The following is a 57,671-nucleotide window of genomic DNA, read 5'->3' on the forward strand; positions in this document are numbered from 1 at the left end:
TAGGTTGTATCGTTTGTCGTTTGCCACTTGAATGATTTTCTAATAGTGATTCTGGAATTTCCTTTAAAAATCTAGATGGCATATTCGACTGAGGGCGACCAAATAACATTCTTGATGTCGCATGAGTGATATATAACACCTCTTCAGCCCTTGTAATTGCTACATAACAAATACGACGTTCTTCTTGCATTTCGTGATCATCTTCACTCTTAATCGCTCTAATATGTGGGAATAAAGATTCTTCCATCCCCATTATAAAGACGATTGGAAATTCAAGGCCCTTAGCCGAGTGCATCGTCATTAGTGTTACGCCATTTTCAGTATCTGCCTCATCAATATCAGCTACTAACGATAAATCCGTTAAAAAGTTAATTAATGACTGTTCTTCTAATGGGGTATTTTCCTCATAGTCTTTTGGTACTGACATAAATTCATCGATGTTTTCTAATCTACTTCGAGATTCTAGTGTATTTTCACGTTCAAGCATTTCTCGGTAGCCAGACTTTTGTAATACTTCATCAACTATTTCATGAATTTCTAAAAATTCTTGTTCTTTTATCAAGCTTTGGATTAACTCGTAAAAATTAAGACACTCTTGTGTCACCTTTTTTGACAATCCGATAAAATCAGCTTCTCCAAGTGCATCAAACATACTGATATTGTTTTGAAGTGCATAGTTTTGAACTTTTTCAACAGATGAAGGACCTACACCTCTTTTTGGAACATTAATAATACGTTGCAAACTAATGTCATCATTACTATTGGCAATTATACGCAAATAACTTAATAAATCTTTGATTTCTTTACGGTCATAGAACTTTTGGCCACCAACCATTGTGTATGGCATATTAGATTTCATGAATGTTTCCTCAAGTACACGTGATTGTGCATTTGTTCTATATAAAATTGCCATATCTTGATATTTCTTACCATTACGTTGATGCTTCATAATTTCTCGTATTACAAATTCCGCTTCATCACGTTCTGTCATTGCTTCATAGTAATGAATTTTCTCACCATTCGTATTTGCAGTCCACAGTCCTTTTGGCTTACGTTCAGAATTATTTTTAATCACTTCGTTAGCCGCATTTAAAATCGTTTTCGTCGAACGATAATTTTGCTCTAAAAAGATTGTATTCGCTTCTGGGTAGTCTTTTTCAAATGATAAGATATTTTGAATATCAGCACCACGCCAACCATAAATTGACTGATCTGAGTCACCTACAACACATAAGTTTTTAAACTTACTTGCTAATAATTTAACTAATGTATATTGTGCTTTATTAGTATCTTGATACTCATCTACATGAATATATTGGAATTTGTTCTGATAATATTCTAGAACTTCTGGTACACGCTCAAATAAGTTAATCGTTGTCATAATAAGGTCATCAAAATCTAACGCTTCATTACGCGACAATTGGCGTTGATATCCACTATAAACCGTTGCTACCATTTGCGAGTGATAATCTGTGGCTTCTTTTTGAGCATCTGCAGGTGTTTTAAGTTCATTTTTCAAATTACTGATCGCACCGATAAACATACGAGGTTCAAACTTTTTACTATCAATATTTTCATTTTTTAAGACGTCTTTAATAACAGATTTTTGGTCTGTAGGATCAATTATCGTAAAATTGCGTTCTATACCTATTCGATCTGCATCACGACGTAAAATACGAACACACATTGAGTGGAATGTTGACATCCAAATAACTTCTGCTTGATCACCTACTAATTTTTGAACACGTTCTTTCATTTCTCTTGCAGCTTTATTTGTAAAAGTAATAGCCAAAACATTGTATGGTGAGACATCTTTTTCGTCTAATAAATAAGCAATTCTATGTGTTAAAACACGTGTCTTCCCTGAACCAGCACCTGCCATAATTAACAATGGTCCTTCTGTTGTCTTTACAGCTTCACTTTGCTCTGTATTCATATGATTTAATAACGCATTCATTTACTAGACTCCTTTATTTTTACTGTTTTTAAAGCTTTTTTAATATCTTTATAAATAATATCACCGACGATAATTGTATCTGCAATAGCTGCCATCTCTGTCGCTTGTTGTTCTGAGGAAATACCGCCACCATAAAAAAGTTGCGTTTCTGTTAGATGTTCTGAGACAGCTTGAACCTTTGATACGTCGCCATAAATGCCACTATACTCTATATACATAACCGGTAATCGATACATATGATTGACCATTTGGGCATATGCTTCTAAATCTTCTGTTGTTAAATCTGTATTTGCTTTGGTATGTTTTGCCACTTTGCTATCAGCATTGCACACGACATACCCTTCAAATATTACTTCTTCAAAATCTATACTATGTCCATATGTTTTAAGCGCTTCTAATAATGTACCATTGTGAAATGCAACATCTGTACTGTTCAGTACTGTAGGTACAAAATAAAAATCAAAACCAGGCATTACACTTTCGATATTTGATATTTCAAGTACTAAAGGCAATGGGTATCTTCTTATTCTGCTCATTAAATGAATGACATTATCTTCAGTAACGTCATCAGTTCCACCAATCATAATTGCATCTGTTTGAGACATACAAATCGCATCTAAATCATCATCTGAAATATGTTTAGCTGGGTCTAATTTAAAAATATGGCGCCATTTTTTAATGTCATACATTTTCCGAAACTCCTTTTTTAACATACATATGATTATAGCATTTTTAAGTGTCGAGTTCTAAAGACTTAATATGAATTTTAAGTTCTTTTACTCTGTAAATTTTTTCGTGAAAAAACAATGATTATCTACCTTATTAGTGCAGATAGATAACCATTGTTTATCGTTCATTTATTATTCATTTGTTTCAATATTCATACGATCTAAAATCATTGTATAAGCATCATTACCCCATTGTAATGAACGTTTCACTCTAGAAATCGTTGCAGTCGATGCTCCAGATTCTTGTTCAATCGTTGCATAGGTATAACCTTGCTTAATCATTTTAGCAACTTGTAATCTTTGAGACAGTGATTGAATTTCATTTACAGTACACAAATCATCGAAAAATTGGTAACATTCTTCTCTATTTTCTAACGTTAGTATTGCATCAAACAATTCATCTAACGCTGCACCTCGTAATTTTTCAATTTGCATATCGAAACAACCCCTATAATTTTATTCTTTATGTCATTTTAACGCATTAATCTATTAAAGTGTAGCGATTTATATTTTATTAAATCTGAATCGTTACTTTATTTAATTTTATGCTAATCCAGCGCGTTCGAAAATAGTGTCAACTTGATTCAAATGATGTTTAGGATCGAAACATTCATCTAATTCTTCTTTTGTTAAAACACTTGTAATAGACTCATCTTGTTCGATTAATTCACGGAAAGGTGTTTTCGTTTCCCAAGATATCATCGCTTTTGGTTGTACTTTGTCGTATGCTTCTTCACGAACCATACCTTTATTAATTAATGCTAATAAGACACGTTGTGAGAAAATCAGACCAAATGTTTTATCTATGTTATTACGCATATTATCTTCAAATACAGTTAAACGGTCCACAATATTTGTGAAACGATTCAATGCATAATCTAGTGCTATTGTAACATCTGGTAACATAATACGCTCAGCAGAAGAATGAGAAATATCTCTTTCATGCCATAATGGCACATTCTCATAAGCTGTAGTAATATAACCACGAATGACTCTTGAAATACCTGTGATATTTTCAGAACCAATTGGATTTCGTTTATGAGGCATTGCAGATGAACCTTTTTGGCCTTTTGCAAATGCTTCTTCAACTTCTCTTGTTTCGGTTTTTTGAAGGTTACGAATTTCAACGGCAAATTTTTCTAGTGACGTCGCGATTAATGCTAATGTCGCAATATAGTATGCATGTCGATCGCGTTGCAATGTTTGCGTTGATACAGGCGCTGTGCCAATACCTAAATGTTTACACACATAACTTTCTATTTCAGGAGGAATGTTAGCAAAAGTACCTACTGCACCACTCATTTTCCCTACTTCAATTTCTTCTCTTACTTGTTTGAAACGTTGTAAGTTACGTTGCATTTCCGTGTACCACAATGCCATTTTGACACCAAATGTAGTTGGTTCTGCATGCACTCCATGTGTACGTCCCATCATCAATGTATATTTATAATTTTTTGCTTTTTCAGCTAAAACGTCGATAAATCTTTCTAAATCTTTTTCAATAATGTCATTTGCTTGTTTAATAACGAAACTTAAAGCTGTATCTACAACATCAGTAGAAGTTAAACCATAATGTACCCACTTACGTTCTTCACCTAGCGTTTCAGAAACTTGTCTAGTAAAGGCTACAACATCATGGCGCGTTTCTTGTTCAATTTCTTGTGCACGTTCGACATTTACCTTTGCGTTTTGACGAATTTTTTGTACGTCAGCTTTCGGTATATGTCCTAATTCACTCCATGCTTCACATGCTAAAATTTCCACTTCTAACCATGCTTCATAGCGATTTTGATCAGTCCAAATATTAGACATTTCTTCTCTAGAATAGCGTTCAATCATTTTTTTAACTCCTATCGTATGTATACTCGAATTTTCAAAAACAGAACATTTTTAATAAAAATAAACAAAAAGTTCGTTTTTAACTCTACTCTTCACAGTTTAACAGAATTGGTTATAAATGTATAAAAAATTTCCGTATATTCTCATTCTATTTTATTTTTTACATTAATACAATTATCTATGGCAGATTAATACTGATTTCTAATTGTAAATGTTCGCAATACTTTAATCTAATTGGTATTTATAATGATCCATTAAGAATATATTTTTGCATTTTAGTTTTTCTCCCCTCAACTACACTATCCAACTTTTTATAACAATTAGGACAATCAATAGCTTTAGTAATACCAGAATTTATTCACTTTACTTCTCCTATTGTATGGAATTTTCAACAATCTACTTTTCCTAGTTTCATAATATTTCTTCTTACATTTCATAATATGTTTTAAAATTATTCGCTTCTAATATAACAAATTTTCTACTCACAAAAAGAATATATATTCTATTGCATAGGTGTGGCATTTTAAATATAAGACATTAATATTGAACTCCAGAATCGTATAAATACGAAACTGATTATAGAAAAATACGCAGAGATTTTTTTAATAGTAAATTTTTATAGAAAGACATAAATTGACTACGCTTCTTTCAAAATCGACTAATATATTTTCATGAAACTTTCGATCATATTAATTATTGAATGAGATGTTTGCAATTTAGTAAATAAGCTACTAAATTATTACATAAACTGATAATGTGTAAAAATTAATTATTTTTTAAACATAGATTAAAATTTTATATTGAAACTCTTAACTAAATTTAATATAATTATTTTATAATAAAATGAAGGAGTTTTTATATGAAAAGAAACTTTCCAAAATTAATAGCTTTAAGTTTAATATTTTCTTTAAGTGTTACCCCTATTGCAAACGCTGAGAGCAATTCAAATATCAAAGCAAAAGATAAGAAGCATGTGCAAGTTAATGTCGAGGACAAGAGTGTTCCTACTGACGTACGTAATTTAGCGCAAAAAGACTATCTTTCTTATGTTACTTCACTTGATAAAATCTATAATAAAGAGAAAGCCTCGTATACACTTGGTGAACCTTTTAAAATTTATAAATTCAACAAAAAGAGTGATGGTAATTATTATTTTCCAGTTTTGAACACTGAAGGTAATATCGATTATATAGTTACAATTTCACCAAAAATCACTAAGTATTCTAGTTCATCTTCTAAATACACAATCAATGTTTCTCCATTTTTATCTAAAGTCTTAAATCAATATAAAGATCAACAAATTACTATTTTGACAAACTCAAAAGGTTACTATGTGGTTACTCAAAATCATAAAGCTAAACTAGTACTAAAAACACCACGTCTAGAAGATAAAAAGTTAAAAAAGACTGAGAGTATACCTACTGGCAATAATGTAACGCAACTAAAGCAAAAAGCTTCTGTCACTATGCCAACTAGTCAATTTAAAAGTAATAATTATACTTACAACGAGCAATATATAAATAAACTTGAGAATTTCAAGATAAGAGAAACTCAAGGTAACAATGGTTGGTGTGCAGGCTATACGATGTCTGCATTACTAAATGCGACTTATAATACTAACAAATATCATGCAGAAGCTGTGATGAGATTTTTACACCCAAACTTACAAGGACAACGATTCCAATTTACTGGTTTAACGCCAAGAGAGATGATTTATTTTGGACAAACTCAGGGAAGAAGTCCACAACTTCTTAATAGAATGACTACATATAATGAAGTTGACAATCTTACTAAAAATAATAAAGGAATTGCTGTTTTAGGTAGTAGAGTAGAATCAAGAAATGGTATGCACGCAGGGCATGCCATGGCAGTTGTTGGGAACGCTAAATTAGATAATGGACAAGAGGTTATAATTATATGGAATCCATGGGATAATGGTTTTATGACTCAAGATGCTAAAAACAATGTTATTCCAGTATCCAATGGCGACCATTATCGATGGTATTCATCTATTTATGGTTATTAAAATTTGTATTTTAGAAAGGTAAATAATATTATGGAACAAATTGAATTATTTAGTATTGATAAATTCAAATGTAATTCAGAGGCTAAGTATTATCTTAATATTATTGAGGGAGAATGGCATCCTCAAGATTTAAATGATAGTCCTTTAAAATTTATTCTCAGTACCTCAGACGATTCTGATTACATTTGCAAATATATAAATACAGAACACAAACAACTCACATTATATAATAAAAATAATAGCTCAATTGTTATTGAAATATTTATACCAAATGATAATAAAATACTACTAACAATTATGAACACAGAAGCTTTGGGAACTTCTCCTAGAATGACTTTCATTAAGCATAAGTCATAAGACTATCTAGATATGATTAAGTAAACTATTAATCTTATTAAAGGTCTCTAGGAAGAAAAAATTTCATGCGATGAGATTGTTTTAGAAAAAGCGACGATATATATAATCTAACAATAATTTTTAAAATATTAAGAACCCCCAGCATATGCTTTATATAGCTTGCTGGGGGTTTCTCATACAATATGGATCGAGCATCTTGCATGTATAAACAAATAGGCTATTCAAAGTAAAATTACTCAAACTTTGAATAGCCTTTCCTCTTCAAATAGTCTTTATTTAAATTGGATTATGTTATTGGATTTTCTTACCTACAAAAACGATTTCTTGATGTGATACTTCAACCGTGCCATCTTTTTGCTCTTGAAACACGGGTTTTTCAATACGTTTTACCGGCATATACCCTTGCATTTTCATTCGTGACAAACAATCAGCAATTGTTTCATTCTCATTTACTTTGAATTTCATGTTCTACTACACTTTCCAGTTCTTCTGGTTCATAATCTTTAAGCTTTCTACGACGAATGCCTTTAGTCCAGAATCCACCATGTATGTTTCGAGGTTCATACGCAATGATAAATGCTTTCGGATCTAAATTTTTTATCGTATCCATCAATTTACGTTCATATTTTCTTGGTGTTAAAATTTGCATCACCATACGACTACCATCTCTACCAAACGCAGCATAGTGCGTAACGCCATATCCTAAATTTCGAAGTTCATTCGGTAAATCTAACTCATATTCTGCTGAAGTTACATTTACAACTGTATAACCTAATGCCAGTTTTTCTTCTATTTTCATACCAACAATGATACCTATTGAAAAACCAAATGCGTAGGCAATAATATTTTGAATATGGTCTAAATTAGACATAACCAAACCTAAACCAACGATATAAACTAATACTTCTAAAAAACTAACTGATGCAGCAATATAACGATAACCTTTCAACGTTAAAATTGTTCGCATCGTTAAAAACGTTACATAACAAACGTTAATGATAAATATAGTTAGTACCATTAACCATGGATTTTCTGTTACGAATGACATAAGGCGCCCCACTCTCTTTCAATTACACTTTAAATACCAAACTGCTTCAACCTAACCTTAATGAATGCATATTAATATAATATAGTACGAAAACTCTCATAAATAAATAGCGAATTTGTCATAAATAAAAATTTATTCTCAAATGAACATACTTACTTTAGTTCATACACTTTCAATTTATACACTGAAGTAGTCTAGCTGAATGTGGTTTAATGTTATTAATTCTAACTCATATTTAATTTAAGTCACACGTTAGAAGAAAAAATTAAATTAGGATTTTGGCCACGTGTATCTTGTATATGCAAGTTCACGTTTGTGTGCATTTCGTATATAATGATTTTCAATTACTTTTTGTTCTTCTGGCGTAACTGGCTTACCTTCTAAATAATTATCAATCGCCTCATAAGTTACACCTAATGCATCTTCATCTGGAAGCTGTGGTTTATCATCTTCTAAATCAGCAGTTGGCGTTTTTTCATATAATTCCTTTGGCGCACCAAGATACGCTAATAATTGACGACCTTGTCGTTTATTCAAACCAAATATAGGTGCGATATCTGCAGCACCATCACCGTACTTCGTATAAAACCCAGTTATATTTTCAGCTGAATGATCTGTTCCTACTACAATACCTTGTCGGTTTGAAGCAATTGAAAATTGTACTTTCATACGTTCACGCGCTTTTTCATTTCCTTTTTGGAAATCTGTAAGAACAATACCAGCTTCTTTTAATGATTGCACACTTTGATCAACTGCAGGCTTAATATTGACTGTTACTATTTCATCTGGTTCAATGAATCGCAAAGCTTGGTCAACTTCATCAGCATCTTTTTGAACTCCATAAGGTAATTTAACTGCAATAAACGTACAATCAATGCCTTCTTCACGTAATTCGTTAACAGACATTTGTACTAGTTTTCCAACTAATGTAGAATCTTGTCCTCCTGAAATACCTAACACTAAAGATTTTATAAATGAATGTGATTGTACATAATTTTTTATAAATTGCTTTAATTCCATAATTTCTTCAGCACTATCGATACGCTTTTTCACTTTCATTTCTTGTACAATAACGTCTTGTAATTTACTCATTATCTTCTTCCATCTCCTTAACGTGTTCCGCAACTTCAAAAATACGTTTATGTTTATTATCCCAACATGCCTTGCTTAAATCGACTGGATATTCTTGTGGATTAAGGAAACGCTTATTTTCATCCCAAATAGATTGTAATCCTTGTGCTAAATATTCACGTGATTCATCTTCTGTTGGCATTTGATATACTAATTTACCATTTTCATAAATATTATGATGCAAATCAATGGCTTCGAAAGATTTTATAAATTTCATTTTATAAGTATGCACTGGATGGAATAATTTTAAAGGTTGTTCATCGTATGGATTTTCATTTTCCAAAGTAATATAATCGCCTTCTGCCTTACCTGTTTTCTTGTTTATAATGCGATATACATTTTTCTTACCTGGCGTCGTAACCTTTTCAGCGTTATTTGATAATTTAATACGATCACTATATGAACCCTCTTCATTTTCAATAGCTACAAGTTTATATACTGCACCTAATGCTGGTTGATCGTATCCTGTAATCAGCTTTGTACCAACGCCCCAAGAATCTACTTTTGCACCTTGTGCTTTCAAACTCGTAATCGTTTCTTCATCCAAATCATTAGACGCGATAATTTTAGTTTCAGTAAATCCTGCTTCATCAAGCATACGTCTTGCCTCTTTAGATAAATAAGCGATATCTCCAGAATCCAATCGAATACCTACAAAGTTAATTTTGTCACCTAATTCTTTTGCAACTTTTATTGCATTTGGCACGCCAGATTTTAAAGTATGGAATGTATCTACTAGGAACACACAATTTTTATGTCTTTCAGCATATTTTTTGAAGGCAACATATTCATCTCCATAAGTTTGGACAAATGCGTGTGCATGTGTACCAGACACAGGTATACCAAATAATTTACCTGCCCTAACATTACTTGTAGAATCAAAGCCCCCGATGTAAGCAGCTCTAGCGCCCCACAATGCTGCATCAATTTCTTGCGCACGACGTGTACCAAACTCCATTAATTTATCATTTGATGCAATTTGACGAATTCTACTAGCCTTTGTTGTAATTAGTGTATGGAAATTTACAATGTTTAATAAAATTGTTTCTATTAATTGCGCTTGAATCAATGGTGCTTCTACGCGTAACAATGGTTCGTTACCAAAGCATAATTCGCCTTCTTGCATCGAACGAATGCTTCCTGTGAATTTTAAATCTTTTAAATATGATAAGAAATCATCCTTGTAGCCAATAGACTTTAAATATTCCAAATCAGATTCTGAAAATCCAAAATGTTCTATAAAATCAATGACGCGTTTTAAACCATTAAAAACAGCATAGCCACTATTAAATGGCATTTTTCTAAAATACAAATCAAATACAGCCATTTTTTCATGAATATTATCATTCCAATAACTTTCAGCCATATTTATTTGATATAAGTCATTATGTAACATTAAACTGTCGTCTTCTAATTGGTACACTTGTATCTCTCCAATCGACCTAAATATTTTCTTACATTTTATCATAATTCATTTTTTTATATACATAAGAGCCCCTTAATTTCCATACTTTTAATTAAAATCAACCAACAATTTAATGACATATACATAATTTTTAAGAGTATTTTAATAATGTAGACTATAATATAAAGCGAGGTGTTGTTAATGTTATTTAAAGAGGCTCAAGCTTTCATAGAAAACATGTATAAAGAGTGTCATTATGAAACGCAAATTATCAATAAACGTTTACATGACATTGAACTAGAAATAAAAGAAACTGGGACATATACACATACAGAAGAAGAACTTATTTATGGTGCTAAAATGGCTTGGCGTAATTCAAATCGTTGCATTGGTCGTTTATTTTGGGATTCGTTAAATGTCATTGATGCAAGAGATGTTACTGACGAAGCATCGTTCTTATCATCAATTACTTATCATATTACACAGGCTACAAATGAAGGTAAATTAAAGCCGTATATTACTATATATGCTCCAAAGGATGGACCTAAAATTTTCAACAATCAATTAATTCGCTATGCTGGCTATGACAATTGTGGTGATCCTGCTGAAAAAGAAGTTACACGCTTAGCAAATCACTTAGGTTGGAAAGGAAAAGGTACTAATTTTGACATGTTACCACTGATTTACCAATTACCTAATGAGTCAGTTAAATTTTACGAATATCCTACTTCATTAATTAAAGAAGTACCTATTGAACATAATCATTATCCAAAATTAAGAAAATTGAACTTAAAATGGTATGCAGTCCCTATCATTTCCAATATGGACTTAAAAATCGGTGGCATTGTATATCCAACTGCACCCTTTAACGGTTGGTATATGGTAACTGAAATTGGCGTACGTAACTTTATTGATGATTACCGTTACAATTTACTAGAAAAAGTTGCAGATGCGTTTGAATTTGATACACTTAAAAATAATTCATTTAATAAAGATCGAGCACTTGTTGAATTGAACTATGCTGTGTATCATTCCTTTAAAAAAGAAGGCGTATCAATTGTCGATCATTTGACCGCTGCAAAGCAATTCGAACTATTCGAACGTAACGAAGCACAACAAGGTCGTCAAGTTACCGGAAAATGGTCTTGGCTAGCACCGCCATTATCTCCAACATTGACGTCAAATTATCATCACGGATATGACAATACAGTAAAAGATCCAAACTTTTTCTATAAAAAGAAAGAATCAAATGCTAACCAGTGCCCTTTCCATCATTAAGTTAGTAGAGGTGTAGCATATGCAATTATATTATTTAGGCCCTAAAGGTACATTTTCATATTTGGCTTGTCGTCAGTATTTTTCTGAAAATGAAGCAACTTTTCAACCAAAGTCAAATTTATTTGAAGTCATCAAGGCAGTTGCAGATGATGACACATCGATTGGTGTTGTCCCTATTGAAAATTCTATAGAAGGAACAATCAACATTGTGGCAGATGCACTTGCACAGCAAGATGTCTTTGCACACGGTGAAATACGTTTAGATATTAACTTTGCATTATATGGTAATGGAACAGATTCCATTTCTGATATTAAAAAAGTGTATTCTATTGCACCAGCAATCAGTCAAACAACAAATTACATACATCAACATCAATTTGACTATGATTATGTCGACAGTACAATTCAAAGTTTGACTAAAATTGAAAATGGCGTTGCAGCAATTGCACCTTTAGGTAGTGGCGAAGCTTATGGTTTTACACCTATTGATACACATATTGAAGACTATCCACATAACGTGACACGTTTTTTAGTTATAAAAAATCAGCAGCAATTTGATCAAAATGCGACATCATTGATGTTTTTAATTACACCAATGCATGATAAACCTGGGCTGTTAGCAAGTGTGCTTAATACATTTGCTTTGTTTAATATTAATTTATCCTGGATTGAGTCTCGTCCTTTAAAAACACAATTAGGTATGTATCGATTTTTCGTTCAGGCTGATTCTGCAATTACAACCGATATAAAGAAAGTCATTGCTATTTTAGAAACCTTAGATTTCAAAGTAGAAATGATTGGTGCTTTTAATTAAACTTTATTTTCTAGGTTCTACAATTTAAATAAAATAAAGAGTCAACCAAGGATTAAAATAGGAATCCATCCTTGGTTGACTTTCTTTTGTTTGTATTGTTTTTACACGATGCTGCGGTATACGTTTCATTACCACTCGTTCAAGCAATTGCTAATGTAACCTTTTATTTTTCGTTCTAATCTGCAATTACTATTTCAATGGCAGTGGTTGATTTATATCAATACCTAAAACTATAGGCATTACATAATACACGACTAAAATAATAATTATTGCACTGATTAAGTTTACCCAGAATCCTACTGATGCCATTTGTTTGATAGATATTTTACCTGAACCAAAGATAATTGCATTCGGTGGTGTCCCTACTGGTAACATGTATGCACAGTTAGCCGCCATAGCTGCAGGTGCCATAAGTAGTAATGGATGCACTCCAACAGCAACAGACAACGTTGCTAAAATCGGTAAAATCATCGTTGCAGTTGCAGTATTAGATGTCACTTCAGTTAAAAATAAGACAAAGATTGTTATGACAATTACAATAAGAATCGGACTAACACCATTTAATGATTTCAACTGTTCGCCTAACCATTTTGCTAAACCACTTTCAGAAATACCTTTCGCTAATGCTAAACCGCCACCAAATAAAATTAATACACCCCAAGGGAGCTCTTTTGCAACTTCCCAGTCAATGATACGGCGATGTTTTTCAGTATTTTTAGCTGGAATAATAAATAATAATATTGATATAAAAATAGCAATCGTACCATCTGCAACAGATGACGTAACTTCCCATTTTTTCAGAAGAAACTCTCTTGTAATCCATAATAAGCTGGCAAGTACAAAGATAGTTTGTACTACCTTTTCTTCATACTTCATTTTGCCAAGCTCGTCTAACTTTTGTTTAATTAACGTCTGACCACCAGGTAAATATTTCAAATCATGTCTAAACGCAACATATCTTAAATAGAGCCAAGTAATACCTAACAAAACAATGACCGTTGGAATCCCTACAATCATCCATTTAGCAAAACTAATTTCATGTCCAAAATGTTGCATGTATTGTCCTTTTAAAATAATTAATGGCGGGGTTCCGATTAATGTACCCAAGCCACCAATCGTACCTGCATAGCCAATTGCTAAAACTAGAGATTTTTCAAACTTTTGAATACTTGTTTGATTCGTATTGGCTTCTTGTAAATCATGTGCTTCCTTAATAATTGCTAAACCAATCGGAATCATAATCATTACAGCTGCAGTGTTCGATACAAACATAGATAAGAATCCTGTTGCCACCATGAATCCAAGTAATATTTTTGAAGTGCTTGCACCAATTAAATTAATAATAGTCAAAGCTACTCTCGTATGTAAATTCCATCTTTCCATTGCAATTGCCAAAATAAATCCACCTAAAAACAAAAAGATAATATCATTGCCATATTCGGATGATACTTGTTCTGGTGTAAGTATGTGACCTAATGGTAATAACACAATTGGTAATAAGCTCGTTGCTGCAATAGGAATTGCTTCAGTAATCCACCAAGTCGCAATCCATAAAGTAATCGCTAAGACATATACGCCTTTCCAAGGTAAGTCTTGTGGATGAAAGAACAATAATGTTAATAGGAAAAGTAATGGACCTAATATTAGTCCAATAAGTTGTCCCGCACTAAACGGTTTCTTTTTCTTTGATTTTGAAAAGAATGTTAAATACCTTTTCGATATCATTGATTGATGTTGATTGAAATAAGCCATAAATTTCCCCCTCATGATGATTATGACAAGCTACTTCAACTCACTATATTAGAGTATAGAAAGTTGTCTATCTTGTATTATCATTACCGTCAAAATACCCCTTTTATCAGATAATTGGGTTTATTATAGCATATTTATACCGTTTTATGAATGCGCTTTCAAAAATTATCTACTATTCTTAATCCTAATGTCATGCGAAACTTTTTACTTTTTTATTTCATCTATATTGATTGTAGTAACTTGAATACCCGCTTCAACAGGACTTAAAAACACTGTATCAATATCTTCTAAATGAATTGATTGAGTCGAATTATTGAATGTATTCCCAACGATTAATACATCTTTATGTTTAACATTATTATAATTACGTACATGTATCGCATCTTTAGACATTGATCCTTTAAATTCATTTCCAATTATATTCATATTTATGCCTGCTTGGGAACCTAAGTCTTTTCCTGTCATCACATCTGCTGCATTTTTACCATCTCTAACTCCTAAATATCTAATACCACCCTCACAGTTAATAAACTTATTATTAATAATGAAAGCATCTTTATACTTCAAGGGAGTTAATGCATAACCTTGTATATCTTCAAATATATTATTTCTAATATGAATATTCTCATAGTAACGATTATGTCTACTTGCATGTGAGCCAATAGCACGATTCCAACTTCCCATTTCGGGCAATTCTGAAGGTCCAAAATAACAATCTTCGATAACGACATTTTTCGTTATCGTACCATCTGTCGTTCCGAATTTTGGAAAAGCACCAGGTACTTGAATGTCTAATTGTATTGCTTCAGAATAAAAGCGTTCGCCACTATAGTCTATGAATCCTTCAAATGAACAGCTTTTAATATAGAGTCCGTTAATCCCACAAGCATCAATTGCATGACCACTCACTACATTCTTAATGGTCACACCTATTAATTGAATATCTTCAGCATGCCCAATGCACATAGCTGTATTGTTATAAGGATACGATACACCATTCATATCAAACTTGCCGCCTTTAATATGAATATGACTGTGTCCATTATAACCACGATAAAAACCAAAGCGATGACCATTTTTTAATAAAGGACCAGAATGACATCGGCGTAAAATAGTTTCATTATCTAACAAAAGTGTTGTATTGCCATATATCGTTAATGGTTTGCAAATATCATACGTCCCTTTCGGTATATAAACTGTCGTTGGTTTACATCTTCCACGATTTAACGCACGTTGTATTGCTCGAGTATCTTTAGTTTTGTTTATGCCTGTTAACCCATAATCTTTCATATTGATATACATAAATCGTCATCCTTTGTCTATTTTCTAATTACTCATATATTAACCAATTATTCAAATTATAATCGTGTTAGGTTGATTTAGCAGATAGTCATAAATCTCGTGATGCCATCTATTAGCATTTTTATATTCAAAACATCAACACTTGATATTAGTTCTAAGTTTGTCACATTTAGTATTCTATTACAGCTATTTTAAAACTATCGCAAAAACTTCTTATATTATTTGTTGATTGCGTGATTTGCTCTTCCAAAAAAGTTGATTAATCTATATACTTAATCTATATTTATATATTAACCATTAGGGTTAAAAATTACTCTAGCATTTATGAATAGATGGGAGTTTATTTTATTATATAGGAGAGATGTTGAATGACACATCGCGCACTATTAGTTGTTGACTATTCATATGACTTTATCGCAGATGACGGCTTACTAACATGCGGTAAACCTGGACAAAATATTGAAGATTTTATTGTTTCTCGTATCAATGACTTTAATTATTATCAAGACCATATATTCTTTTTAATGGATTTACATTATTTACATGACATTCATCATCCTGAAAGTAAATTATTCCCACCACACAATATCGTAGATACAAGTGGTAGAGAATTATACGGTAAAGTAGGTAAATTATACGAAACAATTAAAGCGCAACCTAATGTACATTTCATTGATAAAACGCGCTATGATTCGTTCTTTGGTACCCCGCTTGATAGTTTATTGAGAGAAAGAAGTATTAATCAAGTCGAAATCGTTGGTGTATGTACCGATATTTGCGTGTTACATACAGCAATTTCTGCATACAACTTAGGTTATAAAATTTCAGTACCTGCTGAGGGAGTGGCTTCATTTAATCAAAAAGGGCATGAATGGGCACTTGCACATTTCAAAAACTCATTAGGTGCAGAGGTAGAACAACACGTTTAAATCGTGCTAAAATAATTATAAAGAATACAATTTACAAGGGAGATATTTGACAATGGCTAAAACATATATTTTCGGACATAAGAATCCAGACACTGATGCAATTTCATCTGCGATTATTATGGCAGAATTTGAACAACTTAGAGGTAATTCAGGAGCCAAAGCATACCGTTTAGGTGATGTGAGTGCAGAAACTCAATTCGCGTTAGATACATTTAATGTACCTGCTCCGGAATTATTAACGGATGATTTAGATGGTCAAGATGTTATCTTAGTTGATCATAACGAATTCCAACAAAGTTCTGATACGATTGCCTCTGCTACAATTAAGCATGTAATTGATCATCACAGAATTGCAAATTTCGAAACTGCTGGCCCTTTATGTTATCGTGCTGAACCAGTTGGTTGTACAGCTACAATTTTATACAAAATGTTTAGAGAACGTGGCTTTGAAATTAAACCTGAAATTGCCGGTTTAATGTTATCAGCAATTATCTCAGATAGCTTACTTTTCAAATCACCAACATGTACACAACAAGACGTTAAAGCAGCTGAAGAATTAAAAGATATTGCTAAAGTTGATATTCAAAAGTACGGCTTAGATATGTTAAAAGCAGGTGCTTCAACAACTGATAAATCAGTTGAATTCTTATTAAACATGGATGCTAAATCATTTACTATGGGTGACTATGTGACTCGTATTGCACAAGTTAATGCTGTTGACCTTGACGAAGTGTTAAATCGTAAAGAAGATTTAGAAAAAGAAATGTTAGCTGTAAGTGCACAAGAAAAATATGACTTATTTGTACTTGTTGTTACTGACATCATTAATAGTGATTCTAAAATTTTAGTTGTAGGTGCTGAAAAAGATAAAGTCGGCGAAGCATTCAATGTTCAATTAGAAGATGACATGGCCTTCTTATCTGGTGTTGTTTCTCGAAAAAAACAAATCGTACCTCAAATCACTGAAGCATTAACAAAATAATACTATATTACTGTCTAATCATAGACATGTTGTATTTAACTAACAGTTCATTAAAGTAGAATTTATTTCACTTTCAATGAACTGTTTTTTATTTACGTTTGACTAATTTACAACCTTTTCAATAGTAGTTTTCATTCCTTTAGCTATCCTAACCCACAGATTAGTGATTTCTATACAATTCCTCTTTTGTCTTTACATTTTCTTAAAATATTTGCGATGTTGAGTATAAATTTTTGTTTTCTTCCTACCTTTTTCGTTATGATTAAAGTTATAAATATTATTATGTACACGATTCATCGCTCTATTTTCAACTTTCAACATATATAATTCGAAAGACCATTTAAAATTAACGGCCACAACAATCAAATCAATTAATCACTTTTTCCAAAATAATCATATAAGGAGGTTCTTTTCATTATGAATATCATTGAGCAAAAATTTTATGACAGTAAAGCTTTTTTCAATACACAACAAACTAAAGATATTAGTTTTAGAAAAGATCAATTAAAGAAGTTAAGCAAAGCTATTAAATCATACGAGAGCGATATTTTAGAAGCACTATATACAGATTTAGGAAAAAATAAAGTCGAAGCTTATGCTACTGAAATTGGCATAACTTTGAAAAGTATCAAAAATGCCCGTAAGGAACTTAAAAACTGGACTAAAACAAAAAATGTAGACACACCTTTATATTTATTTCCAACAAAAAGCTATATCAAAAAAGAACCTTATGGAACAGTTTTGATCATTGCACCATTTAACTATCCTTTTCAACTAGTATTCGAACCTTTAATCGGTGCTATTGCAGCAGGTAATACAGCAATTATTAAACCATCTGAGTTGACACCAAATGTTGCACGAGTGATTAAACGATTAATCAATGAAACATTTGATGCAAATTACATTGAAGTTATTGAGGGAGGAATTGAAGAAACGCAAACGTTAATTCACTTACCTTTTGACTATGTCTTCTTTACAGGAAGTGAAAATGTAGGCAAAATCGTTTATCAAGCTGCCAGCGAAAATTTAGTTCCTGTGACATTAGAAATGGGTGGTAAATCTCCAGTCATCGTTGATGAAACAGCGAATATTAAAGTTGCTAGTGAGCGCATTTGTTTTGGGAAATTCACTAATGCCGGCCAAACATGTGTTGCACCAGATTACATTTTAGTACACGAATCTGTAAAAGATGATTTAATCACAGCCCTATCAAAAACGTTGCGTGAATTTTATGGTCAAAATATACAACAAAGTCCAGATTATGGCCGCATTGTAAACCTTAAACATTATCATCGTCTGACTTCATTACTTAACAGTGCACAAATGAATATTGTATTTGGTGGTCATAGTGATGAGGATGAACGTTATATAGAACCAACATTGTTAGATCACGTTACAAGTGATTCAGCAATTATGCAAGAAGAAATTTTTGGTCCTATCTTACCGATTTTAACGTATCAGTCATTGGATGAAGCAATAGCCTTTATTCACCAAAGACCAAAACCTTTGAGTTTATATTTATTTAGCGAAGATGAAAATGCTACACAACGTGTAATAAACGAGTTATCATTTGGCGGCGGCGCTATTAATGATACATTGATGCACCTAGCGAATCCTAAATTACCATTTGGTGGTGTTGGCGCCTCAGGTATGGGACGCTATCATGGTAAATATTCATTCGACACTTTTACACATGAAAAAAGCTACATTTTCAAATCTACACGATTAGAATCAGGTGTCCATTTACCACCATATAAAGGTAAATTTAAATACATCAAAGCTTTCTTTAAAAATTAATTTTTGAGACAAAAATAAACCATGCTTCCATAATTTGATGTTCTTGAAAACAATAAATTTCAAGGTATACACAAATTTTTTGTAAACATGGTTTTCTTTTTATCATGATTAATTAAAGATTAAAATATGACACATACACCTTCAGATGCTACACGAGTATTATCACATAGAGTAATTTTACCTGTTTCTTTACTTCTTTCAAAAACAGTTACAACTGAATCTCCTTGCTCATGAGCACAAACTAAAAGGTCATCTGATGAGGCAATATTAAAATCTCTTGGGAATTGACCACCACTTTCAGTAATTGTTACTAGTTCTAAGTGTTGACCATTATCAAGAACTTTAAAAATTGCAATGCTATCATGCCCTCTATTAGATACATATAAGAATTGTTGATCATGAGACAAACGCACTGCTGCAAGTTTAGTATCTCCATCAAAGTTTTCAGGAATTGTTAAATGACGCTCGAGCTCTTCAAATTTACCGTCATTATATTCTGCAACACTCACAGTATTTGATAATTCGTGTACGACATAAGCAAATTTTCCATTATCATGAAATTCAATATGTCTTGTCCCATCACTATCTTTAAATAAAGATTCTTTATAAAATTCAAACCCGTTGTCATCAAATTTATAAGTAACGATACGATCAGCACCTAAATCTGTTACTGCAACGTACTTACCATCTGGAGTTTGATTAATATAATGTGCGTGTGGATGATCTTGTCTTTCATGTGTACCTGTTGGAAAATCATGTGCAAGTTCTTGAATTAGACGTATAATTTCACCTGTGTGCGTATTTAATTCATACATACGTATGATGCCAGCACCATATACCGCTTCAAATAAATATCGTTTATCTTCTGAAATCGATACATAACAACCTGTACCAGCTTTTGAAGACAAACATTTATTTAATAAATGCAATTCACCATTGTCATCAATTTTCAAACTCGCAACACCGCATTGTTCTCCTTCTTTGTTGATTCCATATAAAACTTCGTTATTACGCACCAAATATGTAGACGCTTCTAATTCAAATCCTATTTCTAATAAATCAATACGTGACTGATTTTCGTTTAATTCAAAACGATAAATCCCTTTACCATTCTTTTTAGTGTAAGAACCAATATATCCATTTGTCATTACTTTTACCCCTCCATGTCAGTCTTATTTTCATTTTATTAAATTTTAGCTAGAATTAACAATCATTTATCATTTCCTTAACGCTAAAACTGTTTAACTACTTTAAAAGAACTATTTGCTGTGATATGTCATTATTCGATTTTAATTAATCCCTCTTTTTTACTTACACGAGCATTAATTATTAACGCGTTTATGCTTCCACAAAATTTTTGTTGCAAAACAGAACACATGTTCGTATAATGTAATTATCAGATTGGGGTGAATTAAGGATGACAAGTTATGAAGAAGAAACTGATTATCGTAACGTTCCAAGAGAATTACTAGATAACAATATACCTATGGGAAGAGGCATGATTAAATGGGCTCCTTTTGCAACATTACCCGAACAATTCGAAACGATTCAACAATACATTATCGACCAAAACAAAATTACACGTCCTGTATTATCAGATGATCAATTGGCTGAGCTAAACATTCGGCTACACGAGGCGCTACAATATGCCCAACCTGTAGAAGTTAAATTTTATAATAATGGCTTTGTAGATTCAGTACGCTTAACCATTTATCGTATTGATGCTATTAATTATGAAATTGATGGTTATGTTTACAATCAGCAACAACGTCAAAAAATTTCTATCTTTGATATCTTAGATATTGTCTTGTTACCTTAATGCTTTGAACATAATTAAACAGATTGAGTATATGCATATAAGATGATTTTTAACATCATTTTTGGATGATAGGATGTTGCGCCACGATGATGTCTGAATTCATCGAATTCGCTATCAGGTATTGTTTCAACAATTTCATTAACATATCGTGAAATATCATTTTGAGGGATTCTAACAGAAGTTTCTATTGGTAGTGTAGTTGGGTCATGTTATAATTTTTATACATAAGGCACCTCGTTAATTTAGTTTAGTGGTATTTATTAAATTATAAGAAGGGACCCAACACAGAAAATTCATTTTATTGAATTTTACATTTATGTGCAAGTTGGGCAAAGTGTCTTATTTTTTAAAAGTATTTCAAAGTAAAATTACATGTTAATACGTAGTATTAATGGCGAGACTCCTGAGGGAGCAGTGCCAGTCGAAGACCAAGGCTGAGACGGCACCCTAGGAAAGCGAAGCCATTCAATACGAAGTATTGTATAAATAGAGAACAGCAGTAAGATATTTTCTAATTGAAAATTATCTTACTGCTGTTTTTTAGGGATTTATGTCCCAGCCTCTAAATGTTATTAGTTATTTTTACTTTCAATATCAGAAATAATTTCTTTAGTTTTTCTTTCAATATCTTCAAAATCTTTTTTAAAGATATAAGCAAATGCTACTACACCAACACCAGCAACTAATGTTGTAATAGCAACTAAGCTAAATACGAATTTAAACACACATTTAATAAAATTCCACATCTCAATTTCACCTCTGTTAAATTAAATACCTATCTACATTTCATTATACTATCATATATAGAATAATCATTAAATAAATACCCACTTTTACGAAATATATTCATCAAATTATATAGTGAGCAAGCTAATGATTATTTTCAAAAATGCCGAGGAACCTCTGTTTCAACGTGACATGACCTTATATGCTAATGTTAACAATGACTATTATCGTGAATGCTAACTTAAGATTGTTATTTATGATAAGATGATTTTAAGTTTTTAACTTAATATCCCCACCATCTATAAAAATATGTTTTAACTGATTGATAAGTCTTATACACCGAGAAATCACCTCAAACAATTTTATATTTCATTTAGTAAAATATAACTTTATTTAACATGACATTCAATATACATACGATTACTATTTATTTACAATATATTACAACTAAAAAGAAAGGGGCCGATGATATGCAACAAGTGATATCAGATATTATGACTTTTAGAGGTTCACATTTCGAGTTAGGTGTTAAAACTGGTAAATGGCTTCAACAAACACCTCTTCTAAAAAATCGAGAAAAAGAATGGAAAAAACGTGTCCCACGTTTCGATATAGATGTAAATGAAACTTATCAAATATTCCAAACTTACGCACCTCAAATATGGGAAGAATTAATGGGACTACAAAGTATACTCAAAATGCCAACACGCCAAATTATTTTAAACTTTGGACATTATCGTTTTACCGATTTAAAAGAAAGTGGTTGCACGGTCTTTCAAGGCAAAGACTTCATGGTTAGAAATTATGATTACCACCCTGCAACTTATGATGGTCGCTACTTACTATATCAACCTACAGATAGCGGTTTAGCTCAAATTGGTCCTGTATCAAGGGTAACTGGAAGAATGGATGGTATGAATGAGTCAGGATTAACTATGGGCTATAACTTTATGCACCGGAAGAAACCAGCAAATGGTTTTGTATGTTATATGATTGGTCGTCTAATTCTTGAAAATTGCCGAAATGTAACAGAAGCAATACAATTATTGAAAGAAATACCACACAGAAGCTCATTTAGCTACATACTGATGGACAAATCATTGAACCATGCAATTGTTGAAGTGACACCGAGATCAATAGATGTTCGTTATGATAATATATGTACAAATCATTTTGAAATATTAACACATGAAAATCGTAATTATACAAAAGAATCTAAAGAAAGACTGGCGCGTACCATTTCACAAACTAATGATAATTTAGATATGACTACAGCATTTAAGTTATTCAATAATCCTCAGTATGAAATTTACAGTAAACTATTCAAAAGCTGGTCTGGCACCATCCATACATCAATGTATCAACCTGAAACATTAACTGCATATTTTACATTGGGAGAAAATGCGCCACCAGAAATAATAGATTTCAAATCATGGTTAGATGGTCAAGACCTTAATATCACTCACTTTACTGGCAATATAGATACCGACTTAACTTTTGCCAACAAATAAATAACACCGATATTAGAGAAATTATGCTTCCTAATATCGGTGCTTACATCCTTTATTTATTCAACTTTGATATTACCATCAATCGTATAAAATTCTAAAACATTGTCGCTTTTCCCAACTTTACCATTAGTAAATGTTTTATTTTTAACTACGCTATCACCCGTTCCCGGATTTAGCTTTAGTATAGTGTCTTCAGGTTTACTATCATACTTAAAACGAATATCTCCTTGTTTAGTAGAAGCTTTTGCATCTACTTTTGATGGCATGTTTTTAAATTCAATGTCACCATGATCGTTTAAAAATATGGATTGTTTAATTTGACTCTTGTCGATTTGTAGCGTACCAATAACAACTTTAATATTGCTATTTTTAATGTTACTTTTACTAATATAAGTAGAACTATTATTTGTCTTTGAATCTAGTGCGTCAAGATTTGAGTTTTTAATAACTACTTCACCGTTAATGCTTTGAATACTTGTGTTCTCTAAATCAACATCACTGATTCTAACACTTCCTGCTCCAGATGATAGATTTAAACGTTTAATCATTTTATCAGGCATTTCAATCGTTAACGTTTTCTTATTCTCATGAAAAGGATTCATATCAATTGCATATCCTCTTGTCTTAGACCTTTTATCACTAATCTTCAACGTCTTATCTACTATATTAATTAATATATCATTGTCACCATCATATTTAACTCTAAATTGATTCCCCCGTTTTATACGAAGTTCTGTACTATCCAAATTTATAGATACATTGTCAAAAGCATCGTCTTTGAATGTTTTATCATATTGTTTAGTACCATATTTGTTTTTATCATAGCTGAACCAAATAATGGTTGCTGCTGTAAAAAAGACAACAAACACTAAAAGCCCAATAAAAAAGAATTTCTTCATTTTCTAACGCTTCCTTTGACAGTTTTAATATACCAAAGTAAATATTTTAAGATTAAACGATAAATGTATTCTAAAATCTTAAATATGACAATGATAAATACTAATCCTAATCCTGAATATGATATGGCAAAAAATACATTACTAATTGAGTCTACAATTCCTCTGGATATTGCTGATGCTAATAAAATAATTGGACAAAACAGCAGCAAAAGTGATATTAAAAATAATGCTAATACAAATAATCCAACTATAGATACTGGTATAAGGATGACAAAAATAGATAGAATGCCTAAACTTAATGAAGCAGCAACAGCTCTTGAAATATTTTCAAATGTTGGTTTAGATTCAGCATAATCAATAACACTTCTAGCTTTTGTTTCAGCTGCAACATCTTGTGGGTCTTTTAACTTCTTTAAAATTTCCCCTTCATCAACGCCATTAAGTTCTTGCTCATAAAAATAACGTTCATATTCATACATTTTTTGATCTCTTAAATGCCTAGGTAGCGCATCAAGTGCTGTTTCTAATTCATTTAAATAAGTAATCTTGTTCATATAGGTCACTCATCCCAATAAAATTATTTATTCGTTTTTTATAACTTTAAGACCTAAAGCTATTTACTAAAAAATTCAATACGTTTAATTTCTAAATCTTGATAAAGTAAGTTTAATTTTAAATGGTTATCTCTATCAATATACTTTACCGATGAGAAATCATTGCCAACTTTTGTTCTTTTATATCCGAATCCAAGATTTTCAATCGCGTTATTTATCGGCGAACCAATTCCCCCATCAAAATTAGTATGTATCTTTTCATCTCTTACTAATATTATCCCCTTAACGATGTTATCCTTTTCTCTCACTTTAACGGTAAGATCAGGGTGAGCTTTACTGTTATAAAATTTAAAACGATCAAACTTAATTTTTTTATTTACTTCATAGCCTTTTTTATCAAACTTCTCATTTAATTTAATATCGTTTATTTCAAGATTAGACAAATCCACAGTTTTCGTATGACGATATTGATATAAACCAATTAATACACCAAAAGAACAGATTAAAAATAATATAAACACAACCCAGCGATTTTGAATACGCACTGATGTCACCCTTTCTTTGTACTTATTTAAATATAGCATAAGGTGCCTCCCGTTTCATCCTTAACAAAAATTAACAAAGAATTTGCAATTAATTTATTTCATTACCTTTTATTACTATAAATTGGTATAATGTTGTAAATGCTAAAGGAGGTTTTTACAATGACAAATTTAGAAACTTATTTCAAAAATAGCCAACCCTTAAATGAATACATTGATGGAATGAAGACAAATCAAGATACCGTTCTCAGTATCTATCAATCATTTGAGTTACCAGAAGATGATTCACGCATCAAAAAAATAAAAGAGATGAATTATTCTAAAGTATTAGTAATTACTGAAGACTGGTGTGGAGATGCAATGATGAATCTCCCAATTCTAAAACACATCAGTGAAGCATTAAATTTAGAAGTACGCGTGTTCCATAGAGATGATGATACAAAACTGATCGATCAATATTTAACAAATGGTAAATCACGTGCAATTCCTATCTTCGTATTCTTGAATGATCAATTCGAACAAGAAACAGTTTGGGGACCAAGAGCAAATGAAGTCCAAAAATTTGTAACTGATGTTCGTGCTGATAAATTACCGAGCAAAGATCATCCAGACTATGCAGATTTAGAAAAAGAAACACACTTAGTTATATCAAACCGCTATAAAACTGACGCTTCATTTTGGAAAGCAGTTTATAATTCCATCCTAAATAAATTAGAAAATAAATAAATTTACAATAAGACAAACTTTGAGGTTGGGAAAATTTAAAATTCCCAACCTCAAAATTATTTTTATTAAATGTCTTTTTTAGCGACATATAAGATATTCAAAATGAAGAATATCACTATAGAACCTAATGAAATTACCCATTGCCAATTGCTAAAATCAAAGTTAGAGCTAATCATTTTATCAGTTAAGTAAGCAAAAGGGATATAATCAAAAGCATCTAAAACTTTTTCACCGTATCTTGGGATAAATGTAATAAAAGGTTTAATAAACGGTACAATGAGTACTAAAAATACACCTAATGAAAATATCATTGCTGTTTTTTGTGATGCAAGTGTGATTAAGAATAAAAACAAGCCAAAGAATAGTAAAAAGATTAGGAAGAACCATAAATTATCTACATATTTAGAAAACGCCAAATTTTTTCCATTACTAGATGCCTGCACAACAATCAAAATCACATAATGAATTAATGCAAATAATATTGAAATTAAAATAATTGAAATTGTTTTCGAAATAATGTATCCAACGCGTGTTTTAACTTTACTCATATATAGTTGAATTGTACCTTGTGAAAAATCACGCGTAATTGTCTTAACAACAAACATTAATCCAATTATTAACAATAACCATTTTGCTGCAGCAAATACAGATCCATAGACAATAATATGTTTCGGGTTATCCATCGAATTTGCCATAAGTATACTTTGAGTTGCAATCAAACTAGATACGACTAGTATCGCTAAATATGTTAAAGGACTTTTAAATATACTATAAAAATCATACTTAACTAAATTTAAAATTCTCATTATTTATCACCTCTTTGATTTATATTGAAGTACGTATCACGCAATGAACTTTTACGTGTTTCAATATATTTCGGATAAATATCTAATTCAGATAATGCTTTTAGTATAACTTGATAATTTTTTTGTGCATTGATCATTAAATGTCCGTCTGCTTTGTCGACATTTTGTAATTGGAAATGCTCTGCAAGATATTTTTCAGTTCTATCAAAGTCTTTATGATCAACAGTAACTATCGTTGTGTCAGATGCAACACCTACCTCCATGTTTACATCTTGAACAAAATGTCCGTCTCTTAAAAATACAGCTCTATCACAAATTAATTCAATATCTTCTAACTTATGACTTGATATTAGAATTCTCATATCAAGTTCATTTACTAAAGACTTAATTGTAGTCAGCACATCAATTGAGCCATCTGGATCCATACCATTTGTAGGCTCATCCAAGATTAAAAATTTAGGTTTATTCATTAAAGATACTGCAATTGCTAACTTTTGCTTCATCCCCATTGAATATTTCTTAACTTTCTTTTTAATATAAGGTCTCATACCAAATGCATCTATAATTTTGTCTGTGTATGCTTTATCAAAACCCTTACCTAATACTTGTGCAAATAATTTCAAGTTATACAATCCTGATTTATTATCATATAATTTAGGATGCTCAATTAAAAAACCGATATTATCTGCATTATCAATATCTACTTTTCCATCAAATTTAATAATATTACCATTCATTACTTTCATAATGGTTGTTTTACCAACACCGTTTTTTCCTATTAATCCGACAATTCTACTATCGCCAAAGTCAAAATCAATATCATTTAAAACGACATTTGAGCCGTATTTTTTTGTAATATGTTCTAATTTCATCGACTGCCTCCTTTAAATTTTCTAGTATTTATTTTATTGAGCTGTTTAAAATAATTAACAATAAGTATAACAATGCTGATAATTAGAAAACCAATATTTAAAATATATGAATATAAATCTGGGAATGATGATTGACTTAGAACAAAATAATTCACCAACACTATTGCAATTGAAAATAAAAATGGAACTAAAATGATAATAGTAAACACGTATATACCATATGGCACTTTGACTCTACGCAATTCTGTAAATTGACTAAATGCAATTGGTATAGACAAGAAGTTAGATATGACAAATGCATATGCAGTTGAAAAATAGATTGAATTTGGTTCAATCACATCTGCTTCATAAGCATATAAACTAATAACAAGCGTTCCAATTAATGTTAAAACAATGCATGTAATATAGTTGGCATTAAGCAATTGTTTTTTTGACACTGGTAAACTCATATAAAAATAATATGAATCATTACCACCTAATCTACGATTGAGTCTAAATAAGTGACCAGCATCTAAAATCCAAATAATCAATATTGTTGGACTTATAAAAGATTGCAATAGGTAAAAGAACTTTGTTGAGTCAAGCATTATATAAAAAGGATATAAGGTTAATAATAGAACATAGATGATAAGTGTATATCGTCGTAATTTAAAATTCCTAATTAACAATGCCTTCATTTAAAAACCTTCTTCCATCAATTTGATGTTTTCATGATATTTAGGTTTTCTCTTTTCAAGATAAACCATTAAGTTCTCAATAGAAGGTGTAGTGATATTCACTTTATGACCTAAAATTTCTTTAAATACTTGCGCATGTTCTGTTAATCCTATAAATCCCGTACGCTTATGTTCTTCATAAATAAGTAGAGATGCTAATTCATCATCAAGGTCCTCAGTTGCACCACTCACAACTTGATATCTTTGTAACAGTTGTTCTTTTGAACCATTTAAGATAACTTCACCGTCACTTAAGTGAATGATATAATCAGCTATTTTTTCTAAATCTGAGATAATGTGTGTCGACATGAATATTGTTTTATTTTCATCAATTAATTCTTGCTGAATTATCTCCAATAGCTCATTTCTAGCTAAGGGATCAAGACCTGAAGTAGGCTCATCAAAAATATACAATTCAGCATGATGTGAAAATGCAACTGCTAGTGATAATTTCATTTTCATCCCAGTCGAAAATGTTTTTATTGATTTATTGATTGGTAAATCGAACTTTTCAAGATAAAATTCAAATACTTGATGGTCCCATTTACGATAAAAAGGGGCAATCATTTTTTCAAGTTGCTTCGTAGTCCATCTCTCATTAAAATAATTTTCAGAGTAAACAAACCCAATACTATTCTTTAACTCTATCGGATTGAGAGCCATATCCTCTTCTAATACTCTAATAACACCAGTTTGTGGTTGATACAAATCCATAATTAACCTTATTATTGTGGTTTTACCAGCGCCATTTCTACCAATAAAACCAGTGACGAATCCTTGAGGAACTTTGAAAGAGATATTCTTTAAATTAAACTGATCACTTGAATAATTAACATTACTTAATTCTATGGCATTCATGATGATTCCTCCTCATAAATGAACGTTAAAATATCTTGAAGTTCCTCAAGTGACATTTCGATGGCTTGCGCTTCATTAACCAATTCTTTAACCAAATTTTCAATGGTAAAAAATTGTTTCTCTTTTAAAATAGAACTATCTTGCTCCTTAACAAAGGTCCCTTTTCCTCTAATTGTTGTAACAAAACCGTCTTTCTCTAAATCTTCATAAGCACGTTTGGTAGTAATCAAACTTACTTGAAGATCTTTGGCAAGTTCTCTCATTGACGGCAAATGCTCTCCAGGAGCAACATGTCCCTTTAAAATATTTTGTTTTACTTGTTGCTTAATCTGTTCATAAATCGGAAAATCACTATTGTTTTTTAAAATTATTTTCATCAACGTCCCCCTATCAACTTCTGTATATATACAATATACACAATATACACAGTTTTGTAAATATGCATGTCCATTATCAACCAGTCTTCAGAAATAACACTGAGTATTGTATTACTAGCAGTTGAATAAAATGAAATGACACTACCATTTAATCTTGCATTGTCTACTTCAATAAAAAAGACTGCTAAAACGAATGTCTTTAATCTCTACGTGACAACCGTAGCGTCAACATAAACAATCGTTTTAAACAGTCAATTCTATTTACTATTTTTACGTCGATCATTACTTCTACTTATAAAAGCACAAATCATAAACATAATCGCTGCTAATAATAATTTTATACCTTGGCTTTCATGATTAGTTGCTTGTAAATAATAACCAATAATAAATAAAATAATTGCAAGTACTACAAATATTTTTGTTAGATGTTTCAATTTATTTCACCTCAACATCGACATTATAACAAATATAAATTTTTTTAATAAGTTATTGAATTTCAAAAGTTCAAGGTACTAATCACTTTCAACTAAAATAGCGCAACAAAACCATTCAATCAAAATGATTATTGATTGCGATATATTGTGTTCAATGATATTATTTAAGTGTATCCACAGAATTATACTACACAACCCCAAGTCTGGTACCAGCAGACTTGGGGTTATTTATGTGTGTAGGATCATTTTTTATTTTTCCATTTCAGTTCTAACCAAAGTCGAAAAATAATTAGTAAGCCACCTGTAATAAGTGTCATCATCCCTTCTTGCCACCACATCATTACACTACACCTCCGTTCGACTAAAGTATCATACTGAAGGATGACCTACACCTATTCTAACATAAAAACAGAACATATGTTCGTATTTTGGCAGCAGATTTTACATATTATTCGTTAATTCACCAACAACACTTTATCTTTGGTATAATTAAAGATAATATATAGGCATACAATTTTTTTAAAGAGAGGTTAAGCAATAATGAATCCTTTAGCCCAAAGCTTAAATGAACAACTTCAACAGTCAAATGCAACTGCCTTTACAATGTTATCTGACTTAGGTCAAAATATGTTTTATCCAAAAGGCATTTTATCTCAATCTGCTGAAGCAAAGAGTACAACATATAATGCAACTATAGGTATGGCGACAAACAAAGACGGAAAAATGTTTGCATCATCTTTAGATGCAATGTTTAATGATTTAACTCCAGATGAAATATTCCCTTATGCGCCACCACAAGGCATCGAAGAATTACGTGATTTATGGCAACAAAAAATGTTGCGTGACAATCCAGAGCTATCAATCGACAACATGTCACTACCAATTGTTACGAATGCATTAACACATGGTTTATCTTTAGTTGGCGATTTATTTGTAAATCAAGGTGACACTATCTTGTTACCAGAGCATAATTGGGGTAATTACAAACTTGTTTTCAATACGAGAAATGGTGCAAACCTTCAAACATATCCTATCTTTGATAAAGACGGGCATTATACTACTGATTCACTTGTAGAAGCTTTACAATCATACAATAAAGATAAAGTCATTATGATTTTAAATTATCCTAATAATCCGACAGGTTACACACCTACGCATAAAGAAGTGACTACCATCGTCGATGCAATTAAAGCATTAGCTGATAAAGGTACAAAAGTTATAGCTGTTGTGGATGACGCATACTATGGTTTATTCTATGAAGATGTGTATACTCAATCATTATTTACTGCATTATCTAATTTAAATTCAAATGCAATATTACCTGTTCGTTTAGATGGTGCAACAAAAGAATTTTTCGCATGGGGATTCCGTGTTGGGTTTATGACATTTGGAACGTCTGATCAAACAACTAAAGAAGTATTAGAAGCCAAAGTAAAAGGTCTTATACGAAGTAACATTTCTAGTGGACCTCTTCCAACACAAAGCGCTGTTAAGCATGTATTAAAAAATAATAAACAATTCGATAAAGAAATCGAACAAAATATTCAAACATTAAAAGAACGCTATGAAGTCACTAAGGAAGTTGTCTATGCTGATCAATATCATTCACATTGGCAAGCCTATGACTTTAACTCTGGATACTTTATGGCAATAAAAGTTCATGATGTTGACCCTGAAGAACTTCGTAAACATTTAATTGAAAAATATTCAATTGGTGTTATTGCACTTAATGCAACAGATATTCGTATTGCGTTTAGCTGTGTAGAAAAAGAAGATATCCCACATGTATTTGATTCAATTGCTAAAGCGATTGATGACTTAAGATAATTAATTTCAACCAATAATCTGATGAGTATGACTCGGATTATTGGTTTTTTATTTTTAAAATTATTCCTTCTTTCAAAGTATCATAAGATATATTTTATTCAGCAACTTGTCAAACACTATACCTAATTAGTTTTATACATCTCTCCTAACAAAATTTAATTTATTTGGTACAAATTTATATAACTTTTGGCAAATCACTTCAAACATTCAAGCATCACATCTCTACAAATGTAAAAGGCACCCCACGATTGTGAGATGCCTTATTATAAAATTAAAGATTAGAATTTAAGTTCAATATCTACCTTTTTAATGTCAGTTGCTTTAAATACTCTTTCATCTTTATACTCAGTTTTTAAGTCTACATATTTTGACGAACCATTTTTAAAATACACTTTATACACTGCGCGTTCAGCAAGTCCTATGTCATGTTTAGTTATCCCTTGATCATTTGCCATTGCTGATTTAAGTTTTATACTTAAATCATTAATTGTAATTTTGCTTGCATTATAGAACACAAATTCATTTGAAACTATGTTTTCAAATTTATTTATTGTTACTGGGAATTTCACATTATTAGATTTATTTATTTTTTTTTGATTTAGTGTATTGTTTTACATCAATATCAATCTTTTTAATATCTTTGGCACTAAATAAATTAGGTGTAAAGATGTCTGATTTTAAATTCACTACTTGTTTCTTTCCATTTTTGAAATATACTGTATATTTTGCTTGTTTCGCAAATTTTAAGTCAAGATCACTGATACCTCTTTCACTTTTTAATACAGATTTCACTTTGTCGTTTAAATATTTGTAACTAATTAATTGTTTATTCGAAATTTTTAGTTTTGATAAAATTGGTGTTGATGTGCCATTTACTGCAATTGTGTATGGTACATATCTGTCTGCTTTCGCTTTAGTTCCTGTTTTAACAGTAATTTCAATTCTCTTAACATCTTTCGCATGAACTAAGTTTGCTGTGTAATTTTTTGAATTTAACTGTAAGATTCTTTTACCACCATTTTTAAAATAAACAGTATAATAAGCTTTCTTAGCATATTTTAAATCTTGTTCACTAATACCTCTATCATGCTTCAGTACTGATTTTATTTGACTAGTTAAATTTTTGTAATTTGTCCAAGGTTTATTTGAAAATGAAAGATTCGATAAAATGTTTGTAGATGTACCATTTAGATTAATTGAATATGGAACTTGATAGTTTCTTTTAGCTTTATTTTCGATATGTTTTTTTGTATCTACGTTAATATTGATACTTTTAATATCACTTGAATTGATTAAATTCGCTGTGTAAATACCTGATTTCAAATCGATAACTTTCTTCGTTCCATTTTTAAAATTAACTGTATATTTCGCTTGCTTCGAAAGTCTTAAATCAACATCAGTAATACCTCTATTTGATTCTAAAACTGATTTAACTTTACCCTCTAAATCTTTGTAACTAATATTTTGATTTTTATTAAATGTTAGGTTTGATAAAATGTTTTGGCTTGTGCCGTTCACTGTGATTGTATATGGCACTTGAACATTTGCTTTAGCTTTATCTTTAGGTTGCTTTTTAGTATCTACGTTAACACTGATAGCTTTAATGTCACTTGTATTGATTAAGTCAGCTGTGTAGATACCTGATTTCAAATCGATAACTCTTTTTGTTCCATTTTTAAAATGAACCGTATATTCCGCTTGCTTTGAAAGTCTTAAATCGATATCACTAATACCTCTATTAAAGTATAAAACTGATTTAACTTTATTCTCTATATCTTTATAACTAATATTTTGATTCTTATTAAATGTTAAGCTTGATAAAATGTTTTGGCTTGTACCGTTCACAGTAATTGTATATGGAATCTGGATGTTAGAATGTCCATGGTGTAATGTACTTGATGATTTATCTAATGGCTTAGCTGCGGCAGATGCTTCGTTAGTATTAAAGTTTGCTCCTGTTGATGCTATAACGCCTAATGCTAATGTTGTTGTAATCAATGACTTAAATTTCATAAATTATCTCTCCTTTTTTATGTAATTCGTGATTGCAACTTTATTATAGCCAGACTTTCTCTATTTTTTGAATTAACTGAATATTAATAATAAATTATCTTTAACAATAATTTTTTAACACTGTTAAAAGTTCTTTTAATTTTGATTAACTAACTAATTTACAATACCTAAAATGTTGTTTGATTTTGTTTATACCAAGTTTCAAACTTAAATGTCATAACAATCTTCATTTCTTAATTCCGATTATATTTGTCGATTATATTTACAGCATCTTTATACTCAAAAAACATTTACTTAAAAATATAAATTCGATTTAATAATTAATTTAAATTTAGTTAATCAATTTTGCATCTATTTTGTTGTAAGCTATATAAAAGGAGTGATAATGATGGTAAAAAAAACAAAATCCAATTCACTAAAAAAAGTTGCAACACTTGCATTAGCAAATTTATTATTAGTTGGTGCACTTACTGACAATAGTGCCAAAGCCGAATCTAAGAAAGATGATACTGATTTGAAGTTAGTTAGTCATAACGTTTATATGTTATCGACCGTTTTGTATCCAAACTGGAGACTTTTAACATAAAATTACTTATCATTCAAAAAGTAAAACAGCATAATATCAAGGTTTATAACTTTATCATTATCAATAATACCTCATATAAAATAAAATTTTAGGGACTTTTTAGGGACTTTAAATTTAAAATTACAAGTTTAATAGAAACATCAAAATAATCACATGTTTGTGTGGAATGTACACCCCAAAAGCTAGACTGAAAAATCTATTTTTTGAGGTGTATTTTTATAGGTAAATATAATAAATTAGAGTAGACAACTCAGAATTCCAATTTTATAATAATATTGCTTGACATATCAAACTAGATAGTACTATTTTGAATATATTATTATAATCAAAAATTCATTGTAAACTTTTAAACAAAAGGAAGTAATAAAAACGTGAAATTTAAAACAACTAAAGAATGTAAAAGTAATAATATCTTTAAAAGAAGTCAAGAAATTAATAATAGTGAAAGTGAAAAGGGTTGTTTATGGGGCATTAGCATGTTGATTCTACTTTTCTTATTGATTCTGTTTGGAATAACTGCTTGTTCATCAAGCATTCACTTTATTAATTAGATTTTTTTACTTGGAGGTATCATGTGAAGAACCATACAAATATAATTAATATCTTATTAGTTATAGTCAACTCATTAACTCATTTTCTAACTCTAAACACCTCATTTTTTAATAATTCAGCATCGGATTTCTGTTTTATCATAGGGGCTATATTTTTCTTGATCGGAATTTTTGTTGCAATATACGGTATGAAGCGAGCAACATATTGGTTAAACTTATTGATTTTATTTACCAATATTTTTTATTTTCTACACTTCTGTGTTTTACTTTTGTTAAAATATATAGGATTTAAATTATTTATTTATGAAGGGTGTGTATTGTTATTTACCTAATTTATAGTCTAATTGTCTATTTCATCTGCATTATAAATTTTTTCATAATGGCCGCACCATTCTTAATGACTAATGCTGATTATGTATGGACGCCTATGACTACAGTTACGTTATTTATTTTGAGTTTGATTATTTTCTTGATATTTATAAAAACAAAAGATGTCGTTCATTTAACAATTTTCATATTAAACTTACTTTTTTCAATACTTTATTGTTTACCTATACTGTTTTATTTATGAACACTTTTATATTATCTAGAAAATTAAAACCACCCTTTTACGGGTGGTTTTTTTAATATTTACTTTTTAGTGCTTCGTCAATTTCATTATAAATCTTTTGAAGTTGATATTTTGCTTCTGACATTTTCTTAAAGTCTTTTGACTTAAGAGCATACATTGCTTTTTGACCTGAAATTTTTATAGTTCGCTTATAATAAGTGTTTAAACTTCCAGTAGCTAATTCATTAACATTTAGTTCATCTAATAACGATTTTAATTCATTAGCTAACTTTTCGTTTTGATATTCATTCGATGTTGGCAAGCTTGTGCTAGCTTGTGCCTCATTTTTATCTAGATTAGTTACTAGTGGTGATGCTAAAACGATTGCTAAAGTTCCCGCAAGTATAGATTTTCTAATTTTCATTTTTTATTCTCCTTAGTAATTAGTACTAATTTATTTTAATGACTAACTAAAAAAAAGTACATTAATTATTCATTAACTATATAGATCTTCTTATTAAATGAAAATTAATAAATTATCAAATTGACATACCTTATTGTATTTATAGAAAAACAAAAAAAGGTAAGCACCGAAATGCTTACCTACTTCCCATAAACAATATAACACATATACATTGATTTGGAAAGCGCAAAAATAAATTTAATATACTAGCCCGAAGGGGAGCAATACATAAAAAATGAAAGGCGCTCCTTGAAAACGCCCAAGGTAATATTAACATAAAATGGCTACTATTGCATTATCTAATTTTATTTAATTAAAACAAATATATAGCACAAAAAAACTAGCCCGAAGGCTAGCTTATGAATAGATGAAAATTTGAACACATTGCTGTGTCTAAAATGATTATAGCATAATTTCAAACTATTCTATAATAAATTAATTAACTTCATATGAAACTTTACACACTTTTTTTTAAAGTGCGCTAAAATTACCAAAACTGCTTATTCTATTACCTGCCTTGTCTACCTCTCCTGTCGCTATATAACAACGTTGTCCATTATTAGCAATATAAGTAATCCATCTATAGCCATTAATGCAATATGCGCCGTCATATTTGATCGTTGCGTTATTGGGTAATACACCTGTAATTCTTGAATTAGTTGAATAGCCATCCCTCACGTTATTACCTTTAACATTGGCAACTGTGTAATAACCAGTCTCTTTTTTATACGGTACATTGTTTTTATCGAGTGTATAACCTGCTGGCACTGGTGAATTCTTTTCATTTTTAGCTGGTGTTTTAACATTACTGATACCTGATACACACTTCCAATAAAAATAACCACACCATTTAAGATGCGGTGTAGCGACTGTAATATTTCTATGTTGTTGAGATATATGTATCGAGTGAAGGGCAAAAAGGATATCAATTGCAGGATAAGTGTTAGGTTACTAGGCCACTTAACAGGCTATATAGTTCACTCCTACTATATACACTTAATTATAACATAAAAAGCACCCCGTAAACTATTATACGGGAATGCTAAAGTCATATATACTACGGGGGAGTAGTATGAAAACTATGCTCTCTATCATAAGAAAAAAACACCCAGTGACATGCTTGGGTGAACAAGGATAGATGTAAATAGTTGATGCATGTGTAACACATCATAGCAAAAAACTAGCCCGAAAGCTAGCTATAACATACAATCTAAAAAGACGTCCTTTGAATACGTCTAGAAAGATTATAACATAAAAAAATAGGCAAGTACCGAAGTACCTGCCTAAAAAAGGATTATCCACTTTTTCATCCTAACTGATTTCTCCCCATAAGTCACCTAATATCTGATTAGGTGGGGAAGAACCATTCGTGCATGAATGAGAATTTGATGAAAGATAATTTTCACTACACATATTCAATCAAGACATTGCTTTCTATAATAAACAACTATTTTGTTTTATTTCTTTTCTATAACAACCTTTGTAATTAAGTTGAATCCAGGGTTTTTAATATGCTCTGATAAATCTGGGACAACAAAACCTTTTTCTGTTATAGGGAAAGACTTCGTTTCTTCTTTTTTCTTATTCTTATCATAATAAGTGACTTCGATCTTTGCGCTTGGATCTAATTCAACTACTCTAAACTCTTTATATGCTGTCGCATCTAATGCCCATTCGACATAGTATTCAATTTTTTCTTTTGTAAGTGTAGTCCCAGGTTTAATAGGAAACTCGACATAATGAGGGGATAGCAATTCATTTCCTTTACCATCAACTCCAGTCACATTTACCATCAAATACGGGCCTGTTGGTTCAAAATAACTCGCGTCATCACCTTTTTTATATTTTCCTTTGTCGAATGAACTTGATGCACTTACCTCATTAGTAATTGAAGAAAATGAGAATAATAACAATAAAACAGTTAAAAATAATAAACTTCTTTTGAGCATGGCGCTTCCTCCAAATATAATATATTTGTTTTTATTTATCTCTTTTTATAGCTAACACCCTTATTTAAGATGATAAATATCAACAACTTCATTTTATATTGAGAAAATATTAAAAATCAATAAAATATTAAAAGAAACTAAACTTACATTAAAAAATAATTAACAAATATTTAACATTTTAACCTAAGAATTAAAACACTTCTTTCACAATCAATCTCTCATGCCATATCCACTCATTATGATTGTTCCAATAAATGCGACACCAACCATCTATAATTTCAAACACATATATTAATGTTCCAGGCGCGTATACAGCCTGTCCAACATCGAATCTATAGTTAGTACGATTATCACCGTATCTAGTGGCTGAAGTAGCACCTAAGCCGTCGATTTTCGCATTAAAATAAGCACCTTTTGACCATTTAAGGTTATAAGGCGCTTTACTTCCAACTGTTATTTTACTTGCAGATTTACCGACTGCTTTTTGAGCAGGTGGTTTAACTTTATTTGTGATCTTATTCATTAAGCCCTCACTTTTATACTTAGGTCTAATAAAGTGAGTACAGCCGTAATAATTATCCCAACGTAACTTTGCAGGCGTATTTGCGTTACCGTCATAGTTCTGTTCCAAAATTAAAAATTGATTTGTATTACCACCATTAAACACTAAACCAATATGACCGTATTGTTTATATATTCCTTTGGTAAATACAGCCACATCACCTATTTGTGGAACAAACGATGGTGTGTTTTCATATACTGTTGCCATGTTTTTAAAATCGTTATTGATTGCATCTTTTGCATTTCCCCACATTCTAATTTCTAACAACCAATAAATGTAATCAACTGCTAAATCTGCACATTGGTAACCATACCAACCGTCAAAATCAATATATCTACCTTGATACCAACGTAACCTTGCTCTTGCTTCACTGTATGTTTTCATTATTTTACCTCCTAGTATTTTCTTCTTGGTTCTTCATATTCTAAAGCTTGGTGGCTATCACCTATACCTTTAGTAGTCGGGTCTTGAATCACACCAGTTAATACTAAAAATCCTAATATAGCGTTTAAACCGTCTGTTAATTGCTCTGTATAAACTTGAATATCATACCCAATAGCTTTGGCGATGTTTTGAGCAAATAAAAAGATAGCTGACAATATCGCTACCCAAAATGATTTTTGTTTCATTCTAATTTTCCAATTAATCATATTCTTATCTCCTTTTATCCAAAATAAAAAGACGACCAATAAGCCGTCTATTTGATATTTATATTATGGTGTGTTAATTTATATATAGAAAAAGGGCAACATGCGCAAACATGTTACCCTAGTGAGCCCGTTAAAAAGACGGTGGCTATTTTAGATTAAAGATTAAATTAATAACCATTTAACCATCGAAACCAGCCAAAGTTAGCGATGGTTATTTTTTATTGCTTAATTCAATAAGCTTGATTACTAGACCTATCAATGCAATAAGGAATAAACCAAACTGCAACATGGTACTAATTGTAATCATTAGGCGTCTCCTTTCTAAAGATTTCAGTAATGCCACCATAGGCACCACCTCCTTATACTCAGATAGCCACCATCTATCCAACTTGCTCAAAGCATATTATAGCACATATACTTTTTTTACTGCTTGTATACTTTCAGATTATTCTCGCTTTGTTCAAAACTATCTATAGAAATTTTTTATAAAACTTACAAACAGCAGTAAAAAAGTGAATGTTTTAAGTATAGTAATAAAATAACTTATGGTACTTTTTATAGATTTTAAATTTTTTCAGCCAAAATTTCACTCAAGTTGTATATAAATATATATCAATATGCATATTTTTAGACTTAATCGTTTTATTATCTCTATATATCCTCAACTGTGTATCTGGATATTGTCCTTGAGCACCAAATAAATCATAACCAACCGAATCACCAGAAGAAGGGTGAAACTCAATTAATCCTCTTTGTATTTTTCCATTAAATGCATCTGTGTTATATAAATTATATGTTTCATGTAAATAATGTCTTGACTGAAGGTCTAGCTCCTGAACAGTTACTTCTTTTTTATTAGTTTTAACCGTTCCCAAAGGTACTGTATTTTGTTTACCATCTATCCATAAGTTAATCGGTACTTTCTTTTCTTCCTCCAATTGATTATTATCATGTAACGTTACACCGCCATACATACAAGCTGTTTTGAATGGTGTACCCCCAGTACATTGATAACCATAATAAACACCATATAAATCCACTTTTTTCCCTTTGTATATATTGGCGGTGTCTTTTGAACCAAGGTCTACTAATAAATCATTATACCATTGATGACCTGTAAAAAAATCATTAAACAATATAGTGTTCTTTAAAAATTGATCATTACTCTCTTTATTTTCAATTATAGCACTTCCATTATGATAATAGGTTTGTCTAAGATTGCTTAAAGCAGTTCCCTGCAATTCAGACTTTTTTTGCAAATCTTTTCCATTTATTTCTTCGCTTTTCTCGCTACAATTTACAAATGGACTTGTTATCAACGTTAGGGCAATAAATGAAAGTAGTATAAATGTTGTTTTTTTATTTTACTCACCTCTAAAGCATAATTCCATATAAACTTGTTATTATCCGAAATATTTGTATAATAGATTATTTTTGTTGAAGTAATTATTAGTTATATACAATAATTATGGAATGATCATTATTTACTTATACATACATATATTACTATACCTTTTTTATACTTGTCTATAATATAATAAAAAGATTTCATTTTTACTCTATTATACATTTCAGATATCTTACTTACTTGGTATTGACAACACTTCCCAACTTCACTTGCAGTATGCTTCCTGTCTTTTGAGCTGTGTAATACCATGTACGTACCTCTTTTCAATCAAAATAAAAAGCCAGTGCCGATGCACTGACCAAAAACATTATTTACATTTACGACCATACAAATAACATGATAACCATCTTGCCCAACTCATTATGTCCACCTCCCTTAAGGTAATAACGCAGTAATTGATGCAGTAATGACTGCAATCATAACAATTGTTACAAGCGCCCATATGGCACCTACGAGCCATTTATTTTGGGCGAGTGTCTTTTCTTCATTTTTTTGCGCAACATCTACTTGCGTTTGATATCTTTCTTCAATTCTGTTTAATATCTTTGTTTGCTCTAAATTCTCATCTACAACTTTATCTTGCTTATCTTTAAGTTCTTTATGAGATTCTCTTAGTTCATTATGATGTTGCTTATGTTCCTCTCTAAGTTCAAGCACATGATCAGCTGTTTCATTTGCTAGTATTTCAACATCATCAACACGTTCAACTAATTCAGAAAGCTCTTTTTTTATTTTCTGAATATCATCCAAAACTACACCTACTTTCTAAGAAAGCTATGAGCGTAATGCTCATAACTTAGTATAGTTACATTGTTTCGCTATCAACTGATTTATCAGATGACAAGTCAGTTCTATCCACAACTTCTTTCACAACTTTCACACCGTTTTGATTGCCTGTTAATTGATATAAAAGATTTAAAGTTTCAGCAATCTTTTTAGCGTTTTCCTCAGATTTAAAATCTTGTGCATAACTTGCTGAATCGGACGTTGTAAAACTTCCTGTGAAATCTTGATATACTACACGTTCTGTACCTTCTTTGTCGATTTGTACTAAAATAAACCTTTCTGTATTGTTGATAATTTCTTTTGCCATAATTAAATGACCTCCTTAAATTTTTGTATAAAAATAGTGCTAAGGATTACTCTTCCTCAGCACATTGTTGATTTTCTTTATTTTCTTGTATATACGCTTTTAACATCGCGTTTTCTTGTGTTAACCTCATAATTTCCTGTGATAAATAATGAATTGTATATTCAGGATTAGCTTGTAATCCTTGTTTGTTATCCTTCATTCTTTGACTCCTCCAATTTCTTGATTCTTAGTTGTTGTTCTTTGATAACAGGGATAAGATGAATCCATAGACGATCATACGCTATACCTTCAATTTCTCCTTTGTCATCATACGTGACAAACTCTTTTAATCCTAAATTCTCCACCTCTTCAGCAATCAAACCTACGTATCTATCAAGTTTATAGGTGTCTTCCGATAATTTTCTATCTTCTCTCAGCTCTCTAGCTAAAATTTCAGACTCAGCTTTATCAAACCACGTTCTAATAGGTAAGTTAAGAATAGCTTTTGAATGTTCCAGTTGTTCATCTCTATCGTTATATTGATTTTCGATAGATAACTTGTATTTACGCGCTGATGTCGAACGCCCAATTGTGCCAGCAGAAGTAATATGCAAATTAGCTGTGGCCGAATAAGTACGTCTATAAATTGAGTTAGAAGCTATCCTATCTCCTGCATCATCTGAACCTACAGACAGTAGGTCTGTACTCTGTATATGAATATACCTATTACCATCACGTCGTTTCAGCATATTAAATTTGCCATACCCTGCTTCGATTGTTGTATCTCCACCTGTTGCATATCGTCCATTAACAATTTGAACAAGACCTTTATTTCTTTCTTTAGAAAACCTGATACCCGCACCGTAATCATAGTTCTCATCAGAACCAAACATAATATAACCGTCACTCGAATAAGCATTATCTGCATTAGACAGCGTGAATGCAAATCGGTTTAATCCAGGCACTTTGTCTGTGTTTGGATATAAATACACCGGTGCCTGTTTGCTTTTGATATTCGATGAAGCGTAAGACTCCAGAACAACCCGATTATTATCTGACGTTAGTGCAACGACACCACCATAGGAATTGATTGTTATGCCATTCATACCGCTATCACTGTAAGTTTTATCCCACCATTGAATAGTACCGGATGAACCTCCGTCTTCGCCTTCTCCATCAATATATGTTGAAATACCAAAATGTGACATATAAAGTGAACCGCCTGCGGTATTATTTCTAAACCTTAGATGTCCATCTTTAAGACGTGTGAATATATCATCGGTTGATCGTTTGCCTTTCCAAGTTCGTTGCACAATACCACCTAGTTCAATAGAATCATTCTGTATTTGAACATATCTGTTATTGTTACCGCCTTTAATTCCAATTCTATTAACATTGATATCAAGACCCTCTCTTGATAAATTAAGGCTGTTGACAATATCGGTTTTATCTACTTTATCTCGCATATTTTGGATAAGAAGGTTTATTTCTCTATTACCGTTAATATCAATTTTATCAGCATTTAATCTAATACCACGTGGCCCCACATTTAAAGCTTGAGCCACTCCGTTATCATCATATCTGATTGTTGTTCCATCTGTAACGTTTTGGACAATCTCGTTTAATATATTTGAAAGTGTACGATTGGTTGCATTAAACTCTTCTTTAGTAGTTCTTAATTTGATTTCCTTACCATTTTGTATAATTTGAGAACCATAGCGAGTCAGTGTTCTCCTCTGTGCATCTGTGCTTTCTTTGACCTTGTTGTCTGTATAAGCATTAGCTTTCTTTTCAGCGTTTCTAGCCTTTAGTTCTGAGTTTTGTTTTGCCTCTTCAAGTTTAGCTTGAGCATCTTGTATAGCGCGTTGCTCTTCTTCCGAAATTTTACCATCAGCATACGCTTGCGATTCCTTCTCTTTAAGATTATCTTGAGCATCAATGTATGATTTTAAAGCTTCTTGCGCTTCTTGATTTGCTTGTTCAATACTTGCTTTAATCTCAGGATTATTGGACAAATCACTTAACTGGTCATCAGTATATTGTTTTTGTTCTTCCAATCCGTTTCGATATTCGTTTAACGTAACTTTATCTTTGATTTCACCTTTTAAAGTCGTTCTCTCAGCTTCAGCAGTATCTAAACGTTCAACAATACCGTCTTTGTCTGTTTTATAGTCCGATGTTTTTACATAGTCACGTAATTGTTCTTTTGTGGATTCTCTAGCTGCTTCAATAGCTGATTTAACAACATTAGGTTCTCCGACTAACTGCAAATCTTCATTCACCGTTAAACCAAATTTTGTTGCTATTATTTCCAACGCTTCTTTATATTTTTCATCAGTGTATTGTGACTGTAATAATTTAAATCTATCTGAAATGGCGATTTTGACATCTTCTACATCTGTATAAACATCTTGTAATTTCTTTCTATACTCAAGAAATAAAGTTTTTGTATCTACCAACCGACCAATCGTTGCAGTTTCGGGTGTCATAGATTCTAAATTATTTTTAATTTGATTATAAACATCAATCACAGCGTCTAAACTTGCTTGTAAGTCCGCTTTCAAATCATTATCTACTAAGTACTCGCTATTCAGTAATTCTGTAGCTTCTGACAAAAGACTAGCGTGTTGTATAGATAAATTAATAAAAATATTGTTTAATTCACTGAATAGCGCTTTCTCTCTTGTTATACCACCTAATTTTTCAACATCATTTGGTGTTGCTTCAATCCATCGACCATTCCAATATCTACGCAAGACAGCAACATCAGGGTTACTTGTATCATACCAAAGCGTATCATTGACTGGATTTTCTGGCGGTGTATCACTTTTATGAATTTTGCGTTCAAAGTATTCTAATTCACCATCTACAACATCTTTTACTATAGTATTGATATTGCTAATATTGTCGTTTAATTTTTGGTGTATTAGGTTTAATCGCTTGTTAAACTCTTCTCGTAATTCTGATTCTTTGAACTCTTTAGGTTGACCGAATGTATATGTGCTATTTTCTGAAATTATGTTATATTCTTCAGCAATAACTTCTGCCTCTACATACAATGGCGGGTTAAAATCTCTATGTTTTACTCTGACTGTATCGCCAATTGATATAATCTCGTGCGGATACGTAACTTCCAAATCAGTAGAAGTAATCTCATATGACATAACTGCCGACTTACGTTTATTTAACTCTGTTTTGGCTAAAGAACTTAATCGTGTTTCATTCATATTTTGATCATCTGATTGTGGTTCATATATCCCCCAAATATAGCGCATAGGTAGGTTGAATTGACTTTGCGCTTCGTCATCTGTCACAACTAGCTCTAAACGCTTCCCTTTGTCATTTTCAGGTCCCACAGCAATTAATGCTGTTTTGATTTCTGACATATCAATCTTCCTAGTTAACCCGACTAAATCTTTACCATATTCAATTTCTTTACCTTTGAATAAGCTGTTTTTCTTTTTGAGTACTACATATCTACCTTTGACGGTATTAGAGCTAAGCTCAATATAAAAATCTAAAACCATTTTATAGGTTGTACATAATTGCTTTAAAACTTCATATCTAGTTTGATAAGAAGTCCATGACGTAGTACGTAAGCCATCGTATTCGGTTTGTTCAGAAACTTCCCAACCTGTATCGCTCAACACATCTTTCAATGCTTCTGAAGTTGTCTTTTTCTCAAATTTTCCTGGTGCATACGGTTTAGCTGTTGTTATATCAGCAAGATAAGACGCTATACATTCTATCTCTGTGTAGCCGTCCATCGTATCTTGAACCCAGTTAATAATAAATTCACGCCATTGTTTGTTTGAATCCCTTATAATAACACGATGTCGTTCACGGAACTTTTCAGCTCTTTCTGATGATATGAGCAGTTCAAGCATTTCTGAATTGTCATTAACATTACGTTTATGAATCGCTCTAACTAAGGAAGGGTCATCAGTAGAAAGGAAATCTATAATCTTGTCGTTAAAATCTAAAACATGTATCACACTCTCATCTCCTTTCTATAAATATCTATCTTGCCATTTAACCGTCGTATCAAAGACGTTTTCAGGTTGTATGATTAATTCACTGTACCCAGAATCAACATTGAAATAATTACTTCCAAACGATTTCTCGCTCAACATTGGTTCCTCATTGATGACAACACTTTTTGCTTGCATATCTATTTTCACTAAATCACCTTTTTGTATAATGACATCCCTTGCGCCTTTCGGTTTCGGTAGAATCTCCGTATTGAATGAACCTAATCCATTCATCTCCATCCACTTATAACCGTTATACTTCGCACTATAGATAGCTATGATAGAAGCTGGACGCTGATAAAACTTACCGCCATCTATCCACTCTTTCTCATCCATATCAATAGGTTTACGTCTATCTGGGTCTTTAATGTGATCAAATTTCCAAGTTTTAATAGAAAATTTATTACCTACTCTTCTGAGCCGCATATAAACAACGATTCTATCCAAGTTATACATTATCGGTTTATTCTGATAGTCGTATATCTTTTTGGGGTCTCCTTTTTGGTTATACAACGTAACAACAATATGTCCTATTTTTCTATCATGATATTTATTTTCATAACCAATAGAAGCAAGTAACTTACCATCACTATCATAAATATGTTGTGCTGTTCTTCCGGCACCTTTACCTTTTTGTTCAACAATACATTTATAGGTAATTTGAAAATCTGTCATCGCTTTAGGGAGCCCTCGTTTCGTGCCAGCACCAACCCAACCTTTTGCATCAGGAAAATTAGTTGCTTTATATCCTTCGCCAAGATTGGATATCACAAAGTCACCGCCGACCTTACCACCTAAGTCATTACTTGGAATATCTTCAGTAATCATCTTAGTCCAACCTTTGAAATCACGAAACTCACTATGATAAACAGGAGGCATGTAATCCTTAACTTCTTTGGTTACCTCATCATCACCAACCATAAAATAATCTTCATCATTTTTAGTAATCATAAAGTAACTAGATGGTTTAATTGCTCGGGCTTCAACAATTAAAGGAGTGTCAGCAGTCCCACTATTTACAACTGAAACTTGGTCTGAAATCGCAGTATTTTTATTTCCTGTTACTGAATATTTGTAAGGGTCTGTTAGTACTACTTTGATAGTGAACTTAACAGGTATTGTAAATTCTTTGTGCAGCTTTATTGGTCCTTCGAAATAAGCGTTCCAGTACCAATCTTTAGATTTGAATTGTAATTTAACTTGTTCCTCGTAGTTAAAAAACTTTACTAATTCATTCAAGACGTCATCATGTGTTTTAATGCCGTTGTGAGATAAATAGTCATTACGTACCACCAAAGGTATATCAAAACTATAAGATTCAAGCCTACGCCCTTTATATATAGACCCCGAACGTCCATCTACATTTTCTGTTTTTAAAACATAATTAAAAGAGGGTATTTCAAACCCTCTTTCGACATACAACCAAGGAATTGTTTTGTTGTTCACTTTAATAGTGTCTATCATTGAATAGCAATTCCTCCTTTTCTAAACTTTACTTTTGTTGATTCTTGCCTTTCTCGCTTTTCTATAGACGCGTTCACCTTTTTATCAAAAGCGTATTCGTCAATAATCGGCTGATAATCTTTATCTGCAATCACATCGTTAGATTGTGCTATTTTCAGTAATAAAGCTATTTGTTGTTGCTGTTGTTCAATCATTTTCAATAATAAGCTAGGATCATCAAACCCGTTTAAGTCTGATAATTGGCTAGGACGCTTATTTTTACTCGCTTTTTTCCCTCTTACTTCTGCTGCTGCATAATGCAAAATCTTCATTGCATCATTTCTACGAGCTGGATCTGTTGGAATAATCCATTCTGGATGACCGTCTTCACCTAAGTTATACCAACCATCAAAAACTTTTCCACCTGTAGCATATGCGTAATCACCAGCACGTTTAAAACCACCCCAACCATATCGTCTAACAATGTACTGCATTGCTGAGATACCTTGATGTACTGGATTATTATAATTAGTGTACCCTCGTTTAGCGTTAGCTCTAAAAGTTGAGCCGATAATTTGGAATAATCCTCTAGACGGGTCTCCTCTTTGAGCATTAATATCCCAATTATTCACTGCATTTGATTGATAGTTGCTTTCACGCTTTGCAACTCGCATCATCTGGTCATGAATCCACTTACCTTTATAACGTCCTCCTAAAATACTTTGCGCTTGTCGGATTACTCGGCTGGCATAAGTTGCACCACTTCCAGAAGTAGCATCACCGCCACCAATTGATAACCTACCTTTTTTCTTTGCATTTCTTAAATATGGTTCAGGGTTAAAATGGCGTCCGTTTCTCCTCATTTCAAAATGTAAGTGTGGTCCTGTACTAAATCCGGTATTACCAGTTAAACCAACAACATCGCCGGGCTTTACCATCGTGCCACTAGGTGGTGATTTGCTAAAGTTTTTCAAATGCGCAAATAGCATATCGATAACGCCACTAGTAATTTTTACATAGTTACCATAACCACCAGACATAAACGGCATTCTTGTAAGTCTACCACCCATAGGCGTTCTAACTTCTTGATATACAAATGGAAAATCGACACCTTCATGAAATGGTCTTCCAGTTGCAGCGGTATAAGCTGCGGTACGTCCATAATGATAATTAATTTTGTCAGGGTCTAATATTCCGCCGACTAAATCGCCACCGCCCATAGCTTCTAAATTTTCTTTTATCCAATCAGTAGCACTTTTCTTAATCTTAGACCATGCAGCTTTTGTTATGTCGCCTGCAATTCCCATTCCTTTAGTTAAAGAATTGAAATCAATTCCAAAAGCTTCAAGTATATAATTTAAAAGTTTTCCTGGATTTTCAATAAAATCTAAAACATCGCCAACTTTATCGCCAAGCCATTTGGTACCTTTACCTATTTGATCTTTTGTCCAGTTAAATGCTGATGATGCACCGGACTTAATATCTTTCCACATAGTACCTAAACTAAATCTTGGAAGAGTTCCGTTTAACATTGAATAAGTTTGTGCACCGTTATATACTTTTGAGCCTTTAGGTAAATAAGCAGTAGTATCTGTATTTGGTGTGATTACACGTTTACCATTAGGGAATTCAATCATTTCGTTTCTAAAACCATTTGGACCATTTCCGCGTCCCTTATCTCCAACTGTAGCGAATGTGTCACGTGCAATCTTACCGTTCTTAACTAATCTTGTAGTAGTATGTGTGTGCTCTGTACCAGTATGTAACTTAGGTATTTTATCCATGCCCAACTTACCACCGACCCAGTTTAAACCGTCGATTAATTTATTAAGTCCTTTTTTAATAGCATCTACCATACCGCCGATATGACTTTTAATTTTGCTGATAATACTTTGTAAGCCGTCACGCATATTTGTAAAAATTCCACGTACCTTACTCCATAAACGGCTAGCAATTCCTACCGTATTATCTTTAATGGAATTCCAAATATTTGACATCCAATTTCTTAAATTACTAAAAATTTCTTTCGTCGCATTCCATAAATTAGTAAATTTTGATTTGACGCCACTAAATAATGACTGCGCTTTTCCTATCGTATTCGTACGGATACTACTCCAAGTATTAGATAACCAATTTTTCATATTCGTGAAAATTGATTTGACACTATTAAATAAGAATCCAAAAATACTTTTTGTCGCATTCCAAATTGCTGATAAAGATTTACTGAATATACTTTTTATTACGTCCCAAATACCTGCTATTAATCCTTTTAGCAATCCGCCAAAGTACCTAACAACGCCAAGTATTTTGCCTACAAACCATAATTGAATTAAATTCCATATTAATTGAACGACTCCTTTAAGAATCATAACAATCGCATCCCAAACTCCTCGCCAATCTCCAGTAAATAAACTTGAGAAGAACTTAATTAAACCTAGTATGATATTTAAAGCTCCTTGTATCACACCTTTTATATTCTCCCAAGTACTGACAATTAAAGCTTTAACCGCCGGCCAAATAAATTGCATCACTTGCCAAATCGCGAACATGATTGGTTTAATTACAAAATTTATAATAAATTCAAATATAGCTTTGATAAAATTGCATATATTTTGAAGCGCTTGAACAATAGAAATTCCGTTTTCATTAAAGAATCCATTAATTTGACTCCAAATATCTTTAGCAAAATCAACTATTGCTGATATCGCTTGTTTAAAGATGTTTTTAACAGAATCAATGAAAGGTTGAATAAATTGAATAAAATTACTAAATGTTTGTTTAACACTTTCAATTGCACCATTAACAAAATTTCTGAAAGTTTCAGATTTCTTATAAGCAATTGTAAATGCGACTGCTAAGCCAGCCAAAACACCTAATACAATGCCAATTGGACCAGTTAAAGCCGTGAAGACAGTTCCTAATATAGGTACTTTAGTCGATAAAAAACTAATTAATCCATCAGCCTTTGCAATACCAGCTAATAGTGGGGCTAATACAGTTACTGCATTGCCAATTGTACTTATAAATGCGCCTAATCCAAAAACTACAGGACCAATTGCAGCAGCAATACCACCGAAAATAACAATTGATCTTTTAGAACCATCACTTAAATTGGAAAACCAATCAACCGCTATAGATAGCTTTTTGATTAATTCTTCCATTACTGGTGCAAACGCACTTTCAATAGAAGTCCATACATCAGCACCTACTAATTTTAATTTATTCATTGCTACTTTAAATCTTTCGGAGCCACTTTCAGAATCTTTAAACGTTTGATTTACTGTGCCTTGGGAATCTTCGATAGTTTTTAAAAATTCTTGATAACTAAAACGACCACCTTTAATAGCATCTGCTAAATCAGGACCTGCTTTTGCACCAAATGCTTCAATCGCTAAACTTGTTGCGCTAGCTATATCCGGCGTCTTTTCAATTTCTGCTAATGTCTTCTTAAATTCTTCTCTTGGATTTTTACCAGCTTTACCCCAATTGGATATAGCTTTTTTCAAACCACTGAAGGCTATTTCAGTATTAACACCTGATTTCTCCCATTGAGAGAATAAAGCGATTGATTCTTTCATCTCAAAGCCCATAGCCCTCATTGGAGCACCGTATTTAGTAATGCTATCAGCTAATGTATCAACACTTATACCGCTAGCCTGTGCTGCTTTCGCTACCATATCAAGTACACTTTGATACTCATCAGCTTCAATACCTGCATCACCCATTGCACGCGTAATTAATTGAACGGCTTGTACGCCTTCAGAACCTGTTATGTGACTAAATTTCAAGAATGACTCTGTGGCACTCTCAAGTTCTTTGCCAGTGAAACCTAACCTTGTGTTAACTTCCCCTAAAACACCGCCTACAGTCTCAGCATCTGCTGGAAAGTTGCCATAAACATCTTTAAATGAATTCTGCAACTTCTTAAGCTCTCCGCCGGTTGCTCCTGTTGCTTGGGTAACTGTATCTAAACCTTTATCAACTTCTGCAAAAGCTTTTCCTGATGCTGCTGCAATACCTAAAACAGGTGCGGTAACACCAATCATCAAACCTTTACCAATGGATTTTAAACCATCACCCATTTTTGTTAATTTAGGTCCCATACTTTCAAAAACTTTACTGGTTTTTCCCCAGCCACTTTCTGCCATTCTTTGAGCTTCAACTTGAGCTTTTTTGAACTCTTCAAACTCAGTTGTTGTTTTTTCTAGTTCTTTTTCTAAAAAATTCAGCTCATTTGCTTGTTTGTTATATTCTTGTCGTAATTTTTGAGCTTCCGCGCTGTTTTCGCCCTGTTCTTGAGATACCTTGCCATATTGCTTGGCTAAATCATCAACGTTTTTCTTATAACCTGTGATAGTTCCATCAAGTTCTTTAATCCTTTGTTTGTAACTATGAGTTGATTTTTCGGTATATTTGAAGTTGTTACCGGTTAACTTTAAGTCAGAATTTAAAGTTTTAAAGTTTCGTTTGATTTCTGCAAATGATCTATTTAAATTTGCTGCATCTAAATCCAAACCTATAGATAAACCTTTTATTCTTTCTCCCATTTTTTACCTCCTTTCTAAAAAAGTTCAAAAAAATAACCCTAACCAAACGGTTAAGGTTAAAACGCATCAATTAAAGCCTCTGCTTTTTCTTCAGAAATGTCATTGTTTTTATTTTGATATATGGAAAGTACATAATGAAATGGCATTTTTAAAACTTCGTTAGCGTCTTTACCATTTTCAATTAAGTCCATCATGAGAGTATCCATATTTTTCAACATTGCTTTATATGTTAAATCTTCAGGCTTTATTTCATGTTCTGGATAAAATTTCTAGTTTCCTCAGTTTGCTGACCTTGAGTAATGAAAATTACTTGTTCACGAAGTGCATTCATTCCATCAGGTGCATGCATACGTTCTTTTAGGTCTTTAACTGTGAATTGGTTATCGTAAATTTTTACAACCATATCCATCAATCTGTCAGCGATTTCTCTTGGTTTCATCGTGCTATTTTCGTCCTCAATATCATCGATTAAATCCATTGCTTCGTATACAATTTCAAATGAAATGAAGTGTGGTGTTAAGTACGTTTGTAATTTAATTTCATTTGCTTTCGGGTCTTCTACTAATTGAATAATGTTACGTTTTAATTTTGCCATTTTATAATACTCTCCTTATTTTCAAATAAAATAGAGGGGTTGCCCCCTCTTATGCTTCTACATTTATTGTTATAGTGTCACTCATATTACCAACTGTTGCTTTAACCGTAGCAATGCCTTGTGCTTCCGCAGTAACTTGACCATCACTATTGATTGATACAATATTCGTTTGATCTGTTGTGTATTTCAATAACTTACTTTGATTAGATGGCTCTACTACAACATTTAAATCGTATGTGTCGCCAACTTTAAGTGTTTTAATGCTATCTGGTATATTAACCGACTTTACCGCAGTTTCCGATGAAGCCGGTTTCGTTACAAAGTTTCTTCGCTATCCTCTGTCACGTTTCCAGTATATTCTTCGCCTAAAATTTTCTTTAAGAAAGCCTCTTCGCCTTTTTCACCGTCTCCATCATGATTTGTCATGTTAGCTGAATCAAAGATATACTTACGTACTGACTTTTTATTATCAACTAAAGGGAAAAGTGCCTCACCTTCAACCTCTTCACTTGAGAAATCCCAATCTTTCTCAGCCGTTTCTCCATCGATTTTAGGATTTGTAAACATGACTTTAGGTAATAAAACCGTTCTAAATGTGCCGTCTCGACGCTCTTGTCTGAACCAAATTGCTACATAGTTGTTTTGTTTACCTTGAGTTTCTTTATAAACACCGTCTTCATCATACTCTTCATTGAATACTATTTTGCGAATCTCTTTAGGGAAAGCATGCATTTGTAACGAAATTTTACCTTCTCCGTCTGTGTTCCCTGATTCGATTGGACCACCATCAGCATATGCTGTTTTCAAGTCTCCTCCAGTTTCAACACCAATTTTTTGTAATCCTCTTGTTTTTGTAATATCACTATATTTTAATTCCGCGCCTTCTTTCGTTAATTTAGCGAAACCTAAACCAGTAATGTTAATATACGCCTTTGGCGCACTTGCATGTTTTACTGCCATTTAATTTTCCTCCTTATAAAAAATGCCCTCGTAAACGCGAGAGCTTCTATATGTTTTAAATTCTTCTATATATTCCGGTTTTCCATTTGAAACATTTCCCATTTTTAGTTCAGACCATAATAACTTTTGAATGCGATTAGATATCTTATTTCTTATGATTCTCGCATTATATTCATCATTGTACTTAACAAAAACATCTATTTGGACAATATAACTATATGCACACTCATCTCCGTCAGTATAAGTTGTAGGTATTGGGTCGTCGATATCGTCAATAACAATAAAAGGTACATCAGTATCTTTTACATTAGGGTATTTATTGAACTTAATATTATTGATATTTACGTGCTCTCTAATAATTCTGTCTTGACTAATCACTTCATGAACTTTGTACAAAATATCAATCACAATTTTTTCAACTCCCTTTTTAGCGTCTCAAAATACTTATTTTGCCCTTGTCTTATTGCTCTATTAACACCGCCCATAGCTTTAGGTTTGATAAATTTACCTGTTCCTTTTTGAACGTGTCCATATTCAATTAAATGTACGATTTTATAACGGTCTTTAGAACCTCGCCAATGAACAGTAATTGTACGTTTTCCGTTTATCCATTCAGGTTTACTAAAACTTACCTCATTAATTAATGCTCCCGTATCTTTTGAGGGCTTTAGTTGTTTTTTTACTTCTTCAACAATTACCTTAGCACCAGCTATTAACGCCTTATCTTGAACTTTTACCATCTCTTTTATGCCAAAACGTTTTTCTAATTCTCTTTCTAATGCTTTATCACCTATCACTTTCACACTCATGAACTATATCCTCCACGAATCATAATAAAGTCTTTATTATCCAAATCTGGTGATACTTGCTTTATATTCAAACGATTTTTGAAATATCTTGATTCAATTTCAAGATAATGTTCTTCACTGGGTAAATAATCACCTTGCGGATCACGAATATACAATTTAATGTCATTTTGGGTTCCGTTTGAGATAGCTTGTTCTAATTCACGTAACCAGACACCATCAATACTCGCCCAACAGCTATATAATAATTTTTCTTCTTTTTCTCCAGCTTCTGGACCATTATTTTCAGTATACTTATAAAAATGAACACGAGTATTTAAACGTTTAGTTGTAATTCTAGGTTTTTTAAACACTTTCTTCATCTTCTGATACCTCCATTAGAGATAACGAAAAATCTATTATTTCAGGTCTGTAATTATCGTTGAAGTGTTCTAATAAATCTTGATAAGCATATCTAGCGCGTATAAGTATCAATTCTTGACCTATTAAATTCTCTAATTCAAAAACTCCGCACTGATTTTTTATACGCTCGTACGACATTTTTAACAACTGCTTTAAGTACTCATCCTCTGAATTATGGTCAATCCTTTCAAGTGATTTAAATTTGACAAGCAAATCATCAATCGTCATTGTCTTCACCATTCAATAAGTCGACGATTTCACTTTTAACCATTGAACTAGACGCTTTTTTTTGTAATGATTCGCATAGTTCTAATAATTCTTGTTTTGTCAGCTTATCTAAAGGTACGATATAAACTTTGTCGTACTTATTTTTGATTTGATTTGTCAACAATTCAACACGAGGATTGTTATACCCTTCAGCTGGATACAACTCCCCTACTTTGTACTTGTGTTGATTGTGCTCTATGTCTTTAAAAGCTCTAACAACTTTAAATTTCACCATTTTATCACCTCATAAAATTTTATAGTGTTTCTTCGGTACCTTCTAAAGCTGGCTTATGTCCTTTTAAATCTAATTTCCAAACAGCAGCAACTTTATTATCTTTCGCTTTGCCGTAAGCAAATTGTTTTGCAGTGTATAAATCCATATCATCTAACGCAAGTGTTTCTTTAAATTTCTGAACATTAATACCACCAGCTAAATAACCATCATATAAACCTTTAACGTACGTTAAAACCTTACCTGCTTCTTGGACTGTAGACTCGATAACATTCAAATTAAATGGTAAAGCAGTAACATATACGCCATTTGCATTTAAATGTGTATACTGTGCTTGAACCTCAAAAGCATCGGACGGATTAACAACCATTGTTACATTACCTTTAACCGCTACTGATTTACCTTTCTCGTTAGTTGAGTGGTATTTAAACACTTGCGTCAATTCATTAACCGTAGCGCGCGGATTAGCAAATGTAAGCGTACCTTGTTCTTCTTTCTCTGGATAAGCACCCTCAGTTACCGATACACCTTTTTGTACTTGACGGTTTAAGCCGATTGGTTGGTCTTTACCAGTACCTTTTAAGAACGCAGTTTCAAGCGCCACTGCAAATGCTTCTTCGATTTGAACACGAACAAATCTTTCAATCCACGCAGGACCAAAATCATTTAAATCTTTTGGTAAAACAACAAACGCTGTCAATTTATTTTGAATTGCTGTTTCTTCACTGAACGCAGCATCTAATTGACCTTTAATTTCACCATAGATTTTACCCCAAACGGCTACGCCAGAAGTTTCAGATTTTAAGAACTTCAAACGCAAACCAGCGTTTTTAATACCTAAATCAGCTAATAACGGATGATTCGTCGTCAAATCTTCAAAAATTCTATCAATTGTTTCTTCTGGCAAAAGTTTTTCTTCTTTATAGTTAACGTTTTTATTGATATCCATGAAGAAACTTCTTTGGTTTGCACTCAAAGATTGTGCTGATTTAGGTAAACTAGAAACTCTTTCAGCTTCTGCTTTTGCTTGTAATTTAGTTTCTTCAAATAGTTGGTTAATCATGTCACCGTACAATTCATTTTGTCTTTCTTGCGGTTCACCGTTGTTTACTGCATTAATAAATTCGTTTTTCGCATTTGCGAATGTTTCCGATAAATTTATAGTCATTTTATGACCTCCTATTTTTTGTATTAAAAAAGGAATCTTGAAAATCCATTTGCTGATACTTTACTATCTGCAACATCGATTTCTGATTCCTTTTCTTTCATATTTATTTTTTCAATTACTTTATTTGCTATTGCGTCAATATCAATGTTAACCTCTGGCGTTTTACTTACCAAAGCTGTTACACGATTTAATACATCTTTCGATAACACTTGTGTATTGTTTGCTACAATTTGCATATTGTCGTTTTCAAACATTTTACTATCCGCAAAACCTTGTTCAATGGCTTCATCAGCATTTAGCCACGTTTCCCTAGCCATCATTTCTACAAGTTCTTGTTTGTTTTTACCAGCTCTAACCGCATATGCCTCAGCCATTATTTGACCAACATGTTCTAATGTTTCTGCAGCATGATTTAGATCTTTCGCTTCTCCTTGCGCAATACTTGAAGGATTGTGAATCATCATTCTAGCAACCGGACTCATTTCGATGTGGTCACCAGCCATTGCGATAAGCGATGCCGCACTTGCTGCTATTGCTGTGATACGAACATTCACTTTGCCTTTATGAGCTCTTAAATGTGTATATATTTCACTACCAGCTACTAGGTTACCACCATTTGAGTTAATTATAATATCAACATCTTCATCACTAAATTCTAGTTGTGTTAAAACATCTTTAGGACAAGTCGAATCCATACCAAGCATTTCGTAAACCCATTTATCTTCGTTGGAAACGATGACGCCTTTAATCTCCGCTTTCATCTTCATCACCACCTTTCAAAGTGTTTTCATCTTTTTCTTTTTCATCATTTTCACCACTGTTAGCTTTTTCGTAGTTTTTAGTAATCAGGTATTCGTCTAATTCAGGATTGTCTGATGGTTCTTCACCTAACATAATCCGCACCTCATTCCTTGTAAATGAACCAGAACTTACAAGTTTGTCAATTGCTTCAGCATATTGAAGTGGGTCTTTTTTATTCACACCGACAATTTCTATTCTTGTATCTTTCAAATACATGCTTTGTGTTATGAGTTTCGCGTTTAATTCGTTCTGAATCTTTTTTAATAAAGGTGTTAAACAGAACTTCTCAAATACAAGCGTGTTTTTTTCCAAATCAGCTGTTTCTCCGTAAATCAAACCTGGAGGTATACCAATCATCAACGCAACATTTTTTATTGCATCTCTCATTAGCTCACTCAATTCAGAAAAAGGCATGTTACTATTCTTACCACCATTAGATAATTCCTCATAATCAAAACCTTCTATCAAAGGCGCGATTGCTAGTTGATTTTTATTAAAAGTATTGAATAATTTATTTGTGAACGCTTGTAATTTTTCTATATTCTTTTCGTCATATGCGCTAGAGGCAGATTTCAAAATCCCTCTTATTTGATAGTTTTTTAA

The 57,671-nt window shown here is 31.9% G+C and carries 65 protein-coding genes and 3 pseudogenes (2 of these 68 running past the window's edge); 17 read left to right on the forward strand and 51 right to left on the reverse strand.

Annotated elements, in window-relative coordinates:
• The 4 genes from pcrA to purB form a co-directional block, all read right to left on the reverse strand.
• Positions 1 to 1,957: the 5' portion of a DNA helicase PcrA gene (gene pcrA / locus NSS86_RS08405; protein ID WP_000992924.1), read on the reverse strand. 236 nt of this gene lie to the left of the window's left edge; only the first 1,957 of its 2,193 coding nucleotides appear in the window; the start codon lies at positions 1,955 to 1,957; its stop codon lies beyond the left edge, outside the window.
• The gene (locus NSS86_RS08410; protein ID WP_000272056.1) at positions 1,954 to 2,646 is read right to left on the reverse strand and encodes a heptaprenylglyceryl phosphate synthase; all 693 of its coding nucleotides are present in this window, start codon (positions 2,644 to 2,646) and stop codon (positions 1,954 to 1,956) included. The genes pcrA and NSS86_RS08410 overlap by 4 nt, the downstream gene beginning before the upstream one ends.
• 171 nt (positions 2,647 to 2,817) lie before the next feature.
• Positions 2,818 to 3,120, reverse strand: coding sequence for a YerC/YecD family TrpR-related protein (locus tag NSS86_RS08415; protein ID WP_001165363.1), 303 nt, complete (start codon positions 3,118 to 3,120; stop codon positions 2,818 to 2,820).
• Between the two features lie 108 nt (positions 3,121 to 3,228).
• Positions 3,229 to 4,524: an adenylosuccinate lyase gene (purB, locus tag NSS86_RS08420; RefSeq protein WP_000572878.1), complete on the reverse strand. Its 1,296-nt coding sequence runs from the start codon at positions 4,522 to 4,524 to the stop codon at positions 3,229 to 3,231.
• 859 nt (positions 4,525 to 5,383) lie between these two features.
• Between purB and scpA the strand changes: the two genes are divergently transcribed.
• Positions 5,384 to 6,550 (forward strand): cysteine protease staphopain A, encoded by a 1,167-nt coding sequence (scpA, locus tag NSS86_RS08425; RefSeq protein WP_000827746.1) that lies wholly within the window; start codon positions 5,384 to 5,386, stop codon positions 6,548 to 6,550.
• 30 nt (positions 6,551 to 6,580) lie between these two features.
• Positions 6,581 to 6,907 carry a staphostatin A gene (locus NSS86_RS08430; RefSeq protein WP_000434933.1) on the forward strand — a complete coding sequence of 109 codons (327 nt, stop codon included), beginning with the start codon at positions 6,581 to 6,583 and terminating at the stop codon, positions 6,905 to 6,907.
• A 291-nt stretch (positions 6,908 to 7,198) separates the two neighbouring features.
• Here the strand turns inward: NSS86_RS08430 and NSS86_RS08435 are convergent, their stop codons facing one another.
• The 4 genes from NSS86_RS08435 to NSS86_RS08450 all read right to left on the reverse strand — a co-directional run bounded on the left by NSS86_RS08435 (position 7,199) and on the right by NSS86_RS08450 (position 10,509).
• Positions 7,199 to 7,372 (reverse strand): NETI motif-containing protein, encoded by a 174-nt coding sequence (locus NSS86_RS08435; protein ID WP_000669862.1) that lies wholly within the window; start codon positions 7,370 to 7,372, stop codon positions 7,199 to 7,201.
• Positions 7,353 to 7,955: a DUF2179 domain-containing protein gene (locus NSS86_RS08440; protein WP_000011542.1), complete on the reverse strand. Its 603-nt coding sequence runs from the start codon at positions 7,953 to 7,955 to the stop codon at positions 7,353 to 7,355. Before NSS86_RS08440 ends, NSS86_RS08435 begins: the two co-directional genes overlap by 20 nt.
• A 270-nt stretch (positions 7,956 to 8,225) precedes the next feature.
• Positions 8,226 to 9,047, reverse strand: coding sequence for an ammonia-dependent NAD(+) synthetase (gene nadE, locus NSS86_RS08445; RefSeq protein ID WP_000040866.1), 822 nt, complete (start codon positions 9,045 to 9,047; stop codon positions 8,226 to 8,228).
• A complete protein-coding gene (locus NSS86_RS08450; RefSeq protein ID WP_000284436.1) occupies positions 9,040 to 10,509 on the reverse strand; it encodes a nicotinate phosphoribosyltransferase in 1,470 nt (489 codons plus the stop codon). The genes nadE and NSS86_RS08450 overlap by 8 nt, the downstream gene beginning before the upstream one ends.
• Positions 10,510 to 10,692: 183 nt before the next feature.
• On the opposite strand from NSS86_RS08450, the gene NSS86_RS08455 reads away from it, so the two are divergent.
• The 3 genes from NSS86_RS08455 (at position 10,693) to NSS86_RS08465 (ending at position 12,762) form a co-directional block, all read left to right on the forward strand.
• Complete coding sequence (locus NSS86_RS08455) at positions 10,693 to 11,769, forward strand: nitric oxide synthase oxygenase (protein WP_000897634.1); 1,077 nt, start codon at positions 10,693 to 10,695, stop codon at positions 11,767 to 11,769.
• Positions 11,770 to 11,788: 19 nt separating this feature from the next.
• Entirely contained in the window at positions 11,789 to 12,583 is a 795-nt protein-coding gene (locus tag NSS86_RS08460; protein ID WP_001177828.1) for a prephenate dehydratase, read from the forward strand.
• Positions 12,584 to 12,654: 71 nt separating this feature from the next.
• Positions 12,655 to 12,762 (forward strand): hypothetical protein, encoded by a 108-nt coding sequence (locus tag NSS86_RS08465; protein WP_001802312.1) that lies wholly within the window; start codon positions 12,655 to 12,657, stop codon positions 12,760 to 12,762.
• 10 nt (positions 12,763 to 12,772) lie between these two features.
• Here the strand turns inward: NSS86_RS08465 and NSS86_RS08470 are convergent, their stop codons facing one another.
• Positions 12,773 to 14,335, reverse strand: coding sequence for an SLC13 family permease (locus NSS86_RS08470; protein WP_000323161.1), 1,563 nt, complete (start codon positions 14,333 to 14,335; stop codon positions 12,773 to 12,775).
• 204 nt (positions 14,336 to 14,539) lie between these two features.
• Positions 14,540 to 15,637, reverse strand: coding sequence for a glycosyl hydrolase family 28-related protein (locus NSS86_RS08475; protein ID WP_000275727.1), 1,098 nt, complete (start codon positions 15,635 to 15,637; stop codon positions 14,540 to 14,542).
• Positions 15,638 to 16,005: 368 nt separating this feature from the next.
• On the opposite strand from NSS86_RS08475, the gene NSS86_RS08480 reads away from it, so the two are divergent.
• Both NSS86_RS08480 and NSS86_RS08485 read left to right on the forward strand, forming a co-directional pair.
• The gene (locus NSS86_RS08480) at positions 16,006 to 16,566 is read left to right on the forward strand and encodes an isochorismatase family cysteine hydrolase (RefSeq protein ID WP_000149686.1); all 561 of its coding nucleotides are present in this window, start codon (positions 16,006 to 16,008) and stop codon (positions 16,564 to 16,566) included.
• A 52-nt stretch (positions 16,567 to 16,618) separates the two neighbouring features.
• Positions 16,619 to 17,548 carry a manganese-dependent inorganic pyrophosphatase gene (locus tag NSS86_RS08485; RefSeq protein WP_001140871.1) on the forward strand — a complete coding sequence of 310 codons (930 nt, stop codon included), beginning with the start codon at positions 16,619 to 16,621 and terminating at the stop codon, positions 17,546 to 17,548.
• Between the two features lie 192 nt (positions 17,549 to 17,740).
• Here the strand turns inward: NSS86_RS08485 and NSS86_RS08490 are convergent, their stop codons facing one another.
• Positions 17,741 to 17,914, reverse strand: coding sequence for a hypothetical protein (locus tag NSS86_RS08490; protein ID WP_001792184.1), 174 nt, complete (start codon positions 17,912 to 17,914; stop codon positions 17,741 to 17,743).
• A 51-nt stretch (positions 17,915 to 17,965) separates the two neighbouring features.
• Here NSS86_RS08490 and NSS86_RS08495 point away from each other — a divergent pair, with 51 nt between their 5' ends.
• Positions 17,966 to 19,345, forward strand: coding sequence for an aldehyde dehydrogenase (locus NSS86_RS08495; RefSeq protein ID WP_001021210.1), 1,380 nt, complete (start codon positions 17,966 to 17,968; stop codon positions 19,343 to 19,345).
• Positions 19,346 to 19,464: 119 nt separating this feature from the next.
• Here the strand turns inward: NSS86_RS08495 and NSS86_RS08500 are convergent, their stop codons facing one another.
• Positions 19,465 to 20,493, reverse strand: coding sequence for a lactonase family protein (locus tag NSS86_RS08500; RefSeq protein ID WP_000181315.1), 1,029 nt, complete (start codon positions 20,491 to 20,493; stop codon positions 19,465 to 19,467).
• A gap of 269 nt (positions 20,494 to 20,762) precedes the next feature.
• Here NSS86_RS08500 and NSS86_RS08505 point away from each other — a divergent pair, with 269 nt between their 5' ends.
• Positions 20,763 to 21,164, forward strand: coding sequence for a YolD-like family protein (locus NSS86_RS08505; protein WP_000205106.1), 402 nt, complete (start codon positions 20,763 to 20,765; stop codon positions 21,162 to 21,164).
• Between the two features lie 17 nt (positions 21,165 to 21,181).
• Here NSS86_RS08505 and NSS86_RS08510 read toward each other — a convergent pair.
• Together NSS86_RS08510 and NSS86_RS08515 are read right to left on the reverse strand one after the other, a co-directional pair.
• A pseudogene (locus NSS86_RS08510) lies at positions 21,182 to 21,390 on the reverse strand (IS5/IS1182 family transposase); the annotation flags it as partial.
• Positions 21,391 to 21,736: 346 nt separating this feature from the next.
• On the reverse strand, positions 21,737 to 21,910 hold the full coding sequence (locus NSS86_RS08515) for a hypothetical protein (protein WP_000267034.1): 174 nt from the start codon (positions 21,908 to 21,910) through the stop codon (positions 21,737 to 21,739).
• 450 nt (positions 21,911 to 22,360) lie between these two features.
• On the opposite strand from NSS86_RS08515, the gene NSS86_RS08520 reads away from it, so the two are divergent.
• Complete coding sequence (locus tag NSS86_RS08520) at positions 22,361 to 23,401, forward strand: C45 family autoproteolytic acyltransferase/hydolase (protein WP_001188043.1); 1,041 nt, start codon at positions 22,361 to 22,363, stop codon at positions 23,399 to 23,401.
• Positions 23,402 to 23,457: 56 nt separating this feature from the next.
• On the opposite strand, the gene NSS86_RS08525 is transcribed toward NSS86_RS08520, so the two are convergent.
• The 3 genes from NSS86_RS08525 to NSS86_RS08535 are packed head-to-tail and all read right to left on the reverse strand — an operon-like array spanning position 23,458 to position 25,438.
• Positions 23,458 to 24,300: a DUF4097 family beta strand repeat-containing protein gene (locus NSS86_RS08525; RefSeq protein ID WP_000713072.1), complete on the reverse strand. Its 843-nt coding sequence runs from the start codon at positions 24,298 to 24,300 to the stop codon at positions 23,458 to 23,460.
• Positions 24,297 to 24,854 carry a DUF1700 domain-containing protein gene (locus NSS86_RS08530; RefSeq protein ID WP_001033971.1) on the reverse strand — a complete coding sequence of 186 codons (558 nt, stop codon included), beginning with the start codon at positions 24,852 to 24,854 and terminating at the stop codon, positions 24,297 to 24,299. Before NSS86_RS08530 ends, NSS86_RS08525 begins: the two co-directional genes overlap by 4 nt.
• Positions 24,855 to 24,913: 59 nt before the next feature.
• Positions 24,914 to 25,438: a membrane protein gene (locus tag NSS86_RS08535; protein WP_000966288.1), complete on the reverse strand. Its 525-nt coding sequence runs from the start codon at positions 25,436 to 25,438 to the stop codon at positions 24,914 to 24,916.
• Between the two features lie 120 nt (positions 25,439 to 25,558).
• On the opposite strand from NSS86_RS08535, the gene NSS86_RS08540 reads away from it, so the two are divergent.
• Positions 25,559 to 26,122, forward strand: coding sequence for a thioredoxin family protein (locus tag NSS86_RS08540; RefSeq protein WP_000182842.1), 564 nt, complete (start codon positions 25,559 to 25,561; stop codon positions 26,120 to 26,122).
• Between the two features lie 65 nt (positions 26,123 to 26,187).
• Here NSS86_RS08540 and pmtD read toward each other — a convergent pair whose 3' ends face one another.
• From pmtD to NSS86_RS08575, 7 genes are all read right to left on the reverse strand, one after another.
• Complete coding sequence (gene pmtD / locus NSS86_RS08545) at positions 26,188 to 26,928, reverse strand: phenol-soluble modulin export ABC transporter permease subunit PmtD (RefSeq protein ID WP_001221651.1); 741 nt, start codon at positions 26,926 to 26,928, stop codon at positions 26,188 to 26,190.
• Complete coding sequence (pmtC, locus tag NSS86_RS08550) at positions 26,928 to 27,800, reverse strand: phenol-soluble modulin export ABC transporter ATP-binding protein PmtC (protein ID WP_000763043.1); 873 nt, start codon at positions 27,798 to 27,800, stop codon at positions 26,928 to 26,930. The genes pmtD and pmtC overlap by 1 nt, the downstream gene beginning before the upstream one ends.
• Positions 27,797 to 28,477 carry a phenol-soluble modulin export ABC transporter permease subunit PmtB gene (gene pmtB, locus NSS86_RS08555; RefSeq protein ID WP_000645727.1) on the reverse strand — a complete coding sequence of 227 codons (681 nt, stop codon included), beginning with the start codon at positions 28,475 to 28,477 and terminating at the stop codon, positions 27,797 to 27,799. The genes pmtC and pmtB overlap by 4 nt, the downstream gene beginning before the upstream one ends.
• Positions 28,478 to 29,374, reverse strand: coding sequence for a phenol-soluble modulin export ABC transporter ATP-binding protein PmtA (gene pmtA, locus NSS86_RS08560; protein ID WP_000991306.1), 897 nt, complete (start codon positions 29,372 to 29,374; stop codon positions 28,478 to 28,480).
• On the reverse strand, positions 29,371 to 29,751 hold the full coding sequence (locus NSS86_RS08565; RefSeq protein ID WP_000691584.1) for a GntR family transcriptional regulator: 381 nt from the start codon (positions 29,749 to 29,751) through the stop codon (positions 29,371 to 29,373). Before NSS86_RS08565 ends, pmtA begins: the two co-directional genes overlap by 4 nt.
• Positions 29,752 to 30,008: 257 nt before the next feature.
• Positions 30,009 to 30,185 (reverse strand): hypothetical protein, encoded by a 177-nt coding sequence (locus tag NSS86_RS08570; protein ID WP_000681968.1) that lies wholly within the window; start codon positions 30,183 to 30,185, stop codon positions 30,009 to 30,011.
• A gap of 242 nt (positions 30,186 to 30,427) precedes the next feature.
• On the reverse strand, positions 30,428 to 30,526 hold the full coding sequence (locus NSS86_RS08575) for a hypothetical protein (protein ID WP_000990056.1): 99 nt from the start codon (positions 30,524 to 30,526) through the stop codon (positions 30,428 to 30,430).
• 199 nt (positions 30,527 to 30,725) lie between these two features.
• On the opposite strand from NSS86_RS08575, the gene NSS86_RS08580 reads away from it, so the two are divergent.
• Positions 30,726 to 32,012: an aminotransferase class I/II-fold pyridoxal phosphate-dependent enzyme gene (locus tag NSS86_RS08580; RefSeq protein WP_001068542.1), complete on the forward strand. Its 1,287-nt coding sequence runs from the start codon at positions 30,726 to 30,728 to the stop codon at positions 32,010 to 32,012.
• 278 nt (positions 32,013 to 32,290) lie between these two features.
• On the opposite strand, the gene NSS86_RS08585 is transcribed toward NSS86_RS08580, so the two are convergent.
• On the reverse strand, positions 32,291 to 32,581 hold the full coding sequence (locus tag NSS86_RS08585) for an MAP domain-containing protein (RefSeq protein ID WP_000671712.1): 291 nt from the start codon (positions 32,579 to 32,581) through the stop codon (positions 32,291 to 32,293).
• Between the two features lie 10 nt (positions 32,582 to 32,591).
• Positions 32,592 to 34,025: an extracellular adherence protein Eap/Map gene (gene eap / locus NSS86_RS08590; protein WP_001558588.1), complete on the reverse strand. Its 1,434-nt coding sequence runs from the start codon at positions 34,023 to 34,025 to the stop codon at positions 32,592 to 32,594.
• A gap of 388 nt (positions 34,026 to 34,413) precedes the next feature.
• Here eap and NSS86_RS08595 point away from each other — a divergent pair, with 388 nt between their 5' ends.
• The 4 genes from NSS86_RS08595 to NSS86_RS08610 all read left to right on the forward strand — a co-directional run bounded on the left by NSS86_RS08595 (position 34,414) and on the right by NSS86_RS08610 (position 35,733).
• On the forward strand, positions 34,414 to 34,611 hold the full coding sequence (locus NSS86_RS08595) for a phospholipase (protein ID WP_000239610.1): 198 nt from the start codon (positions 34,414 to 34,416) through the stop codon (positions 34,609 to 34,611).
• Positions 34,612 to 34,982: 371 nt separating this feature from the next.
• Positions 34,983 to 35,162 carry a hypothetical protein gene (locus NSS86_RS08600; protein WP_000669791.1) on the forward strand — a complete coding sequence of 60 codons (180 nt, stop codon included), beginning with the start codon at positions 34,983 to 34,985 and terminating at the stop codon, positions 35,160 to 35,162.
• Between the two features lie 23 nt (positions 35,163 to 35,185).
• Positions 35,186 to 35,494, forward strand: a complete 309-nt coding sequence (locus tag NSS86_RS08605) for a hypothetical protein (RefSeq protein ID WP_001789576.1) — start codon at positions 35,186 to 35,188, stop codon at positions 35,492 to 35,494.
• The gene (locus NSS86_RS08610) at positions 35,473 to 35,733 is read left to right on the forward strand and encodes a hypothetical protein (RefSeq protein ID WP_001791826.1); all 261 of its coding nucleotides are present in this window, start codon (positions 35,473 to 35,475) and stop codon (positions 35,731 to 35,733) included. Before NSS86_RS08605 ends, NSS86_RS08610 begins: the two co-directional genes overlap by 22 nt.
• 52 nt (positions 35,734 to 35,785) lie before the next feature.
• Here the strand turns inward: NSS86_RS08610 and scn are convergent, their stop codons facing one another.
• From scn to NSS86_RS08635, 5 genes and pseudogenes are all read right to left on the reverse strand, one after another.
• Positions 35,786 to 36,136, reverse strand: coding sequence for a complement inhibitor SCIN-A (gene scn, locus NSS86_RS08615; RefSeq protein ID WP_000702263.1), 351 nt, complete (start codon positions 36,134 to 36,136; stop codon positions 35,786 to 35,788).
• A 510-nt stretch (positions 36,137 to 36,646) separates the two neighbouring features.
• Positions 36,647 to 36,982: pseudogene (locus NSS86_RS08620) on the reverse strand (SH3 domain-containing protein); the annotation flags it as partial.
• Positions 36,983 to 37,632: 650 nt separating this feature from the next.
• Positions 37,633 to 38,124: a staphylokinase gene (gene sak / locus NSS86_RS08625; protein ID WP_000920038.1), complete on the reverse strand. Its 492-nt coding sequence runs from the start codon at positions 38,122 to 38,124 to the stop codon at positions 37,633 to 37,635.
• Between the two features lie 190 nt (positions 38,125 to 38,314).
• Positions 38,315 to 39,070, reverse strand: a complete 756-nt coding sequence (locus NSS86_RS08630) for a CHAP domain-containing protein (RefSeq protein WP_000861038.1) — start codon at positions 39,068 to 39,070, stop codon at positions 38,315 to 38,317.
• An 11-nt stretch (positions 39,071 to 39,081) separates the two neighbouring features.
• A complete protein-coding gene (locus tag NSS86_RS08635; RefSeq protein ID WP_000611512.1) occupies positions 39,082 to 39,336 on the reverse strand; it encodes a phage holin in 255 nt (84 codons plus the stop codon).
• Positions 39,337 to 39,387: 51 nt separating this feature from the next.
• Here NSS86_RS08635 and NSS86_RS08640 point away from each other — a divergent pair, with 51 nt between their 5' ends.
• Positions 39,388 to 39,495: a hypothetical protein gene (locus NSS86_RS08640; RefSeq protein WP_031762631.1), complete on the forward strand. Its 108-nt coding sequence runs from the start codon at positions 39,388 to 39,390 to the stop codon at positions 39,493 to 39,495.
• A gap of 52 nt (positions 39,496 to 39,547) precedes the next feature.
• Here the strand turns inward: NSS86_RS08640 and pepG1 are convergent, their stop codons facing one another.
• From pepG1 to NSS86_RS08740, 20 genes and pseudogenes are all read right to left on the reverse strand, one after another.
• Entirely contained in the window at positions 39,548 to 39,682 is a 135-nt protein-coding gene (gene pepG1, locus NSS86_RS08645; RefSeq protein WP_000226108.1) for a type I toxin-antitoxin system toxin PepG1, read from the reverse strand.
• Positions 39,683 to 39,926: 244 nt separating this feature from the next.
• Complete coding sequence (gene sep / locus NSS86_RS08650; protein WP_029729062.1) at positions 39,927 to 40,682, reverse strand: staphylococcal enterotoxin type P; 756 nt, start codon at positions 40,680 to 40,682, stop codon at positions 39,927 to 39,929.
• A 437-nt stretch (positions 40,683 to 41,119) separates the two neighbouring features.
• Entirely contained in the window at positions 41,120 to 41,494 is a 375-nt protein-coding gene (locus NSS86_RS08655) for a hypothetical protein (protein ID WP_000340977.1), read from the reverse strand.
• Positions 41,495 to 41,549: 55 nt separating this feature from the next.
• Complete coding sequence (locus NSS86_RS08660) at positions 41,550 to 41,837, reverse strand: hypothetical protein (RefSeq protein ID WP_001040255.1); 288 nt, start codon at positions 41,835 to 41,837, stop codon at positions 41,550 to 41,552.
• Between the two features lie 46 nt (positions 41,838 to 41,883).
• A complete protein-coding gene (locus tag NSS86_RS08665) occupies positions 41,884 to 42,036 on the reverse strand; it encodes a hypothetical protein (RefSeq protein WP_000654329.1) in 153 nt (50 codons plus the stop codon).
• Positions 42,026 to 45,811 (reverse strand): phage tail spike protein, encoded by a 3,786-nt coding sequence (locus NSS86_RS08670; RefSeq protein WP_000582169.1) that lies wholly within the window; start codon positions 45,809 to 45,811, stop codon positions 42,026 to 42,028. The genes NSS86_RS08665 and NSS86_RS08670 overlap by 11 nt, the downstream gene beginning before the upstream one ends.
• Before the next feature lie 15 nt (positions 45,812 to 45,826).
• Positions 45,827 to 47,311: a phage tail domain-containing protein gene (locus NSS86_RS08675; RefSeq protein WP_000567408.1), complete on the reverse strand. Its 1,485-nt coding sequence runs from the start codon at positions 47,309 to 47,311 to the stop codon at positions 45,827 to 45,829.
• Positions 47,308 to 51,837 (reverse strand): phage tail tape measure protein, encoded by a 4,530-nt coding sequence (locus NSS86_RS08680; RefSeq protein WP_001796452.1) that lies wholly within the window; start codon positions 51,835 to 51,837, stop codon positions 47,308 to 47,310. The genes NSS86_RS08675 and NSS86_RS08680 overlap by 4 nt, the downstream gene beginning before the upstream one ends.
• A gap of 56 nt (positions 51,838 to 51,893) precedes the next feature.
• Positions 51,894 to 52,028 carry a hypothetical protein gene (locus tag NSS86_RS08685; RefSeq protein ID WP_000364140.1) on the reverse strand — a complete coding sequence of 45 codons (135 nt, stop codon included), beginning with the start codon at positions 52,026 to 52,028 and terminating at the stop codon, positions 51,894 to 51,896.
• Between the two features lie 53 nt (positions 52,029 to 52,081).
• On the reverse strand, positions 52,082 to 52,432 hold the full coding sequence (locus NSS86_RS08690) for a hypothetical protein (RefSeq protein WP_001096355.1): 351 nt from the start codon (positions 52,430 to 52,432) through the stop codon (positions 52,082 to 52,084).
• A 49-nt stretch (positions 52,433 to 52,481) separates the two neighbouring features.
• A pseudogene (locus NSS86_RS08695) lies at positions 52,482 to 52,712 on the reverse strand (Ig-like domain-containing protein); the annotation flags it as partial.
• A gap of 35 nt (positions 52,713 to 52,747) precedes the next feature.
• Complete coding sequence (locus NSS86_RS08700) at positions 52,748 to 53,392, reverse strand: major tail protein (RefSeq protein ID WP_000268734.1); 645 nt, start codon at positions 53,390 to 53,392, stop codon at positions 52,748 to 52,750.
• A complete protein-coding gene (locus NSS86_RS08705) occupies positions 53,393 to 53,800 on the reverse strand; it encodes a hypothetical protein (protein WP_000565498.1) in 408 nt (135 codons plus the stop codon).
• On the reverse strand, positions 53,797 to 54,201 hold the full coding sequence (locus tag NSS86_RS08710) for an HK97 gp10 family phage protein (protein ID WP_000114226.1): 405 nt from the start codon (positions 54,199 to 54,201) through the stop codon (positions 53,797 to 53,799). Before NSS86_RS08710 ends, NSS86_RS08705 begins: the two co-directional genes overlap by 4 nt.
• Positions 54,198 to 54,560, reverse strand: a complete 363-nt coding sequence (locus NSS86_RS08715; protein WP_000755150.1) for a head-tail adaptor protein — start codon at positions 54,558 to 54,560, stop codon at positions 54,198 to 54,200. Before NSS86_RS08715 ends, NSS86_RS08710 begins: the two co-directional genes overlap by 4 nt.
• A complete protein-coding gene (locus NSS86_RS08720; protein ID WP_000150938.1) occupies positions 54,544 to 54,828 on the reverse strand; it encodes a phage head-tail connector protein in 285 nt (94 codons plus the stop codon). Before NSS86_RS08720 ends, NSS86_RS08715 begins: the two co-directional genes overlap by 17 nt.
• Positions 54,818 to 55,102, reverse strand: a complete 285-nt coding sequence (locus NSS86_RS08725) for a hypothetical protein (protein WP_000238236.1) — start codon at positions 55,100 to 55,102, stop codon at positions 54,818 to 54,820. The genes NSS86_RS08720 and NSS86_RS08725 overlap by 11 nt, the downstream gene beginning before the upstream one ends.
• 19 nt (positions 55,103 to 55,121) lie before the next feature.
• Entirely contained in the window at positions 55,122 to 56,267 is a 1,146-nt protein-coding gene (locus NSS86_RS08730; protein WP_000154559.1) for a phage major capsid protein, read from the reverse strand.
• A gap of 23 nt (positions 56,268 to 56,290) precedes the next feature.
• On the reverse strand, positions 56,291 to 57,028 hold the full coding sequence (locus NSS86_RS08735) for a head maturation protease, ClpP-related (RefSeq protein WP_000642727.1): 738 nt from the start codon (positions 57,026 to 57,028) through the stop codon (positions 56,291 to 56,293).
• Positions 57,012 to 57,671, reverse strand: partial view of a phage portal protein gene (locus NSS86_RS08740; protein ID WP_000025274.1) — the 3' portion only. Its footprint extends 528 nt past the window's final position; 660 of the gene's 1,188 nt are visible here — the last part of the coding sequence; the start codon falls outside the window, past its right edge — the gene reads right to left on this strand; its stop codon occupies positions 57,012 to 57,014. The genes NSS86_RS08735 and NSS86_RS08740 overlap by 17 nt, the downstream gene beginning before the upstream one ends.

It is taken from the genome of Staphylococcus sp. FSL W8-0056 (assembly GCF_037963075.1).
Taxonomy (GTDB): Bacteria; Bacillota; Bacilli; order Staphylococcales; family Staphylococcaceae; genus Staphylococcus; species Staphylococcus aureus.

What these genes read in the sequence shown, in the direction of transcription:
- scn (WP_000702263.1), bottom strand. Translation starts at nt 36,136, where the DNA reads ATGAAAATTAGAAAATCTATACTTGCGGGAACTTTAGCAATCGTTTTA.
- NSS86_RS08535 (WP_000966288.1), bottom strand. Translation starts at nt 25,438, where the DNA reads ATGCTATATTTAAATAAGTACAAAGAAAGGGTGACATCAGTGCGTATT.
- NSS86_RS08540 (WP_000182842.1), top strand. Translation starts at nt 25,559, where the DNA reads ATGACAAATTTAGAAACTTATTTCAAAAATAGCCAACCCTTAAATGAA.
- NSS86_RS08520 (WP_001188043.1), top strand. Translation starts at nt 22,361, where the DNA reads ATGCAACAAGTGATATCAGATATTATGACTTTTAGAGGTTCACATTTC.
- NSS86_RS08595 (WP_000239610.1), top strand. Translation starts at nt 34,414, where the DNA reads ATGGTAAAAAAAACAAAATCCAATTCACTAAAAAAAGTTGCAACACTT.
- nadE (WP_000040866.1), bottom strand. Translation starts at nt 9,047, where the DNA reads ATGAGTAAATTACAAGACGTTATTGTACAAGAAATGAAAGTGAAAAAG.
- NSS86_RS08455 (WP_000897634.1), top strand. Translation starts at nt 10,693, where the DNA reads ATGTTATTTAAAGAGGCTCAAGCTTTCATAGAAAACATGTATAAAGAG.
- NSS86_RS08415 (WP_001165363.1), bottom strand. Translation starts at nt 3,120, where the DNA reads ATGCAAATTGAAAAATTACGAGGTGCAGCGTTAGATGAATTGTTTGAT.
- NSS86_RS08500 (WP_000181315.1), bottom strand. Translation starts at nt 20,493, where the DNA reads ATGACAAATGGATATATTGGTTCTTACACTAAAAAGAATGGTAAAGGG.
- NSS86_RS08495 (WP_001021210.1), top strand. Translation starts at nt 17,966, where the DNA reads ATGAATATCATTGAGCAAAAATTTTATGACAGTAAAGCTTTTTTCAAT.
- NSS86_RS08460 (WP_001177828.1), top strand. Translation starts at nt 11,789, where the DNA reads ATGCAATTATATTATTTAGGCCCTAAAGGTACATTTTCATATTTGGCT.
- pepG1 (WP_000226108.1), bottom strand. Translation starts at nt 39,682, where the DNA reads ATGGTGGCATTACTGAAATCTTTAGAAAGGAGACGCCTAATGATTACA.
- NSS86_RS08470 (WP_000323161.1), bottom strand. Translation starts at nt 14,335, where the DNA reads ATGGCTTATTTCAATCAACATCAATCAATGATATCGAAAAGGTATTTA.
- NSS86_RS08635 (WP_000611512.1), bottom strand. Translation starts at nt 39,336, where the DNA reads ATGATTAATTGGAAAATTAGAATGAAACAAAAATCATTTTGGGTAGCG.
- scpA (WP_000827746.1), top strand. Translation starts at nt 5,384, where the DNA reads ATGAAAAGAAACTTTCCAAAATTAATAGCTTTAAGTTTAATATTTTCT.
- NSS86_RS08430 (WP_000434933.1), top strand. Translation starts at nt 6,581, where the DNA reads ATGGAACAAATTGAATTATTTAGTATTGATAAATTCAAATGTAATTCA.
- sak (WP_000920038.1), bottom strand. Translation starts at nt 38,124, where the DNA reads ATGCTCAAAAGAAGTTTATTATTTTTAACTGTTTTATTGTTATTATTC.
- pmtC (WP_000763043.1), bottom strand. Translation starts at nt 27,800, where the DNA reads ATGAAATTAGAACATATTACAAAAAAATACGGCTCAAATGTCGTTTTA.
- NSS86_RS08725 (WP_000238236.1), bottom strand. Translation starts at nt 55,102, where the DNA reads ATGGTGAAATTTAAAGTTGTTAGAGCTTTTAAAGACATAGAGCACAAT.
- NSS86_RS08435 (WP_000669862.1), bottom strand. Translation starts at nt 7,372, where the DNA reads ATGAAATTCAAAGTAAATGAGAATGAAACAATTGCTGATTGTTTGTCA.
- NSS86_RS08730 (WP_000154559.1), bottom strand. Translation starts at nt 56,267, where the DNA reads ATGACTATAAATTTATCGGAAACATTCGCAAATGCGAAAAACGAATTT.
- NSS86_RS08685 (WP_000364140.1), bottom strand. Translation starts at nt 52,028, where the DNA reads ATGGACTTAATTGAAAATGGTAAAGACGCTAACGAAGTTTTAAAAATG.
- NSS86_RS08680 (WP_001796452.1), bottom strand. Translation starts at nt 51,837, where the DNA reads ATGGGAGAAAGAATAAAAGGTTTATCTATAGGTTTGGATTTAGATGCA.
- NSS86_RS08485 (WP_001140871.1), top strand. Translation starts at nt 16,619, where the DNA reads ATGGCTAAAACATATATTTTCGGACATAAGAATCCAGACACTGATGCA.
- NSS86_RS08505 (WP_000205106.1), top strand. Translation starts at nt 20,763, where the DNA reads ATGACAAGTTATGAAGAAGAAACTGATTATCGTAACGTTCCAAGAGAA.
- NSS86_RS08440 (WP_000011542.1), bottom strand. Translation starts at nt 7,955, where the DNA reads ATGTCATTCGTAACAGAAAATCCATGGTTAATGGTACTAACTATATTT.
- purB (WP_000572878.1), bottom strand. Translation starts at nt 4,524, where the DNA reads ATGATTGAACGCTATTCTAGAGAAGAAATGTCTAATATTTGGACTGAT.
- NSS86_RS08515 (WP_000267034.1), bottom strand. Translation starts at nt 21,910, where the DNA reads ATGTGGAATTTTATTAAATGTGTGTTTAAATTCGTATTTAGCTTAGTT.
- NSS86_RS08710 (WP_000114226.1), bottom strand. Translation starts at nt 54,201, where the DNA reads ATGAGTGTGAAAGTGATAGGTGATAAAGCATTAGAAAGAGAATTAGAA.
- NSS86_RS08475 (WP_000275727.1), bottom strand. Translation starts at nt 15,637, where the DNA reads ATGTATATCAATATGAAAGATTATGGGTTAACAGGCATAAACAAAACT.
- pmtB (WP_000645727.1), bottom strand. Translation starts at nt 28,477, where the DNA reads ATGAAGGCATTGTTAATTAGGAATTTTAAATTACGACGATATACACTT.
- NSS86_RS08715 (WP_000755150.1), bottom strand. Translation starts at nt 54,560, where the DNA reads ATGAAGAAAGTGTTTAAAAAACCTAGAATTACAACTAAACGTTTAAAT.
- NSS86_RS08530 (WP_001033971.1), bottom strand. Translation starts at nt 24,854, where the DNA reads ATGAACAAGATTACTTATTTAAATGAATTAGAAACAGCACTTGATGCG.
- NSS86_RS08480 (WP_000149686.1), top strand. Translation starts at nt 16,006, where the DNA reads ATGACACATCGCGCACTATTAGTTGTTGACTATTCATATGACTTTATC.
- NSS86_RS08720 (WP_000150938.1), bottom strand. Translation starts at nt 54,828, where the DNA reads ATGACGATTGATGATTTGCTTGTCAAATTTAAATCACTTGAAAGGATT.
- NSS86_RS08575 (WP_000990056.1), bottom strand. Translation starts at nt 30,526, where the DNA reads ATGATGTGGTGGCAAGAAGGGATGATGACACTTATTACAGGTGGCTTA.
- NSS86_RS08700 (WP_000268734.1), bottom strand. Translation starts at nt 53,392, where the DNA reads ATGGCAGTAAAACATGCAAGTGCGCCAAAGGCGTATATTAACATTACT.
- NSS86_RS08410 (WP_000272056.1), bottom strand. Translation starts at nt 2,646, where the DNA reads ATGTATGACATTAAAAAATGGCGCCATATTTTTAAATTAGACCCAGCT.
- NSS86_RS08565 (WP_000691584.1), bottom strand. Translation starts at nt 29,751, where the DNA reads ATGAAAATAATTTTAAAAAACAATAGTGATTTTCCGATTTATGAACAG.
- NSS86_RS08735 (WP_000642727.1), bottom strand. Translation starts at nt 57,028, where the DNA reads ATGAAAGCGGAGATTAAAGGCGTCATCGTTTCCAACGAAGATAAATGG.
- NSS86_RS08665 (WP_000654329.1), bottom strand. Translation starts at nt 42,036, where the DNA reads ATGAAGGATAACAAACAAGGATTACAAGCTAATCCTGAATATACAATT.
- NSS86_RS08525 (WP_000713072.1), bottom strand. Translation starts at nt 24,300, where the DNA reads ATGAAGAAATTCTTTTTTATTGGGCTTTTAGTGTTTGTTGTCTTTTTT.
- pmtA (WP_000991306.1), bottom strand. Translation starts at nt 29,374, where the DNA reads ATGAATGCCATAGAATTAAGTAATGTTAATTATTCAAGTGATCAGTTT.
- NSS86_RS08580 (WP_001068542.1), top strand. Translation starts at nt 30,726, where the DNA reads ATGAATCCTTTAGCCCAAAGCTTAAATGAACAACTTCAACAGTCAAAT.
- pmtD (WP_001221651.1), bottom strand. Translation starts at nt 26,928, where the DNA reads ATGAGAATTTTAAATTTAGTTAAGTATGATTTTTATAGTATATTTAAA.
- NSS86_RS08675 (WP_000567408.1), bottom strand. Translation starts at nt 47,311, where the DNA reads ATGATAGACACTATTAAAGTGAACAACAAAACAATTCCTTGGTTGTAT.
- eap (WP_001558588.1), bottom strand. Translation starts at nt 34,025, where the DNA reads ATGAAATTTAAGTCATTGATTACAACAACATTAGCATTAGGCGTTATA.
- NSS86_RS08660 (WP_001040255.1), bottom strand. Translation starts at nt 41,837, where the DNA reads ATGGCAAAAGAAATTATCAACAATACAGAAAGGTTTATTTTAGTACAA.
- NSS86_RS08630 (WP_000861038.1), bottom strand. Translation starts at nt 39,070, where the DNA reads ATGAAAACATACAGTGAAGCAAGAGCAAGGTTACGTTGGTATCAAGGT.
- NSS86_RS08690 (WP_001096355.1), bottom strand. Translation starts at nt 52,432, where the DNA reads ATGGCAAAATTAAAACGTAACATTATTCAATTAGTAGAAGACCCGAAA.